Here is a 57,671-nt window from a genome sequence, read left to right as displayed (position 1 = left end):
CCCAGATAAAATCCTGGCTCGACTGAAAAGACCGGTTATCAGAACCTGATTTTATATATTCGGCACTAGTGGTAACCTTTAATTTAGAAGTGAGATTATAAGAAGAATTCAGGTTGACATTGTTTCTTTTAAAATCGTTGTTAAACATAATTCCTTTTTGATCCAGACGGCCTATTGACAAGCGGAAGCTGCCTTTATCATTACCTCCGACCAGGGCAACTGAATTAAAAAACGTTTTTCCGGTTTCCCAGTATTCTTCCCAGTTATTGGGTTGCGGCGTTAAAGGGGCTACCTCATCGCCGGTCCACCATTGACGCACCAAGCGGCCGTCCATGGGTGCCCCCCAGCTTTCGTCAGTACCTTCGGTGCCATTTAGCGGCGCATTAGGGCCATAAGCGGCCCGGTACTGCTCTATTTCCCGGGGGTCAGTAATTGCCCCGCTGCGACCATTGTTAAACCAGGTGCGGTAACCGTTACCTCCGCCATAGGTATTTTGAAATTTCGGCTTTACTAAAGGCCGTTCAAAAGTAGCGCTGGAGCTAATTTCTACCCCAATGCCTTTGGTACCCGCGCCGTTTTTAGTGGTAATTAATATAACGCCATTAGCTGCCCGCGAACCGTAAAGCGCAGCTGCGTTAGGTCCTTTTAAGATAGACATAGAGGCAATGTTCTCCGGATTCACTTCAGAAATACCACCCCCAAAGCGGCTTTCATTTCTGGTTCGCTGTCCGGTTGCTGGGTCAACCCCTAAAGTATTAGCTTGCTGAATAGGCACGCCATCTACTACTACTAGCGGTTGGTTATTTCGGCTTACCGAACCCATTCCCCGGATAACGATATTTGAACTGCTGCCTGGCCCGCCGTTGCTATTTACCTGCACCCCAGCTACTCGGCCCGAAAGATTATTTACCACGTTAGATGTTTTTACTTCGGCCAGTTTGCTACCGCTCACTTCTTGTATGGTATAGCCTAAAGCTTTTTTCTCTCTTTCAATACCAAAAGCGGTTACTACTACTTCACCTAACTGGGTAGCATCGGTAGCCAGGCTTACGTTGATGCTGGTTTTACCACCCACGGCAATTTCCTGGGAAGTGTACCCAATAAAGGAAAACACTAAGGTGCTGGTAGGTGGGCATTCTAAAGTATACATTCCTTCTGCGTTACTAACGGTACCGGTGGTAGTACCTTTTACCAACACGGTTACTCCGGGTAAGGGTAAATCAGCATCTACTATTTTTCCTGAGACTTTAATCGGTTGCTGCGCTAGTACCGGCGACAATGCCAGGGTAACAAGAGCATATAAGAGTAGTAATCGCTTCATAAATCTTAATTTTAATGATTAGGTGTTGTTTTTGTGTAGACAAGTAATGTAACGGCCACGCCATAGGCGCCTCTCTTTCCTGCGAAAGACGTCAGAACGTAAATCAGAACTCCGGTTATAGTACTTTGCTACAGGCAATAATTATCTGGCTCCGGACAAATACTGCCTGAGAATAGAAAAATAACCGGAAACGTAAAGCGCAAAATATAGGATTGAACAGACTCCAGACCCGGAATCATTCAAAACAGTAGTAAACTGCTGGTTTTGGCAAGAACCAGATAACTTGTTAGTTAATGGTTCTATTGTTTGAAAATAGCAGCTAAAGAAATGTTGAAATTTTTAAAATTTTAACCCGGTTATTGCTCTTGAAGCAGATAAATTTTATTTTAATCTATTTGCTTTCGAATACCAACTTGGGTTTTAAGCAGCTACTATTTTTTAAATTTTATTTCTGGCTACCAGGCCAGAACAGGATTAGTACTTGTCTTGCCATAAATTATCTCCCTTTTAAAGATTAAAAGAATTTGCATCCATTAGGTAGGAAACATAACCGTTGGCCGGACGGTTAAGCTTTTACCAGACTTCTTCTCAATCAATCAGATATTTTATTATTAATTATTGATTTGATACTATGCATAGTTACAAATAATTAATTAAAGTGAAAATATCATTGAAAAATTTACAAATCATCCAACTAACGGCTACAAAACTTAGATTTTAAAGAACATCATTTATTATATTTCAGAAAACCCTTCCGTTTCTATCCTGATTTTTAAAATAATTTAAAAATATTCAGTTAATCATATTTGACAATTAACTGAATAATGCCTTTAATTTCAAGGCATAATTTCATAAAAAACAAATAAAATTAATTTTATACCTTAAAATTTTGACCGCATTTCTTAAAATTCAATCATTTATTAATGAAAGTGGTTAAATTTTAAACCAAAATACTAAAATTACACTTAATCTTATAGGAAGAGGGTTAATAGTAATACACTAATTTTATTTCCTGTTTTTACGGCTGTTTACCTAAACTTAACTTAGGGATAATAATAGGCTAATACCTGCTTCGTAGTTTTAGATATTGATAAATAGTTGCCTTACCAGGTACCGGTTGATATGTTTAAATCATTGGTTTTCGGGTGGCGCTGTTTCAGGATTAAAATTTAAAAATCGGAAGTACTATGAAAGCATTCACTCGTTTATTCCGGCAATTAGTAGATCAGTTTGTTTTGTATCGGCTGCATTCTTTTTATTCGGCGTTAAAGTCCGACCAAACTCCCACCGCATAAGGTTTTTACCCGATTATTATGGGCGTAAAAAAAAGAAAAGTGGACGTGGTGGTTATTTCGGATGTGCACCTGGGCACTTACGGCTGCCACGCCAAAGAACTTTTGCGTTACCTGAAAAGCATTAAACCTAAAAAGATTATCCTGAACGGCGATATTATTGATATCTGGCAGTTTAGTAAAAGTTACTGGCCCAAGGCGCACATGCAGGTAGTAAAGTACCTGACGGGTTTAATCGCCAAAGGCGTGAAAGTGCAGTACATTACCGGCAACCACGACGAAATGCTGCGCAAGTTTGTGGGCTTTAAAATGGGTTCATTTACTATCCAGAACAAATTATTACTCGAACTCGACGGGCAACAAGCCTGGATTTTCCACGGCGACGTGTTCGACGTAACTATGCAGCATTCCCGCTGGCTCGCCAAACTGGGCGCCGTGGGCTACGATTTATTAATTCTGATTAACCGCTTCGTTAACTTTTTATCGCTGAAACTCAACGGCAACAAAATATCCTTATCCCGTAGCATTAAAAACCGGGTGAAGAGTGCGGTAGCTTTTATTAACAATTTTGAAGAAACGGCCGCTAATATTGCTATTGACAATGGCTACGATTACGTGGTGTGCGGCCACATTCACCACCCGGAAATAAAATCTATAACTACTACCGCCGGCTCGGTTACTTACCTGAACTCCGGCGACTGGATTGAAAACTTAACCGCCCTGGAATACTACGGCGGCCAATGGCATTTGTACCGCTACCACGACGATGCCACTCTTGCGCACCAGGAAGAACTCCCCGACACGGCATCGGAAGTATTAAACTACCCGGAACTCATGCAAAACTTAATGCAGGAATTTAAATTAAAAGGCGCTTGAAAATATTATACGCCGTACAGGGTACCGGCAATGGTCATTTAAGCCGGGCTTTAGATATAATTCCCATTTTACAACAACGCGGCGAAGTTGATATTCTGGTAAGCGGCTGCCAGGCCGATGTATCTTTGCCTTACCCGGTACACCATCAGTTTAGCGGCCTCAGCTTTATTTTCGGCAAAAAAGGCGGAGTTGATTTTGTAAAAACCTTTGGCAAGCTAAACTCCCGGGCCTTTTACCAGCAAATGCGGCAGTTGCCCATTGAGTCGTATGATTTAGTACTGAACGATTTTGAGCCGGTCTCGGCCTGGGCTTGTTACTTTAGAAAGAAGCCTTGCGTGGCCTTGAGTCACCAAAGCGCGGTGTTGGCGCCCCAAGCCCCGCAACCCAAAAAAGAAGATGTTTTCGGTAAGTTTATTTTAAAAAATTACGCGCCGGCCACGCACCACTACGGCTTCCATTTCGGCCGGTTCGGCGAAAATATTTTTACCCCGGTTATCCGGTCGCAGGTACGCGAACTTACGCCGGACAACCTAGGGCATATTACCGTTTACCTGCCCGCCTACGACGACTGGAAGCTGATTGACCAATTGAAAAATTTTAAAAATACGGATTGGCAGGTGTTCTCGAAGCATAACAAAACGCCTTTCCGGCACAAAAACATTCAGGTAAACCCGATTCAAAACGAAGCTTTCGTGAAAAGCATGGCTACCAGCACGGGCGTATTGTGCGGCGCTGGTTTTGAAACGCCCGCCGAAGCTTTATACCTGGGTAAGAAACTGCTAGCCATTCCCATGAAAAGTCAGTATGAACAACAATGCAACGCGGCGGCTTTAAAAAAAATGGGCGTACCGGTTATTCCATCGCTTAAAACCAAACACTTGCCGGTTATTCAGGAGTGGCTCGAAAATGGCTCGGTGATCCCGGTAAATTACCCGAACGAAACCGAACAAATTATTGATCAGATTTTACAGGAACACGCCGCGGATAAGTACCAGCCAGTAGTTTAGTATTTCAGAAACGGATGGTTCCAAAGTTAAGCGCAGCGTCACTTGGATCGATAGACAAAAGCCAGTCTCCGGACTGGCGATATAAATTTAAAAACTAATTGCTGGTGCGAGCTTGCAGCTCGTATCACTAAAATACCAATGAAGATTATGGTACGAGCTGCAAGCCCGCACCAGCGAAGGCTAGTGAGGATGACACCAAAAATTAAAAAATTTAAAAAAATGGAAACGCTGGAAGCCTACTTCCGGCGTTTTGAGTAAATAACCAGATGCAGCAAACTTTTTTAAAAAATACTACTGCCGATAAGGCCCAAACCAGCGAGCAACCATTAACCCGGGCAGCTTTCGGCGAAACGTTTCAATGGGGTGTTTCTACGGCGGCGCACCAGATTGAGGGCGCCCATACCGCCGATGGCAAAGGGCCTTCTATCTGGGATACTTTTTCGGGCATTAAAGGCAAAATTCAATCGGGTCACCACGCCAACCATTCCTGCGACTTTTACAATCGCTACGGCGAAGATATTTGCCTCATGGACCAGATGAATATCCCGAACTTTAGGTTTTCGCTGGCCTGGTCGCGCATTTTGCCAAAAGGCCACGGTCAGGTAAATCAAAAAGGTATTGATTATTATAACCGATTGATTGATGGTTGCCTGGAACGCAACATTGAGCCCTGGGTAACCCTCTACCACTGGGATTTACCGCAGGAACTCGAATACCGTGGCGGCTGGACTAACCGCGACATTGTTTCCTGGTTTCAGGAATACGCTCATTTGTGCGCCAGCCAATTCGGCGACCGCATCAAATACTGGATGGTACTGAACGAACCCATGGTTTTTGTAGGCGCTGGTTATTTTTTAGGCGTACACGCTCCTGGTCGGCGCGGCATTAAATCTTTTCTGGCGGCTACTCACCACGCCGCGCTTTGCCAAGCCGAAGGTGGCCGGATTTTAAAAAATGCTTTGCCGCACGCCGAAATTGGCACCACGTATTCTTGTTCCCACCTGGAACCGTACCGCCCCACCCTCATCCGCGATCACGGAGCTACCCGCCGGGCAGACGCTATTCTCAACCGTTTGTTTATAGAACCGGGCTTGGGTTTAGGTTATCCCATCGCCGACGTGCCTTATTTGCGCCGCATCCAGGAATTTATGCGCCCCGGCGACGAGGCTTTGCTGCCTTTTGAATTTGACTTTATCGGCATTCAGAATTATACCCGCGAAATGGTTAAGTACGCGTTCTTCACGCCTTTTCTGCAGGCAGCTTTGGTGCCCCCTAAAAAGCGCGGGGTAGCTTCTACTGTGATGAACTGGGAAGTGTACCCGCCCGCTATTTACCACATCCTGCACAAGTACAACCAGTACCCGCAGATCAAGAAATTAATCATTACCGAAAACGGCGCCGCTTTCCCCGACCAAGTGATTAACGGCGAGGTAAACGACACGCAACGGTTACACTACATTCAGGAACATTTAAAGCAAGTACTCAAAGCCAAACAAGAAGGCGTAAAGGTTGACGGTTATTTTGTATGGTCGTTCACGGATAATTTTGAATGGGCTGAAGGCTACCACCCCCGGTTTGGCCTGGTGTATGTCGATTTTGAAACCCAGCAACGGATAGTAAAGGCTTCGGGTAAGTGGTATACGGAATTTTTGAACCCCTCCCCCTTCGGGACCTACCCTAAAAACAAGGGAGGAGATGCTGCTTTTGCTTTGTAGTACGTGCGTTGCAAAATGACGCAAAAACTTAAATTTTTTTAAAATTTTCATTGGTTTGGCGGAGAGTTCCACCTACTATGGCGCGGATTTACTTCCATGCCTTTTTCGCATTTATAGCTAGCCAATCACCTTGGTTATGCGTAGAGACCGCGTAAGCGGTCTCTACGCATAACCAAGGTGATTGGCGTTTACTAGAGCTTACATGCCAATCAGAGATTGGCCGCACAAAATGTACTTAGAGCGTTTCACTAACTCTAAGCACAACAGAAACTGAAGAATCTTATTTGCTGATTAAAGTAGGCAAGTGTTTACACCTTTCGAAAATGACACGATATAGTAGCCAACACTTTTCCTAAGTCTTTTATTATAGCAGAGTTGTCAAACCTCAAAACAATAAACTCCAGTTGCTTTAACCGGGCGTCTCGTTCCTGGTCGTTTAAGTTGATGCTTGTTTGATTATGCATTAACCCATCTAATTCAATAATTAACTTTTCCGTCGGACAATAAAAATCGACAATGTAATCTTCGATACTATGTTGTCGACGAAATTTCCTACCTGCCAATTTACTCCCCCGCAAAGCTTGCCATAACCTAGCTTCTGCCGAAGTTAAATTTTGCCGCAACTGTCTCCTGTTTTCCAATAAATAATCAACCGAATGAATTTGCCCTTGCCGCATATTTTCAAAATTTTTTAAATCTTTCTAGAAAGTTTTATGCCAGAGCAAATCAATCAATTAGTTTTTTTCTTTTGTTAACTTAACACCGTATCAAATGAACCTAAACAACTGATAATTATAAATTAAATTGATAGCAATTTAGTAATAAAGCTAGTTATACCACAACTACCGCATCTCCTCCCCTGTTTTTAGGGGAGGTGCCGGAGGCGGAGGGGTAAATTTTAAAAATATTTTGTAACCATTCACCAAACCCGCAGTTTCCCTTTCCGAATCTGAAAAACAAAACGCTGTTTCGCTTGGACGCACTTGCCGATAACGCTTTAATGCTGAAAGTAAAATCCGGAGACGTAGACCGCCTGGGATTGCTGTTTGACCGGTACCACCGGGTGCTGTACAGCTTTTTTTACCGGTTTACGTCGAGCAAAATGGTGAGCGAAGATTTAGTGCAGAACGTTTTTATGCGGATGCTGAAGTACAAACACACGTTTACCGGCGACGGTAAATTTACCACCTGGATGTACCACTTAGCCCGCAACGTATACGCCGACCATTACCGCAAAGACAGTCGTTTAGGTTTTTCGGATGATTTTACTACGGTAGAAAACAGTTTGCACAACTCATACAATATAGAAGAGCAAACCAAAAAAGACGAGGAAATACAATTACTACAAAAAGCCCTGAACCAGCTAAGTCACGATAAAAAAGAAGTGTTGATTTTGAGCCGGTACCAGGATTTAAAATACAAAGAAATTGCCGAGATACTGTGCTGCTCCGAGGCAGCCGTTAAAGTAAAAGTATTTCGGGCGATGCAGGATTTAAAAAATATTTATACCCAATTAGAGCGGCAAGAGATATGATGGATGAGAAGTACATAGATTTAGTAACCGGTCACCTGGAGGGCACTTTAACCCTGCAGCAGGAAGCGGAATTGCAGGATTACCTGGAACAAGGTCATATTAAAGCTTCCGAAATACAGGAATTTAAAAATTTGTATTGCCAGCTGGGCGATATACCAACGCTGGCCCCCAGCCCCTTCATGAAAGCTGATTTTCAGGAAATGCTGGCAGATTATAAAAAAGCACATCCGCAGAAAAGCCCTAAAGGCGGTTTTTTCGGGAGCTGGCTGGCACAGTGGAGCGTACCGCAAGTGTTCGGGCAAATGGTTTTCGGGGTAATAATACTGGCGATTGGCATAGGCATTGGGTTCCGGATGACGCCCGCTAAAACTTACGAAAAAGAGCTGAGCCACTTAACCGGCGAGGTACAGAACATGCGCGAAGTAATGATGCTGACCTTACTTAAACAATCATCGGCCACGGAGCGCCTGAAAGCCGTGAACCTGACCAGCGATTTGGAAACGGCTGATGCGAAAGTAATCCGGGCTTTGCTGCAAACCTTAAATAACGACCCGAACGTGAACGTACGCTTAGCCACCATCGAAGCTTTGTACCAGCACGCCAGCAACCCCGCCGTACGCGAAGGCTTAATTGCCGCCATCAGCCAGCAAGATTCGCCGCTGGTGCAAATTGCCCTCGCCGATATTATGCTAAGCTTACAGGAGAAAAAATCGGTGGGTGAACTGCAAAAACTTTTGCGCAAAAAAGATTTAAATCAGGCCGTGCAGACCAAAGTAAAACAAACCATCAACGTACTTATTTAATCCATTAGTCCTATGAAAAAGATGTTACTTAGTCTGGCGGTACTCACGTACAGCGGGCTAACTGGGAATGCATTTGCCCAGAAATTAACCGAAAACATATCGCGCAGCGTCAGCTTTAATACCCCAACTGGTACGCACGTGCTCTACGTTCAGAATATCCAGGGCGATGTAAGAGTGGAAGGCTCTACCGGCGACAAAGTAGAGCTTACCGCCGAAAAAACCATTACCGCTAAAACCCAGGCTGACGCCGAAAAAGGCATGCGCGAAGTGCAACTCAAAACCGAAGCTTCCGGCGACACGGTGTACGTTTACCTGGAAGCGCCTTTTATCTACCGCCGCAAAGGCCGCATGCGCAGCATGAACGTCGACAAGGAAGAAGATTATGATTTTGCCTTTAATATTATCGTGAAAGTACCCCGCCAAACCAACCTGGAAGTATCTACTATTAACGATGGCGAGGTAACGGTAGCTAATACCCAGGGCACCGTAAAAGCCAATAACGTTAATGGCCCGATTAAAATCAGCAACATCGAAGGTACTACCCGGGCTAACACGGTAAACGGCAACGTAGACGTAACCTACACCAAAAACCCCACCGGTGACTCCGATTTCCGGACGATTAACGGAAAGCTGAACGTGGTGTTTAAACCCAACTTATCCGCCGACTTTACTTTTAAAACCATGCACGGCGAGTTCTACAGCGATTTCGACGGCCTGAAAACCTTACCCGCGCAAACCGTGCAGAACACCAAAAACAAAGGTACTGGCACCGTATACAAAGTAGACAGTCGCCAGGCCATGCGCCTCGGGAAAGGCGGCCCCACCTTCAGCTTCGAAACCCTCAACGGCAACGTCTACGTGCGGCAGGGGAAATAACGGGTTGCAGGTTGCAAGTTGCAGGTGGGAAAGTTGAAAAGTTGGAAGGTTGAAAGGTTTGAAAGTTGCTATAAATTTTAAAAATTCTTGCTGGCGCGAGCGTCTTCGCTCGTGGCTACTATGTGGGAGGCCTCTGGCCGGGCGAACTGATAAACTTAAATTAAATGCCACCCAGCAACAAATTCCAATCGGCCAGAGGCCGGACGATAATCATCACGAGCGAAGACGCTCGCGATAGTAGAGATAACAGAAAATTTAAAAATTATAAAATTACAAAAAGCCCTTAGTTGCTATAGAACAAACAGCTTGAGCCAGGTGCAAAACTCGACGATTTTGTGTTTGAGCGGCAGCGAGTTGAAAATCGTCGAGTTTTTTTGGTTCTTTTTGTTTTGACACAAAAAGAACAAGACTTGAGCAATGAAACAACTTCACTAAGCAAACAAAGCAATAGCCGTAGCTATGCCAACAAATCTAATTCGAAAGTCACGGAAGTAAATCCGCGCCATAGTGTACTATGTGAATAAAACCTTTTACAACGCAAGGCAGCAGCTATGTCAATAAGAATTAAAAAACTAAAAATTTAAAAAATATTTAAATTACCACCATCATGAAACGCTTACTCTATATCCTAGCCTTTGCCTTACCCATTATACTAACCCCCAAGCCTGTCGCGGCTCAAAACGACAATAAAAGCTTAGTCGTAAATTTAACCAAACCCGGTCAGCCAGGCAGTTTGAAAGTAGATTTAATGAATGGCTCCATTAAGGTAAGCGCCCACTCGGGCAAAGACGTCATAATCAGGTACTCGGGCCGGGGCGATGACGACAACGACCGCCGGAGCCGCCACAACGATGCCGATGCGAATGGCTTGCGCCGGATTCCGAACAACAGCCTGGGCCTGGAAGCCAGCGAAGACAACAATCGCGTGGTAGTACGAGCCAACGCATTTAACCGCGACATGGACCTGGACATAAAAGTACCCCGCGATTTTTCGCTGAAACTAAGCGCCATGAACAACGGAAAAGTTATTGTGGAAGGCGTAAACGGCGAATTGGAAATCAGTAATTTAAACGACGATATCCGGTTAACCGATGTGTCCGGCTCGGTAGTAGCCAATACTTTAAACGGCGATTTGCAGGTAAGTTTAAAAAAGATCACGCCTAACGTACCCATGGCTTTCAGCAGCATGAACGGCAAAATCGACGTAGCCTTACCTGCTTCGGCAAAGTTCTCGACCAAAATGAAAGCCGACAACGGCGAAATTTACAGCGATTTTGAAATGAATTTTAACAAAAATACCGACAATAAAGAACTCATGAAAGTAGGTGGCGGCAAAAGCGTGAAACTCGATAAGTGGCTCTACGGTTCGGTAAATGGCGGCGGCCCGGAGTTTATGTTCAAAAACTTTAACGGCAATATTTACATCCGGAAAGTAAAGTAATCATTTACTTCTCTAATCAGAAACCCCGGCCACACCACCGGGGCTTTTTGTTTTTAAACCAGTTGATTTATTTAGGAAAAAGAATTATTTAAAAATTCTCTGGCGCAAGTTTTCAAACATGGGCCTACCTATCAGATAAGGCATCTGACTTTACGCCAGTTAAAAGCCAAACAATTCAGCGGCACGAACCGGGGCTGTTCACCAATTTAATTTTTAAAAATTATTAATTTAAAAAACAAAAGAATAAAGCCTTACTCCTCCAGTATCCGGCGCAAGTAATTAATCTGGCCTAAATGGTAAGAAAGATGCGCCGCCAAGTGAATCAGGAAAAAGTTGGTGGTCATGGGATAGCCTAAAGTTTCTTCGGGGTAAGTTGCGGATAACTGGGCATTATCTAAGTTTTGCAGGGCGGCTACTACTACTTGCTTGGTTTCTTGTATTTGCTCGATTAACTGTGCCTGCGGTACATTTTTTAAATAAAACTCTACCTCCCGGTCGCGCACGTACGTAAAGTTGCCCAAATTCTTCCCAATGTACGTTTTCAGGTTCCCAACCAAGTGCAAGGCTAAATTGCCGGCCGTATTTTTTACCTGCCCCGTAATGCGCCACAGATTTTCTTCGTGGGTAAACGCTTGAATCTCATTTTTAAGTCGATTAAAATCCCGGTCGTAAATGGCAATAAAATCTGCAATCATAATTGATAGTTTTAAGTTGGCGCCTGCTTTTAGTTAAGTTTCCGGAACAAAATCGTCTATCGGTAGAGTATCTGCAATTACCCAACAATACTCTAACGGACTTGGCTAAGGCACGTTTGAATGCGCTTTAAATTTTGCTGGCTTAAGTAATTTTAAATTTTATACTTTTCTTCAACTTCTTCTTTATTCAAGTCAAAATGAATTTCAACAGTCTTGTGAACCGGACTATCAACTCCATAAATGATATTTTTATTGAAGGATTTGAAATCAAGTACTCTAAACTTCTTTCTAAATAAGGTACACTCCTGATTATTAATATCTATGATTAAGATTTTTTGAATTGTTCCTTTTAGAAATGTGTGTTTCCAAACTGGTATGGCTACTTTGGTTCCTTCATTATTCCAAATTGGAGGTCCACCACACAGTTCATTTATTAAATGCTCTCCGCCACAATTATCAACCAAGAAACATTTTCCTGCTAGTGGGCTACCTTGAGCAAATTCTATTAAAGTACCATATTTAATTCCATATTGCCGGTCAGGTGAAAACATCTGGTTATCAGCATTTTCAAAAATTCACGGCCTGGGGTTAGAACTTTCGGTTTTCTCTGTCATTCTTATTTATGTCAACAACTTGCTTGAGTACATTTTTTTAATTTTTCCCATTTTCAACGGCAAAAAGCGCAAGAGTTATTCAACCGATTTTCCGATTAAAGTTATTAGTAACTGGCTACGAGCTGTAACCCTGCTTTTACCGTCTGTACCAAAGAAAATTTTAAAAATAGCGCTGCCGGATGCGCTGGGTTTTGCTGCAAAAATGTAAATTCCGGATGAAATAAACACATCAACTTTACCCGGAGCAGAAACAGATGCAAAATGAAAACTTTACCACGCGGCGCGATTTTATTAAAAAAACCGGTATTCTTACGGCAAGCTTGGGCTTAGCCGGCACCAGCGCTTTGGCTGGCTTAGAAGCTACCGCCCGCAAAAAGAATAAATTGCCCAAGTGGAAAGGCTTTAACCTGCTCGACTTTTTTTCGCCGGATCCGGCCAGTACCCGAAAGCCTACGCCCGAAGAGCATTTTAAGTGGATGCAAGATTGGGGGTTTGATTTTGTGCGGGTGCCTATGGCATACCCTTATTATTTAAATTTCGACCGCAGCCGCAACATCACGCCCGAAGAAGTTTATAAAATAGACGAAAAGCAGGTTGATAAGATTGATAACCTGGTGCAGTTGGCGCATAAATATAAAATGCACGTGAGTTTAAACTTACACCGGGCGCCGGGCTACTGCGTAAATGCCGGCTTTAACGAACCCTACAACCTCTGGACCGACGATGAAGCTTTAAAGGCCTTTTGTTTTCACTGGCAAATGTGGGCCAAGCGGTACAAAAACATGTCGCCTAAAAAAATAAGCTTTGATTTGCTCAACGAGCCTAGCATGCGCGAAGACATGAACGACCAGCACTCGCAGCGCAGCACCGTACCCGGCGAAACGTACCGCAAAGTAGCCAAAGCGGCTTCGGAAGCTATCCGCCAGGAAAACAAGAAACACCTGGTAATAGCCGATGGCAACAACACCGGCACTACCGTTATCCCCGAAATAACCGATTTAAACATTGCGCAAAGCTGTCGGGGTTATAATCCGGGCATTATTTCCCACTACAAAGCGCCATGGGCCAACAAAGACCCCGAAAACCTACCCGAGCCCAAATGGCCCGGCCAGGTAGGCGATAAATATTTAAGCCGCGCCATCCTGGAAGAGTTTTACCGCCCCTGGATTGAACTGGTAAAAAGTGGCGTGGGCGTACACTGCGGCGAATGCGGCGCCTGGAACAAAACCCCGCACGACGTATTCTTAGCTTGGTTCGGCGATGTACTGGGTATTTTATCGGAGAATGATATTGGCTTTGCTGTGTGGGAATTTAACGGCGACTTTGGCGTATTAAACTCCGGCCGGACTGATGTAGCTTACGAAGATTGGTACGGCCAAAAGCTCGACCGCAAAATGCTGGAATTACTGCAGAAAGTGTAGTTGCAAAATATTGTACTGCTAACCCGCGGTTGTAAAATCAAAACTTACAGCTTTCAGGAAATGAAAAAGGCTGCTCCAGATTTTGGGGCAGCCTTTTTTAAAATTTTAAAAAACTGGTTAAGAAGCTTGTTTTACTAATTGTATTTCGCCTTGTAATTTTAATTCTTCGCCTAGCATAACGCCACCTGTTTCCAGGGCGGCATTGTAATTAATACCCCAATCTTTCCGGTTAATTTTACCGCTAATCGAGAAACCCGCTTTCACATTTCCCCACGGGTCGGTGGCAATGCCGCTATGTTCTACCGACAGTTTCACCGGCTTGGTAATGTCTTTAATCGTTAAGTTACCATAAAGATTATAGGTATCATCGTCAACTTTTTCTACTTCCGTCGAAACAAACTTCATGGTGGGGTGGGTTTCGGTGCCAAAAAAGTCGGCGTTGCGTAAGTGCTCATCGCGTTGCTGGTTAGCGGTATCAATCGAAGCTACATCTATATCGGCCACCAGTTTGGCATTCGAAAAATCATCGTTTTCGGTTTCGGCGGCTACATTAAATTTGGTAAACTTACCGGTAACGTTCGAAATCATTAAATGCTTAATCTTGAATCCTAATTCACTGTGCGAAAGATCAAGCGTCCATTTTGTTGCTGCCATTGTAGTTGTTTATTCGTTTTAATTAAAATTAAATGTATCTATTAGTATTGTTATAAAATCTATCACTGTTAGCCATTATACAAACTGAGGTTTACTTTTGTTCCAGAAATGTTTAAAGTTCTATGAAATTACACTAATTAATAAGTTGATTTTTTCCTAAATTAAGGGAAAATGCGGTTTTGAAGCTAACGTAACCTGTTACGAAAGAGCTTGCTTATAACGGTATGCTTACGCATTCTACGATTCATCCGCAGAGCAAAACCTGGCTGCTACCCTCCTGATCAGGTAAGTAAATCCTGGTACTCAGAATGGCGTTTTACAAAGGCCTCTACAACGGGGCAAGAAGGAATAACCTGGTAGTTTTGCGCCCGGGCAAAATCCAGCGCCGCCCGCACTAAATGGTCGGATAAACCTTGATTTCGCGCCGAGGCTGGAACGTAGGTGTAATCTAAATCCAGCACTGTTTCTTCGGGGTAAGTATACGTTAACTCGGCTTCTTCGCCATTTACAGCCGCGTAAAACCGCATATCTTCCGCATCATGAATAACTTCCATTTTATTTTGTTACTGTTAGGGTTATAAAAACGGAAAGCCTCCCGCAATAACATACGGGAGGCTTTCTTTTAATTACAACGAACTTACCATTCGAATTGGGTTTCCAACAGAAGCTTGCGATGGGTGCACCAGATTTTACTAGCAGATTTATTAACCAAAATCTACCAGAAGCTCGGTTACCGGCAATTTTACAGTCTGGAATTTACCAATCTTCTTTTAAGTTGGTTATATCTTCTTTAACGGCTTGGAAAGGCTAGGGTTACAAATAAAATAAAATGAATTATTTTTCAATCTCGCCCAAAACTGATCTACCAGCAACTTTTAAAGCCGTAAACAGGATTGCCGGGTACAACGTTTTTTAAAAAACAGGCATTTTACTGGCTTAATCTTGCCTGAAAAGCAGCTACTAAGTAATTCGTTTGGTGCTACAAGCTTTCAGCCAGAGATTGTGCTGGCAACGGGTACACGGTTGCTGTTCGCCACGCGGCAACTTTTGTACCTGACCGCAAGATCGGCAGGCATACTCTCCCTCCTGTTCTATTTTATCGGTAGCGGTTGTTAACAATTCCGGGAAAATAGGTAAGCCGGGTTTTACCTCCTCGTCCGTAAAAAAGTAGGTGCTTATTTCGCCGGTAGCTTCCAGGTATACTTTTCTAACCTGCCCCAGGTGCTCTACTTGGTACTGCCGTATTTCGCCGAAGAGTTCGTGGTAGGTTAAATTTTGTTTCTTAAAGTTGCTCAGATTGATTACGCCATCTTCAATAATGCACACCGCTCGACCTTCCAGCCATCTTTCTACGGGTTCTACTTTTTCGGTTAAGTAGTTAAAGAACACATACAACAGAATAACCACTACAAATACCACCAAAGCATGCCCAATAGGCACATCCTCGTAAAACATGGGGTCGCCGGCCGAGGAACCTAAGGCCAGAATAATACTAAACTCAAACAAAGAAAGCTGCTTAATGCCGCGTCGTCCCATTACCCGAAGCGTAATTAAGACAAACACATACATTAAAGCACTCCGGAAAGCTATCTCGCCCAAAAAGCCAAGTGGCAACTCATCGTGGATAAAGATCCGGGTCCAGTCGAATGGAACAACGTCTTTCATAGTCTTTTATTAAATCTTTAAACCGAAACACCCGGCGGAATAGCTAAACAGTGTACTTTTTTTCCTGAATTTTACCCACTCGCACAGAGAAACGCAAGACCAGTACTTATACTGATTAACTTACCAGAAAGTACGGACTTTTACAAGTAAAAATACCTGGCCTTAATACCGGAATTCATTTAAGACTTTAGAAAAGACTCTGACAGGAAAAATTTTATAGTTTGTTCGTCAACCGGATAGGTTATCGAGGAGATAGGATGAACGACTTAAGCAGAATTTACTCTGGATGATATAGTTAAAATAGCATATTTTTAAATTTTGCTTCAATCTTCTTCCAAAACCAACTGCCCATTTTAACTTATCCAAAATATAGTAAATACCAGGGCTTTTGCCTGATCCGGTGCACCGATAGCCAAGGACAAGTACAAAGTATTAAAGTAATGCTTCAGTAAGTTGCTTTTATTAAAACCAAAGACTTGCTCCTATTGCTAGCTAATACTTTAATCTGCTTTGTAATGGTATAGTTGTGGGGCTTTATAGACCTGGCGGTTGTACTGATCTTTTTCTATAATCAACAGCCCTGGTGTTTGTTTTTACAGATAGTTCAGTGTCTATTTGACAGGTGCTTGGAGTACACCTTTCAGAATTTTTTAAGGTTTTAATGTAAACCGATTTTAGTACCTGATATCCAGTTGTTAACTGCTAATTGCACCCACAAACTGGCGGGGCAGTATTTCCAGGACCATTTTCTACGGTATAACCATCGCGTTTCCACCAATCCAGACCACCAATCATTTCTTTGGTTTTAAAGCCTAACGCGGCCAGTTTAGCGGCACCTTTGGTGCTGGCGTTACAGCCAATGCCATCGCAGTACACTACCAATATTTTATCGTGGGGTAAAACAGCAGTAGTTTCGTGGTTCATTTCTTTATGCGGAATGTTCCGGGCGCCGGGCACGTGTTCTACGGCATAACTTTCGCGGGAACGGGCATCAATTACTACAAAATCCTGAATACCATCCTGCCAGTCGTGGTATACATCCGAGGGGTCTGATTCGTAACATAACTTGTGGTAAAAGAAAGCTAAAGCCGCCGGGGTGTCGCCGGGAGCATACTGCGACACCCGTCCTGTGGGCCTTAGAGTAACTTCTGGATAGCGTAAAGTTTGCATGGTTGTTTTAAATAGGCGATTTTTTAAATTTTTTAATTTTTCTGCTCCACCACTATCAAAGGCAGGTTCGAGGAAGGTTTGTTTTTTTGCCGGCTTTGTTTTTTGGTTACGTTCCAGCGCTCTACGTAACCCGGCTGGCCGTTTACTTTTACAATCAGCCAGCGTTCATTAAACTTACGCACCAGTTGCACCTGGTCGGTTAATTGAAGCAAGCTAATTACTTCGGCGCGGCAAGCGGGCTGTTGGTAAAGTTTTGCGTTTTGGTGGCGCACGTAAATAGTGGGGTAGGTTTGGGCCAGCACCCAACCAGTCTGAATAATGATAAGCGCGGTAATCAAGAGCTTTTTCATGATATGTTAGTTTTAATGATGGTTGTTATTTTTCATCAAAACTATTCTTAAATTGGCTCACTAATAAGTACCAAATACTGCAAAAATGATAGAGCCAATTTTATGAGCAAAAACGCCCACCAGATTTCTTTGGCCGGTATAAAAGTAAGCCGCCACGGAGAACAGCCCATGCACCAGCAACTCTACGAAAGTATCCGGAGCGCCATTTTGAGTGGCCGGTTACAAAGCCGGTGAAAGAATGCCCGCCAGCCGGGTGTTTTGCGAAGAGTTAGGCATTTCCCGGAATATTGTTTTGCTGGCATTTGAGCAACTAGCCCTGGAAGGTTATTTGGTAGGGCGCACCGGCTCGGGCACGTTTGTGGCGAACACCTTACCCGATGCTTTGCTTTTAACTAAAAAATTAAAAAAAGAGCCGAAATCGGACAATGCGTCTTACATTAATACGGAAGCTGATGTATATCCTTTACCCTTACCGGCCGAGCTCATTCAGCGAAATAGCGCCCGCGAAACCGTAATACCTTTCCAGAATGCCATTCCTTCTTTCGAAGATTTTCCATTTGCGGTTTGGTCCAAGATTGCCAATAAGGTACTGCGTTATTTTAATTTGTCGCATTTAGGTTACGACGATGCCGCTGGTTATTTACCGCTCCGCGAAGCCATTGCCAATTATTTACGGGTGCACCGGGCGGTAAACTGCACCGCCGAACAAATTATAATTGTGAATGGCTCACAGCAAGGTTTAAACATAACCGGGCAATTACTGCTGCCCCGCGGCGCCGAGTTTTGGCTGGAAGATCCAGGTTATCACGGGGCTAGGGCCGCACTGGTGAATGCCGGCGGCAAGTGCTGCCCCATACCCGTAACTACCCCCGACGGGTTAGATTTAGATTACGCCAAAAAACATTACCCGAATGCCCGTATGGCTTATTTAACGCCTTCGCACCAATACCCGGTAGGCGGTACCATGCCCGCTTGCAAACGGTTAGAGCTGCTGGCCTGGGCCAACCAGAACCACATGTGGCTGATTGAAGACGACTACGACAGCGAGTTCCGTTACACGGGCAAACTGCTGGCGTCGCTCCAGGGCATGGATAAAGGCGGACGGGTGATTTATCTGGGAACGTTCAGTAAAGTTTTATTTCCGGCTTTACGCATTGCCTACCTGGTTTTACCAACCGTAGCTTTGGCTAATCATTTCCGGTACCACAAGGCCATGCTCGATCGGCAGCATCCTATTCTGGAGCAGCTTATTTTAACGGAGTTTATCCAGGAAGGCCATTTTACCCGGCACTTACGCCGCATGCGCATACTCTACAAAAAGCGGCAAGACACTTTACTAGCTTGCCTGCGCCAGTACGCGCCTCAACTTGCTTACTCCGACATGAACGAATCCGGGATGCACATCCTGGTTTGGCTCCCCGAGCATCTTTCGGATAAAGCCGTATCGGAGTTGTTGCGCCAGGAAGGGATTATCGCCCCGCCTTTATCGGATTATACCCTAACAAATTTTAAAAAACCGGGCTTGTTACTCGGCTACTCCGCGTTTACCGAAGCTCAAATTACCCAAGGCATCGAAAAATTTGCCCGCGTTGTAAATGGGTTGATTTGAGTAGCCATTTACCAGGCACCATTTACCAAAATATATTCGCGGGGTTGGTCCTCCCCCTACCCCCTCCGAAGGGGGACTTTTTACTGGGACGGCTTTATTCTTTTATCTGGCGCATAGCTGGTACATTGCTGGCGTAAGTTTTCAAACTTGCGCTTGTGGAAAAGGCAGCCCGAACAAAGTTGCTTTTGCAAATAGTTGTTTTGTTTAGAAGGTTACTACCTTACTTTCTAACAAAGCTTTTGAAGGGCTTTTTGCTAATTAAAACAATTCTGCTGCGTAGTTAAATAGGTTCCTCCTGAATGACCCGAATTTTAAAATTTAAAAATTTGCAAGCCAGTAATGTAACAGATAGCATTAGCCAGGTGCAAGGTTTGACGCTAAACTGTTCCGTTGTTCAGCGATTTTTTAGCGTCTTGCGTTTTTTTGGTTCTTTTTGTGTCAAGACAAAAAGAACAAATACACAAGCAATGAAACACCTTCACTAAGAAATAAAGCTAACACCGCAGCTATGCGAACAAGAACTAACTGGTAAGAAACTATAGATCCTCAGCCAGCCGGACCTACAAAACCTGCTGGCAACACGCACTGGTACGAACAGGATCCTTCTGGGATTTTACTTCAAAGAAAGCTTAAAAACTTTACTCGGCACTACGGTGCCTTCTATTTTGCCGCCGGGTTTTACTTTCTGAACCTGGCTGTTGGCAATGTAGTAAAAATCATCGCCCACAATGGCACCGGTGGTAGGCGTATTAAACTGCGGATTTAACGATTCTAGAATTTCGAAATCCGTCATGGTTTTTAACGTCGGGTCGAGGGTAATTTTAATAATCCGTTCGGCACTTTCGCCGTTTACCGTAAAAGCATTCTGAATACCGATTAAATAATCCAGCCCGTTTTGGGTATAAAAATACAAGCCATCGATGCCGCCGGTACGGCGTTGGTTATTGGTTTCTAACTTGGCCAGTACCTTTACCACCCGGTCGTACACTAAAATACCGCTGAAACTGGCTACGTACAAATACCGCTCGTCGGTAGAAAGCGCCAGCCCGTTGGGGTAAATCAGGCGGCCAATCTCGGCAACTCTTACCAGGGAGTCTTGCTGCGGGGTAATCTGGTACACCGCGCCTAAGCTACTGTTGGTTACAAAGGCGGTGCCATCCTGGGCCAAGGCTATGTCGTTAAAAGTATGTGCTTCGCCGGGAGCGGGGGCTGGCAACAGGTATTTTTTTAAAATTTTGCGGGTAGTTAAGTCGTATTTATAAACGCCGCCTGTACCAGTTTCGGTGTTGTGGCAAACCCAGAGTTCCTGCTTTTTAACATTGGCTTTTAAACCGAGCACGCCACCTAAACCATCTTGACCAGCCACGGTAAAAGGCACCACCGGAGCATCTTTTTTAACCTGAATTATTTTGTTCTGCGCGTAGCTGCCCACGTAAAAAGTTCGGCGGCTACCATCGTAAGTTATTCCTTCCGGAATAAAGGCAGGCTCGGGTAAGGTCAGGTACAAGGTACTTTTACGAACGGGCTTTAAAAACACCGCGGCCTGCTGCACCAATTCGATAAATGCTGGGTTCTCCGCTAAATTTTTAAAAGCTGGTTCCTGCCGGAAATCAAACGGAAAGCGGTAGTAGTTTACTTGTTTTAGAAGTTCGAGGGCTTCGTTTACCTGGTTGTTGCGGGCGTACGCTTTGGCCAGTTCGTACATAAAATCGGGGTAATTAGGCAGCAGTTCGTTTACTTTCTTCAGGTCGGCTAAATAAGCCGGATAGTTTTGCTGCCGGGCTTTTTCGCGGGCTTCCGTAAACAAGGCAAAAGGATCCTGGGCTACGCTGCGGTAGCTAATAAAAATTAAAGCCAGCAAGAACCCAAGTATCTTCATAAATTAAGCGTAAGCCCGCAGTTGTTACATCAGGGGAACGTGCTAAAGATAGTAAAACCCGCACTTCTGGCTAGTCTAACCCAATTAAAATAACAGCAGTGTTTCTTTTTTGCCTCTTTTTTTACCCTATAAACTAGAAAACCTGCTTTGCTGACCTTCTCAATTACCTCCCGGCGAGAACAAGTACATTCTTCTGAAACTTAAATGGCGGGCTGCTTTATAGGAGTAAGCGCAGGTTTTAAGCGCCAATTTTTAAATTTTTAATTTTCCGGCAGCTACTAGCGGCAATTTACCGCAATTGATGCAGCATTGGGGCTTTGCATATTTTAAGCCGATTGCAGAATAGCGGCCAGTATTTCCTGATCTAAAGGTTTATTTAAAAACCCAAGTACATTTTGGTAATTGCCGGAACGTTGCCGGTCTAGTTCGCTGGTAGAAGACGTTAAAATGTATACTTTATAAGTTTCCATTTGCTGGGCGGCCATGTTGTCTAAAAAATGCCAGCCATTCATTACCGGCATGTTTAAATCCAGAAATATAAGCGAAGGATTTACTTTTTCGATGTTATGCAGGGCATCTTGGGGCGAGGTAAAATCTTTCACCTCTAACTGTTCATCTACGTTGCTAATAATCTGCTTCATGATGAAATTGTTAATCATATTATCATCTACCAACATAACGGTTTTTACCATGCTTCTTCGCTTTTTAAAACGTACAACTTAACAAGATGTACTCTTTACTTTTTAAAATTGTTACCCGCCGGCTCAGGAGTTTCGCATCGGGGATTTAGCGGGCCGCTCGTCGCCGAATAAAACACCCCATTGCTTAAATTTATCCGTCCGGTCGAAGATAATTTTTAAAACAGCAATTATCGGCAACGACAAAAACATGCCTACAATGCCCGCAATGGCGCCCCCAATAAATACCCCCACAATGGCTATTAGGGCATTTATTTTAACTTTGGCGCCTACAATGCGGGGCATTAATATGTTATTATCCAGAAACTGTGCCACCGCAATTACAGCCAGCACCGTAAAAACCGGTCCTAAATCCGGGGAGGAAGCTAAAGTGAGCAGCACGCCAATAATATTACCAAATAAAGCCCCGATGTACGGAATTAAGTTGAGCAACGCGAAAATAACGCCAATTAAAAAAGCGTGTTTTATGCCAAACAACAGCAAAGCCCCGCCCACCAGCACGGTCATGTAGGTTATTTGAATGAGCAAGCCTATTAAATAACTTTTAATAATAAGTTCGATTTCTGTTAAAGCTTCTTTTACCCGTTCCTGGTTTTTAGCCGGAAACCACATAAAAACAAATTGCAGGAGTAAATTTTTATAGAATAAAATCAGGAAAGTATAAATAGGCAGCAAGCCTAGAAAAACAAGCACCGAGGTAACTGAACCGGCAGCCCCTTTTAATACATTTCCGCCGTAATTTAACAGCTTGTTGCTCTGCTCATTTATAAATTCAACCTGTTGGTCGGGCGAAAAATCAGTTTTGGCATTTATCCAGGCACTTAAAGAAGTCAGGTGCTGGCTCACGTTTTTCCGGATGGTAGGAAAATCTGATAACAGGTTGGTGACTTGGGTAGAGAAAAAGAAAACGATAACTCCCACCACGATAAACAAGGCCAAAATACCAATAACAATGGCCAATACTTCGGGGAAACGTTTTTTGCGCAGAAAGCGGTAAATGGGCAGTAAAACCAGGCTTATAAAAAAGGCCATGAGCAAGGGCGTAATAACAGCTTTGCCTATAATCAACAGCCAGCCCAAGATAAACAGACCTAAAAGCTCCAGTGACCGTTGAACTGTAATGGGCAGTTTTTGCATGGTTTTTTAAATTTTTAAAATTAACACCCGCACCTATCCCGTTTACTGGTAAATTCGGCTTATAGCTCTAATCCGGTGCCATCTATTTACTTTTATATACTCCCGGAAAAATTTTAAGATCATCCCCAAAACACAATCTATCGTAAATCAATCAAAAGCAATTATATTTTATTATCGCCATCCTTCTGTTACCGACTATTTCGGGTGATGGTGAAATGGTGTGAAATTTTTAAATTTTAGGCTGGCGTGGCAAGCAATTGCAAGGTTTTTTGATCCGGTACGCCCCGAAAGAACTTATCCAGCACTTCCTGAAAAACCGGTGGACTGTTTTTAACCGCCGCAAATAAGGTCATCGAAGATTTTAACTTTAAATCGTCGGGGTTACCGAAGATACGGGTGGCGTTATTATTAGGCAGTTGCAACAAGGCTTCACAAATTTGCACCAGGCGTTTACCCAGCACCGGGTGGTTTAGATACGCTTCGGCTTCGCGGATATTTTGGATGGCGTAATACCGGGAAGTTTCGCTAAAGCCCAGTCCTTGTATTTGCGGGAAAATATACCACATCCAATGGCTTTGTTTCCGGCCTTGTTTTATTTCGGCTAAGGCCACCGGGTAACTGGATTCTTGGGCCGATATAAATCGTTGCAGGTTCTCTTCTGGCAGCATTGGTAAATGTTTTTAAATTTTACTGCTTTTACGTAGAATCTAAACATTCAATTGCCACTTCCCGCTTTTAAATAAAAAGGGCTGACTGTTCTTAAAACAATCAGCCCTTTTACTACTTAACACAAGTAGTTGCTTTTTAAAATTTTTGCCTCGCCGGACTCTGGCCTTAAATCTGGCTCCGTAATTTTAACCTTACTAAATACCCCGGTATTTTCGGCGCTTGTTTAGTTTAGGCATCCATTGTGGTTTCAGCCAATGATAGGCCACCCAACCTACCCAGTTCAGCAAAATAAACCCGACTACCCAATACTGCCACATCGTATTTCACCTTATAATTTGCGAAAGATCTACTAATTCCAGGTAGGGCTCCAGAAGAGCATTGCTTTTAAAACCTCGTACAAAATCTACCTGGTTATCCACGATGCGGTACCAGATTTCGGCAAAAAAATTACCCATCGAATACAAGCACACGCTATACTCACCACTCACGCGAATAGTTAAAAATTCGCCCTGCTCCCACACCAGGGAGGCTCTTTGCTGGTGGTTGTTACCGAAAAAATCGTATAAATTCATAACAGAACCATTACGGTTAAAAAAGGAATCAGATGAATAAATATTCGCCATCTTCTTCTTTTTGATAACTAGCCAGTAAAACAAGGATAATGAAAAGCGAAAGTAGATTTTGTAGCATGCTATTTAGTTTCTAGTTGAATATATAGAATAATAAATATTATGCCAGTTTAAACCTACTTTGCGTGAGTTTTCCTCATTTTCAAGCCATTACCGGTACTTACACAACCAAATAGTATATTAGTTTTAGCTTAACTTAAGCGGAGGGCAGGTTATTGTGGTTACTGACCTATAACCTATTTTGCAGGTATAGGTTTATTTTAAAAAATCAGATTTCTGGGCTTTACTGGTAAGGCAGCCGGTTAAACGCCGCTACCTTATACAGGAATAATTTTTTTAATTTAATAGTTACCATCATTGGAAATTTGAATATTTAACATTTACTTTGAAATACAAAGAACTTTTATAACACCAAATGAAAAACCCGGATCGCCACTTAGAAAACTTATCCGAGATTCGCTCGCTTATGGAGCGTTCGTCCCGATTTATTTCCCTGAGCGGTTTATCGGGGGTATTTGCCGGTACTTCTGCTTTGTTAGGTGCTTTGGCTGTTTTCTGGAAACTTAACTTTAACCTGCGTGCCGCTACTACCTATGCTACCGCCGAACCCAATACCGGGCAGAGTACTTCCAGTTTACCTGTTTTTTTAATTTTGGTTGCCTTACTGGTATTAGTCGCCTCGCTAACGGTGTGTGTATTTTTAACTACCCGGCAAGCGCGTCGCAAAAATTTACCGGTCTGGGATGCTTCGGCCCAGCGGCTTTTCTGGAATTTATTGATTCCTTTAGCTGCCGGCGGCATCTTTTGTTTAATTTTGCTGAAACACGGTTTGGTGGGTTTACTGGCACCGGCCACTTTATTGTTTTACGGTTTAGCTTTGCTAAACGCCAGCAAATACACTTACTCCGATTTACGCCAGTTAGCTCTTTGCGAGTTATTTTTAGGTTTATTAGCCGCCTGGTTTATCGGATATGGCCTGCTGTTTTGGGCCATTGGATTTGGGATACTGCACATTGTTTATGGTATCCTGTTGTACAATAAATACGAACGATGATCGCCTTTAACAATCTAAATAAAGCTTTTGAAAGTCGGATTCGATTAGGGGTGATGTCGATTTTGCTGGTAAACGATTGGGTAGAGTTTGCTACTTTAAAAGAAATGCTCAATCTCACCGACGGCAACTTAGCCAGCCACATCACCGCCCTCGAAAAGCTGAATTACCTGCAAGTACGTAAGCAGTTCATCGGCAAAAAGCCCAACACGTCCTACGCCGTTACCCAAGCCGGCCGCAAAGCTTTTAACGACCATTTAAACGCCCTGGAACAGTTGATTAAAGCCCGGGAAGGGTAAATTTTTAAAAATTTTGCGTTTTGACAAAGGCAATTCGCTTTGTAGTCGCTGGTTGGCAGTAATTGAAACGATGAAAAACATTCTTTTACGTCATTCAACTCGCATAATTACAGGAGCTATTTTGCTCATACTTATAACGAGTATTTACTTTTCAGTTGGATTTATTGATAGCGATAACCAAGAACCCAGAGATCCTTTTTATGTTGCCCTTGACCAAGGAGCTTTATTTTGGAGTACTTTAACTTTTATTTTAACTCTTTTAATTCTTGCGTTTTTTAAAATTGAGAAGTACTTAATTTGTTTTTTGTTTGTTTTCGGGTGGATTATTTCAGCATTAATACTTTATGTTTCATTAAGTGACTTAGAGCCATTTTATACCGATATTGCTATTTACCAGAACAAAAAACAGGAAAATGTAATAATTCAGTACTTTGAAACAGGAATTACTGGCAATCCTGGAAATAGATTGATAAAAACAAATAACATTAATGCTGGAATTCGGAATTATGAAGAGATATACGATGCTCCGGTTCTTGATACCCTTTTCCTATATGAATTCGATGATCATAAAACGATACCCAAAGTTTTAATTATCAAAAATGATACATTCCATTTGCAAAAGATTCATAATAGATAGAAAGACAACAATACCTTTAGTGGATAAAAGCACCATAACTAAATCATTAATCTATTAAATGAACCTCAAGTTTTAGGATTAAAATCTTCCTAATTACCTGACTTCCTATTGTTGCTATAAATTTATTTCAAGAAAACAAGTACTCGTATTTCATCCCTTATTACTCTAGAAAACGCAATGTCTGATCCTTCAAAAATGTTTTTTTTAAAAACCTATTTTTTTGCATTCATACTTTGAAATCCAAAGTTCTTATAATAATAACAACTCTCTATATCCCAATATAAGCCAATCATCTGCCTTGCTTTCACACCCACACTCCAACCTCACCAGTTTCTTACCGGAACTGCCCGTGTTCACCACTTTCGGGGAATAGCTTAGCTAATCTGTTTTTACATAAGCTATTTTCATAGCTTATGTAAAAACAGATTAGCTAAGAAGCCGTTTAGCATTCTAAAATGTAATAATTAAAGGTACTAGCTAGAAGTATTTAGGAGTAGTATTTTGTGGAGCTATCCCGTTTTGGTGGTGCAGACACCCCCAAAGGCAAAGGTTACCTCTAGTTTTATATAGGCTATACAGCTTCTAAACGCAAACACTCCAGTTTGGCTTTAGCTCAAGAGCACCAGCTAGAGTTCCGGTGTTGCGGAGCAAAATTACACAGACACAGTTGAGGGAGCAGAATAGCGGCATCTCCTCCCCTGTTTTTAGGGGAGGAGCCGCAGGCGGAGGGGTAAACGAGGCCCGCCGGCCATGAGGCAAACGTAGCCGTATCAAATTAGATGGAACCTAAACCTAGAGACGGGAACCGGCTCCCAAAAAAGTACAGTTGATAAGTTTCTTAAATCTTTTTAAAGCTGACACTACTCAAACTTCCGTTTAGCAGCTTGCCAAAGCAGATCAGGGTTCCGGCTTTTGGCCGGAGTAAAGTCACAGACTTTACTTTATAAAAAGGCGCAAGTTTGAAAACTTGCGCCAGGTTTTTTTTAAAATGGTGACAGTAAATGAGTTGAATAAATGAATAGATGAATAAATAAATAAAAGCTTCCACCTAATTAGCCAGTAGTCCATAAACGAAAACCAGATCCGAAGCCATCCGGCAGAAGTACCAAAACAGTTAGATCTCTCCACTTATCCACAATTTCAATTTTTTATTCATTGCCAATTCGTAAACGTACATCCAATCGTTATTGACCGTACCATTCGCCAGGTGATGGTGGCCGTTTTGGTCCAGCACGTAGCCCGGGGGATTATTTAACAGGCGGGTTTTAGAAAATACACTTTCGTAGTTCTGGCGCAACGTGGTAAAGTTGGTGACCAGTTGTTGTACTTTTTGCTGCGCGGCTTTTTTCTCCGCGGCAGTTTTGGCCTGGTCATAATTTCGCAGCGACACCAGTAACTTAGCCGGATACACCTGCAGTTCGTTCATTTGTTTAAACAAGGCCAAAGTGTACTGATTGCGGCGAGCAAGTTTTTCGGCTTGTTCTATTTTGTTTTTAATGGTGATATACCGGGTAATTGCTTGTTGGGCCTGGGTAAGTTTGGGGGCGTATTTCTGACTCCATTCGCTACTTTTAGTTGCATCGGGCAGTTCTATTAAATCTATTTTTTCGGGGTATTTGCTGCGGTAACCTTTATTTAGCAAACCATCTTCCCAGAACTCCACCGCCGATTCCATCAAATCCTGAAATGCGTAAGCTTTATCTGCTACCGCTGGACCGAAGTATCTATGCCGGAAAATACTGTCGGCAGTTTCTGCGGGAATATCGGTGTGGTTCCAGCTGAACAGGGCAAAGTAAGATAAGCCGCGCATGCCGGTTTCCTGATGCGGCGAGCTATCGTCCCAAACGGTGCACAAAATGCCGTTCATTTTTTTCTCGGCGGCAATGCGGCAAAACTCTTTAATGGGTTTGTAGTTCGATTGGTTGCGCGGCATAAAAGGCCACATGGTTTGCGCCGCCGTGGCTGCCATTACCTGTAAGTTGTGCGCTTTGTACCAGTCGATGGCGCGGCTGTTGCCCGGTAGCCATGGGTTGTCGTAGTTCCAGCGCATATACACGCAGTTTTTCGGGAATAAATTAATGTTCTGGTTTAGCCGGTTTTCGTTTTTCTGCCAGATGCTATCAATCGCGCTCACCGAAAGATCTTCGCGGTACGTAGATTCGTACATGTCGGATAATTTAAAAACCATATCGTCCCAGAAAATAGGCGTACGGTTGTGCTGCCGGGCAAATTCACAGACTTTATTCAGCCAGTACATTTGCAGTTCCAAAGGCTTCTTCCCCGATTTTTTTGCCAACTCCGACATGCCCAAGTTGCCTACTTCGTCGCCGCCAATGTGCAGGTATTTACCGTTGGGCGTAGCGGCTAGCGCATCTTCGTACAGAGCAAACTGCAAATCGTAGGTTTCCGGGTTTAAAGGATCAAAAGACCAGTCGGAAGCAGGGTCGTCGCGGAGTTTTTTATTTTTTTCGTGCTTCAGGATAAACGAAGCGTGCCCCAAACCCTGAATTAAAGGACTGATTTCGATGTGCCGGTCCTGGGCGTATTTACTTATTTTGGCAAATTCTTCGATGGAGATGGCGTGGCTGGCCCCTACCTCCGGAGCTTTGCGGTAACGCAGTTTATCTTCGAACTCAACAATTACGGCGTTTACTTTAAACTGGGCCAGCTTGTCGAGGTAGCTGTAGTAATAATCTACCTTATCTAAATGGTGCTTTAGATCCAAGTGCACGGCCCGGTAGGCCAGTTCCGGGAAATCGGTGATCTGGCAGGCCGGAATGGTAATCTTTTGGTCCTGGGCATCCTGGAGCAACTGGTGCAAGGTTTGGCAACCGTAAAACAAACCAGCCTGGTTGCGGGCGGCTATAATTACCTGATCGTCTTTTATTTCCAGCCAGTAACCTTCCGGGTTAGTTGGTACTTTATCGGTGGTGGTAATTTCCAGCACCAGCACGTTTTTGCCGGGAGCTGTAGCCAGAGGCAAATTTTTTAGGGTAGCCGGCAGAACGGGTTTAGTCGCATTTTTTAAAAAAATCTGTTTTACAAAACCTGCAGGAGCAGCCTTACCGGATATTAAACTTACTTTTTGCGGTTGGGGCAATAAACGAAACTGCTGCGAAAATTCAGCTAAACTAATGGCCGCCGCCGGACTAGCCCCTGGCAAACGAAATAGTAAAAAAAGCAAAAAGGTGCATTGAATTACGCTATTAGCTTTAAACCTTGATTTTAAACCCATTTTTTAAATTTTTATTTTTTCGGCTTATATAGCATCAGCCGCATTGGAATGTAATTTGGCAAACGCCGGAAATTTTATTGTACGGCAGGCAGGCACTTTACTCAAATACCAGCTTCCCAAATTTTTTAAATTCATGAAAACTTTTCTCCGTTTTTTGCCACGACCAATGCACCGTTTTCTGGTGGTCGTAATCTACCCGGTACATATTGGCCCGCCATTCGGTGCCGGGCTGGGGCGGCACATTGCCGAGCGGGGCCAGTAGTTCGTAAGGGATAAAAAACTCGGCCATCCAGCTTTTAATGGGGCTGTTGGTTATTTTTTTGCCGCCGCTTACGCTGGTCAGGTGCCGGGTTTGGCGATTGCCTTCGTAGAGCCAGGGCCGCCAGCCCAGTTGCTTGCCGTTGATATTGGGCACCAGGATGGGCAACTCGTAATTCAGCGGCGACAGCTCGTATTCAAAGTAAATGGTTTGCCCAGGGTCCGGCCACAGAAATACTTCCACTACGTCTTCGAGCCAAAGCTTTTCGTAATCCGCGGTTTTAGAAGCCGTTAAAAATTCGTCCTGGCAGGAAAACAAGAAGTACAAACCCGTTTGGGAGTACAATACTTTTACTTTGGTTTCTTTAGGGGTTGTGGTTTCCTTGCGCTGCGGTAAAATTATCCAGTTAGTTTTTTGCCAGTTCGGGTTGGTGCCGGTGCCCGTTAATTCAAAATCCGGGATGGCTTTTACGATAATAGTTTCGTTGGCATCAGGCTGTGCTTTACCAACCCGGGCTAGTAAACTGAAAAGCAACACGCCGATCCAGCCGCACCGAGATAATTTCTGCCAACCCCTCATTTTAATTTTCCGGCGTAGGCGCTTAATATTTTCTGCGCGTTTTTATTGTACACTTTTTCCAGCACCTCGTCGGGTAATTGCAGGCCGTAAATCATCCAGCGGCCTTGCAGGTGGTGGCCGCCCGCCGGGTCAAAATACTCGTCGGCGGTTTCCAGAAAACGGTAATAAATTTTATAGGCGTTAAAGCTGGGCTGGGTATCGGTGCCAAATAAAACGCGGTCCTGGTATTTAATCATGAATTTACGCGCCGTAACCGGTTGCCGGCCCAACTCACTGATGCGGGCTCCAATCTCAACGTATAAGTTCGGGAACTCGTCCAGCCACTGCGACACCACACCTAGGTTTTCGGGTAAATTGGCCACGTGCGCTCCGATAAAAATAGTTTTAGGATGACGGGCCAGTACCCGGTTTCGCTGGGCCAGAATTTCTTCTTTGCTGGGAAAATTATTTCCATAATAGCCCCATTCCGGGTGACCGGCCAGCTCGTCGTAACGTTCGTTGTATTGATCAATTGGTTTAAAAAAGGCAACCGGATCCGACACATGCATCAGCACCGGAATACCCAGCTCCCCGCATTTGGCCCAGATTGGATCCAGCCGGGCATCGTCTACGGGCACCACTTTGCCGGTTTTATCTTTCACAGTTAAACCTAACCGCTTGTAAACTTTAATCCCACGCGCACCCAATTTCACGGCTTCTGTCAGGCGCTTGGCTTCTTTTTGCCCGAAATTCGGTTCATCAATGCGTTCCCAATCGGGCGCAAAAAATACCAGAAAACGGTCTTTCGACACTTCCGCGGATTTTTTCAGGTGTTTTTTAAAAAAATCATCTTTGGAGTGACCGTCTAAACTAACCGCAGCCGTTACGCCGGCTTTATCCATTTCTTTTAAAAATTCTTCGGTTTTCTCTAAACTACCTAAATGGTTGTGAATATCAATTACCGGGAATTTAGGCTTGGTAATCTCGGTTTGCGGCACTACCAACTCACTGCGCGGGCGCCAATCGAGCAACCTTAAATTAGCTTTTTCCTGGGCCTGGGCAGTAAAAACCAACAGCAAAGCCATAATACCGGCGGCACACACCATACGGCAAACGGCCGGCAGTTGGAATAACACTTTCATAAAAGAATGATTAAGTAGGCAGATGTTTTGGTTGCTGGTTGTTGGTTGCTGGTGCGAGCTTGCAGCTCGTACCTTTTGACCTTTTGCGCGGATAATTATGGTACGAGCTGCAAGCTCGCACCAGCGGCAGGTACGGTTTGCAAATTTTAAATAGGTTTTGGAATGCTTTGATGTCTTAAGATTTTACCGGGGCTTTAAACCCGGAATCCATTTTACGGCGTTCTGGTAGTAAATTTTATCGATTACCTCGCGCGGTAGCTGTAAGCCTTTGTAGTTTTTATCGCTGCTATTGCTCAAGGATTCGTTGGTAGTGAAAAACTTCCAGTCTTCCAGCCAAACCTGGTGGGCATCTTTTTTTACTTCGGCGGCGGTGGCGTTTTCGCCGGGGGGCACAATAATGTCGGTACCGTACAGCAGGCGGTCCTGGTATTTTATGAAAAAGTCGTGCACTTTTTGCCAGTCGGTAACGGCCTGGTGTTGCAAATGCGAAATGCGGGCAGCCATGTCTACGGCCAGGTTCGGGTATTTATCCAGGCGTTTGGCAATTTCGTCAACGTTCCACTCCAGGCTGGCCAGGTGCACGCTTACTACTTTTAAATCGGGGTGCTTTTCTAACATGTGGTCGCGGGCGTTAATCTGGTCGTCGTAACTCGGGTACTCCGGGTGCTTGTACATGTGGTATTGCGGGTGCTCGGTAAAGTAAGTTTTGTCGCCTTCCACGGTCATTTCTTCTACGGGCAGCCAGCAGTTTTTCGGTTCGCCCTGGTGACTGATTAAGGTAATTTTGTTCTGGGCAATGTAGTCCAGGATGGGGTCAAACTTTGGGTTATCAATCATCACGAATTTGCCTTGCTTGTCTTTCAGCTCCATGCCGATGTTCTTCCAGGTTTTTACCCCAATAGCACCTTTCCCGAACGAATCTTTTAAATAAGCAATAGCTTGTTGCTGCCAAGCAGGTTCATTAAAATTTTTCAGCGGGAAAGTGGTGGCAAAACTAACTTGCTCCGGGTAGGCCCGGATGTATTTTACCGCTAAATCACGCTGCTTTTCAATCGGGTCGTTGGCCGAAGCATTTACGTTGATATTGAGCAACTGAAAGTTATCCTGTTGAGCTTGTTCCACAATGGCGGCATCGTCGCGGCGAATATGAAAATGCGCATCTACTTTTTTAATTTTGGCAAAATCGTCCAGGGTATAGTAAGCTGGAGTTTCAGCGGGAGAACCGGCTGTTTCCGGAGAGCCAGATACTTCCGCTGCGGATTCGGGGGAAGCTTTTTTCTGGGAACAGTTGGGCAGTGCCAATAAAAGCGAAAAGAGGCCCAAGGTAAACCAAGTGTAACTTTTAGTAGAATACATAGCAGGTGAGATTATTTTTAAAAAATCAAGGGTATAGCTGTGTTTCCGGGCAGGTAAGCCGAAACAAACGTTTGCGCCAGAAAAAATTTTTAAAATCTTGCCCTAGTCAGAGGCGAGCTCTTATATCTTAATAAAGATTTTGTTTTTGTACATCCAGTACAAGATCCACCACTCAATCAGCAAAACCAAGGCGCCTTTTACCAGCGTGGCATAAGGTAAACCAAATAGCAGATTGTAATCCTGGCCCAAATGAATAGCTAAAGAATTACCAATAAATGCCCCCAAGCCATCGGCAATAACGTAGGCCGCAATGGAGTTCATGCCAATTACCATCAGGAAAAATGACCACCGCTTGTAATTAGCTACATCTATTACGCCGTAGAAAAAAGCCAGAAACAAGAAGCACCAGCCGCCGCTAAACAAAACCCAGGCGGGCGTCCAGATGCGTTTGACGATGGGGTTAACCCCGGTTAGGTGCAATACCAAACCGCCGATTAATAGCAACACGCCGGTGATCACAAATTTTTTAATTTTTTGATTGGGTGCTACGTTATCTTTTAAGGTTTTACCGGCAAACAAACCCAGAATCATGGTGCCCAGCGTGGGAATAAAACTTAAGGTAGAATAGCCGCCACCATTGTTGGTAAACGTACTTTCCCGGGGAAACAAGTTTAAAAACCAGCGGTCGAAGTCCCAGGCAAAGTTGGTGTTTTTGTTCCAGTGCGCGGCAAAGCCTTGCAGGTTGTATTGCCAGTCGGGGGTTACGCCGGCCAGCGTGTAGTTAAAACCAGCACCCGGCAACGGGAACAAGGCAAAAGCAGCCCAGTAACCCACCAGAATCAGCACCAAAGCAATGAGTTGCACGCGGGGCGAGTAAAAGCCCAGTAAAAACAAGAAGGTATAACCCAGGCCAATCTGGGAAAGCGTATCTTCGAAAGTAAAGTAAGTTTGCTCCGAGTGCATGGACCGCAGAAAAATGCCCAGTAAAATTAAGATGAGCGAACGCACCATAGTATGCCGCAGCAAAGCTCCAAACGTAGCGCCCTTGGCTAAGCGGCTGCCCAACGAAAACGGCAAAGCCACTCCCACCAGAAAAGAAAACGACGGCTGAATTAAATCGTGCAGCGAACAACCCACCCACTCCACGTGGCTCTGGTGAAAACTTAAAAACTGCCAGAAGGTGCTGTTGGGCAAGGCTTCCGAAACCCGACTGAAAGCCAGTACTTCGGCCATCATGAGCAACATCACAAAGCCCCGGTAAACATCCACCGAGGCAATCCGGCGGGTAACCGTGGCGGTATTCACAATGGCGGCATCCGCCACGGGTGCAGTTACTGTTTGCATAAAATTAGTTTTAGCGTTTGGGCTTGTTTTTAAGTTTCTGAAGCGCCAGAAAAGTAAAATTTAAAAAATTTTACTTTTGCTTTCACCGGGCTATTAATTTACTGATTTCCATTTACTTCTATTGTTATTTCCTGTACTATTTACTGATTAATATTTGCCGGCAGCGTAGTAGCGGTTTCGGTTAAAAAGTAAGGTGCAAATTTTACCTGCAGCTTTTCCAGGTGCTTTACGTGTTGGGTTAAGCGGTCTTTAAATTGCGGGTAGCTTTTTTTCTCGGGGGTGGTCCAGCCAACTTCGGCCATGGCGCAAACCCTCGGGAAACTCATGTGTTGCAGATGATCAAAAGTACCGATGTACTCGTTCCAGACGTTGGCCTGCACACCCAGAATATGTTTGGCTTCAGCGGGGGTTAAGCTGGCCGGTATCGGGTTGTAGGAGTATACTTTTTCCAGGGGCAATAAACCGCCAATCGCCACGGGTTCTACTTCGCGTTTTTGCGGTGTCTGGTAATAATCGAGGTACATAAACGTGTTGGGCGTCATAATCACGTCGTGGTTTTGTTTGGCCGCAGCAATACCGCCCGCTTCGCCCCGCCACGACATTACCGTGGCATTCGGCGCCAATCCACCTTCCAGAATTTCGTCCCAGCCAATAATGCTGCGGCCTTTACTGTTTACAAATTTCTCGATGCGCTGAATAAAGTAACTTTGCAGGCCGTGCTCGTCTTGTAAGTTATTTTTCTTGATTAAACCTTGGGCTACCGGCGATTTTTTCCAACGGTCTTTGGGCGCTTCGTCGCCACCAATATGAATGTATTTACTCGGGAAAACCGCCATTACTTCGGTTAGCACATCCTGCAAGAAAGTAAACGTGGCTTCGTGGGGGCAAAAAATATCTTTCTGAATGCCCCAGGTAGTTAAAACTTTATACGTGGTATCGGGGGTGCAGCCCAGTTCGGGGTAGGCAGCCAAAGCAGCTAAAGAATGGCCCGGCATTTCAATTTCCGGAATAATGGTAATAAACCGGTCCTGGGCGTATTTTACTAAGTCTTTCAGTTCTTTTTGGGTATAGAAACCGCCGTGGCGTTTGCCATCGTATTTGCGGGGTTTATCGCTCACGTGGCCCACTACCGTGCTGTCGCGCCAGGCGGCAATTGATTGCAGCTTGGGGTATTTTTTAATTTCCATGCGCCAGCCGGCATCTTCGGTCAGGTGCATATGAAAGGTGTTAATCTTATAAAAGGCGAGTAAATCGAGGTATTTTTTTAAAAAATTAACCGGGAAGAAGTACCGACCTACGTCCAGCATCACGCCGCGGTAACCAAAGCGGGGGGCATCTTCAATAGCTACGGCCGGAATCGCAAAACTTTTGGTAGCGGTCTTACTTTCTACTTCGGCGGGCATTAATTGCCGGATGGTTTGCAAAGCAAAAAAAGCCCCTTTCGGACTTCTGGACTTTACCGTAATAGCTTTGGGGGTTACTTCCAGTTTATAGCCTTCGTCGTTGGGGATAGTAGTATCAACCACAAAAGCAACGGTATTTTGATTGACTTTGGCGGCAGGTTTCGCGTATTTTAACTCGTAACCAGCAGCGCTTTTTACCAGGTTTACTAAAAAATCAGCGGCTACTTTGTATTCTTGGGTTTGTTTGGCGGGCAAAACAAACTGGGTATTCTGGTTTAAGGTAAACGTTCCCAACTGCGGTGTCAGTTTTTGCGGCTGTGGAATAACGTCGTACCGTTGCGCTACCTGCGCCCAAGCCGTACTTTGCCAAAAAAGAGATACCAATAAAAAAAGTCCGGCTTGTAAAGTAATCTGCTGTTTCTTCATCCGATAAGTTTTTTTAAAATTTTTTCTTTGCCTACGTTGCTGCTTTGATGCGTTATAAAAAAATGCGTTTACAAGGACTCTCTTGGTTTAATGCCCTTGATAAATTAATTAGTTTAACAGGGCCTGCATCATATTAATCATTTAAACTGTTCGTCCTACCACTTTAAAGGAACAGAGCTGTTACGCTCTTTCTTATGAAACTGGCGCGAGCGTCCTCGCTCGTGTCTACTATCTGGTAGGCCTCTGGCCGGGCGAACCAATATACCTTTCCTAAAAGCAAATCAGCAACAAGTCCCAACCGGCCAGAGGCCGGACGATAAATCTCACGAGCGAGGACGCTCGCGATAGAATTTGAACTTAATTCCAAATAGAGACTTTTTACTGGTTTGAGCAGGTTTATTTTATGATAAACCTACATCTTGTAATGGGCTATTCAGGAGGAACCTATTTTGCTACGGAGCGAAATAGGTTCCTCCTGAATGACCGATTTTTTAAAAAATTATTCCGTCTGCCTGCTTTTAGTTAAGCACAGAATCATATTTAACTTTCTACTACCACAGTTAAAGCTGACATAATAACCATTTGATGTTTAGCCTCTACCTTTACTAAAGTCTTATATCTAACATCATGATACTTGTATCTTGATACTTGTGTCTAAATGAAATTAATCAGGATTTTGCACCAGTTTGGGATTTAGCACGATTTCCTGCTCTGGGATAAAAAAGACGACCCGGCTGTCGGTGTAAGGGATTTCCTGGGTAGTTTGGCCCGATAGAATGTGGGTGCCCGGGTAATTGCGCACCATGGTGCGTTTGTTCCGGAATACATCAAACTTACGCAAGCCTTCGTAGGCAAATTCCAGGTGACGCTCTTCCAGCACCACGTCTAACACGCTGGCGTAGCCTTTTAGATCGCCGGTAGTAAATAAGGCATCATTGGATAAACCGGCGCGGGTGCGGATTAAATTTACATCGTCCAGAGCGGCCTGGTCGTTGCTCAGCTTGGCGTTGGCTTCGGCGCGGGTTAAGTACATTTCGGCTAAGCGCAGGTACACCGGCGAGCTCAGCGTTACTACGCCTTCCTGGTACGAGTACTTGGTGATGTAGTATTTTGGGAAACCATTTCTTTTGGCCAGTATTGGATTGCCGCTGGCGTCGGTTTTAACGGTACCATCGGCGTTCTTTTCGTACACCGGCACAATAAACTCGCGGCGCTTATCTTGGGGGTATTTATTGATTAAATTCCGGTAGCTTTCCGAAGCGTACATTTCGCCCCAGCCTTTGCCATCGCTTAAATACATCGACCCGATAGCGCCCCATTCACGGTCGTCTTTCAGAGTGTGTTTGATGGCAAAAATGGTTTCTTTGTTGGTTTCGTTGGCTACGGTAAAATACTTGGGCAGGTCGGCGGTAGAAACCAGGGAATAGCGGCCGGAGTTAATTACTTTGTTTGCCATTTCAATGGCTTTTTCATTTTGCTCCATGTACAGGTACACCCGCGACAGTAAAGCATAGGCTACTTCTTTGGAGGCAAAACTGCTGCTTTTTTCGCTTTGCATTAAGGTGGCCGCTTTGTCCAGGTCCGCGATAATAAAGTCGTACACTTCTTTCACGGTACTGCGGGCCGGCAAATCGTTTACATCGGTGTTGCTCCGGATCATAATGCCCGGTGAAGCGCCGTTATCCTGGGCGTAAGGCCGGCCGAATAAGTTTACCAAATCAAAATGCACCATGGCCCGCAGGAAGTAATTTTCGCCTAATACCTGGTCTAACTCCGGCGACTGACCTTCTTTTAACTTTTCGATTACCACGTTGGTACCGTAAATAGCCTGGTACGCTTTCCGGAAAAAGTTTGTAGTTACCGCCATGGTTTTGAGGTGCCGGTAATTATAGGCGTAAAACAAGGGGTCGGAAGTAGTACCGCTTAGCGACACGTTATCGCTGGGGAACTCGGCCATAAAATGGTAGTTCCGCACGTAGTACTCGTCTTTAATGTAGGTGTAATTACCAATGGTAGCGGCCTTTAACCCTTCGGGGGTGCTGGTAGTCTGGTCGATGGTAAGCCCATCATAGGGTTTAATGTCCAGTTTATCGGCGCAACCGCCCAAAAGTGTGGCTCCCAGCAAGTACGGGAAAATATATTTTTTATAAGTAGCTGATTTCATCTCTAAAAATTTAAAAATTTTAAAAATCGATATTCACGCCGAACAAATACTTTTTACTGATCGGGTACTTGGCATTAGCGGTACCATCTTCCATATCTACTTCTGGATCCATGCCCGAGAACTTGGTAAGGGTTACCAGGTTATCGCCGCTCAGGAATACCCGTACCGCGCCAATTTTATACTTGTTGATAAAAGCCGTGGGCAAATCGTAGGAAAAAGTAACGTTGCGTAAGCGCAGGTAGCTGCCATTTTCCAGGAACCGCGACGAAGGCTTATTAGAAGCTAGATTACCGCCCAGAACAGGCAAAGGATGGGTAGCATTATCGCCTTCTTTTTCCCAGCGGCTCCAGCCATCGATCAGGCGAATACTATTGTAAGTAGGATAAGCGCCGTCGGCATCAAAAATTTCGCGGTTAGCATTATACACCTTGTTGCCATACACATAACTCATGAAAGCCGATAAGGTAAAGCCCCGGTAGGCAAAGGTATTGCGCATACCGCCGGTAAACTTCGGATTAGAAAGGCCGGTATATACCCGGGTAGCGCTGTTGTATAAGTTAGTGGTGCTGCGGGTTAAGCCATCGGGAGTTTGTACTAACCACAGCGGGTTGCCATTGGCCGGATCTACGCCTTGCCAATCGCGCATGTACCACGACCCAATCGGACGCCCCACTTCGATGCGCTGGTTATTGTTTTCGATGGGCTGGCCCCCGTATAATTCCAGAACTTTATTGCGGTTAAAGTTTAGGTTTAAGCTGGTTTCCCAGGTAAAAGCTTTTTTAATGTTTTGGGTAGTCAGTTCAAAGTCTACGCCTTTGTTGCGTACGGCACCAATATTCTGGGTCTGGAAATAAAAACCACTCGCCGAAGACAGCGGCACATCCTGCAGAATGTTATTGTTGCGCCGGGTATAAAAATCAACGGCCAAGTCGATGCGGTTAAACAGGCCAATGTTTACTCCGGCATCGTAGGTATAAGCTTTTTCCCAGGTTAGGTTGGGGTTAGCTAAACGGCGCGGAAAACCACCCGGCTGACCGGCGTACTGCACATCGAACTGGTACAAATCCTGCGCGGCGAAATCATCGATGTTGGCGTTACCGGTGGTACCGTAGCTGCTCCGGATTTTTAACAAATGAATTTTATTGGATAAACCTTGGAAGAAATCTTCGTTGGAAACAGCCCATGCCCCGCCAAAGGAATAAAAGTTACCGTAGCGATTATCCCGGCCAAACCGCGAAGAACCATCGCGCCGGAACGATACTGTAGCAAAATATTTGCTGCTGAAATCGTAATCGACGTTTACAAAGCCCGAGATAAAGTTATTTTTTAATTTATAGCCACCCAGCGTACGCGGCGTAGCGGCCGAACTTAAGGTTTGTAAACCCGGGAAAATACCTTGCCCGGTAGCGTTAATGCCATCGGAATAATTAGTTTGCGACTCTGCCCCTAATATGCCCCGGATGGTGTGGTTGCCAAACGATTTATCAACAGTTAAGAGGTTTGACGACAAAAAGCTATTGGTGTACCCGTATTCATTGCTTAACTCGCCATTAACCGACTGGCCGTTAGGCGTACGCGAATCGTTGTTATACTCCAGGCGGGTGTTGCCGGTAGTATAGCGGTTGGTCGTAGAAAAAGTAAGCCATTTTAAAATATTGTACTCCAGCTTTAAATCGCCGGTAAGCGACTGCGAGCGTAGTTTATTGTAGTTGTATAAACTGGTAAACAAGAAGTTGTTCCGGTCGCGGCCAAACCAGCCCTCGGTATCCGAATCCACGTATTTTACCGAACCATCCGGGTTGTAAGGATTATCCCAGGGCATGTTGATGTACGAATCCACAATAGCATCGCTCGGATCGTCGCTCCGGTTTGAGAACTGCGCGTTTACCCGGGTCGTTATTTTTAGTTTAGGATTAATATTATGGTCCAGGTTAACCCGCAGGTTGGTTTGCTCATAATCCGTGTTGATTACCGTACCTTGCTCCTGGTAATAATTACCGCCTATATAAAACCGGGTTTTATCAGTACCACCCGAAAGCGACAATTGGTGGTTGTTGGTTTTAGCAGTCCGGAAAGCTAAATCCTGCCAGTTGGTATTCTGTGGACTAGCGGGTAAAACGCCACTTACGTAATCGTTGTAATTTAAAGGCAAGCCTTTAGAAGTTAAATAAGCGTTAATGTCGCTTTCGGTTGGGTTCGGGTTAGTTTTGGTTAGTTCGCCAATGTAGGTGTTGCGTTTACCGGTGTAGTCGTTCTGGTACATTTTGTCTGTGAAGTTGTACAACTCCTGCCCGTTCATTAACTCAAACTTACCGGTAGTAGCTTGCGCAATACCCGTAGTTCCGCTGTAGCTTACGCGCGTTTTTCCGGCTTTACCACTCTTGGTAGTAATTACAATTACCCCGTTGGCGGCCCGCGAACCGTATAAGCCGGTTGCTGCGGCATCCTTCAAAACCGAAATACTTTCAATATCCGTAGGGTTGGCGGTGCCGCCAATTACCCCGTCTACCACGTACAAAGGCTCGGCCCCGGCCGAAATTGAACCCGTACCTCTAATCCGGACGGTGGGCGTTGCTCCGGGCTGGCCGCTGCTGTTGGATACTACTACCCCCGCGGCTTTACCTTGCAGCAAATTAGCCGTGTTATTACTGGTTACGTCGCGCAGCTCACTGCCTTTTACCACCGAAACCGAACTTACCAATTCCGATTGCGAACGGCTGGAATAACCCACTACTACCACTTCATCCAGCTTCGATACATCTTCTTCCAGAGTAATCAGCACCTCACTTTTACCCTGCAACGGAATGCGCACCGATTTATATCCAATAAAGCTGGCAACCAACACATCGTTGGCGGTTCGGGCGGATAAAGTATAATTGCCCTGCACATCAGTTTGCGTACCAATACTGGTACCTTCTATCATTACAGTTACCCCGGCTAAAGCGTCTCCTCTGCTATCCAGGATTTTGCCTTTAACCGGAAATGTAGTTTCCTGAAAATAAGAAAAAGAGTTACTGCTTTCCGCCCGTGCCCCAACCGGCACAAGGCCTAGCCCAACCGAGCTGCACAGCAAAAAAACCTTTAAATAAGAGGAAGTAGTTTTTCGCAACATAACAGAAAAATTTAGATTGATACACGTTACACCGGCACTTGAACTTAACAGGAGTTACCTGTTGGGTTTAACGCCGGCAATTTTTACTTTGGAATAGCCAAAGCAAAGCCATAGCCCCTCCAGAATTGCTTCCAGAAGGCCGGATTAGGACAAATTTATTTTGGTTATATGTAATGTTTCTTTTGCCGGATTATGGCGAAAGAAAACGCGTTAGAATCTTGGAATTGCGATAAATCAGAAACAAACACCCCTTAGGAAGGTAGTTTTGTTTAGTCTCACTGGTCAGCTAAACCCAGTAGAACCTCTTGAGTTGTACTGCGGCTATTTTTAATCGTTACTAAACAAATATAATAAAGAGAAAAGAACAAACAAATAAAATAAAGCTAAAATGTGCTCGAACACTCAAAATTTAGATACAATTGTGTTCGAACACGCAAATCTTTTAATCAATTGCGTTTTATCTAATGGCATACCCAAACAAATAAAGATTTTAAAGAGATTTTTTAAAAAAATTAATTTTCTACTAATCGGCTCAGCGCGAGAAATGCGGCTTAAAAACAAATTTTTAAATTTAAGTAATTGATTTTGCTGATAAAGGGCTCCTTACTTTAACTTTTTGGCGGCTGCACGGTTATAAATTACCTAAACACAAGAAATATTTACTAAATCGTAATAAAGCTAGCTTGGGAATTTCAATATTAATCAAGTATTTGCGAAGGTAAGTCTTGGTTCCGCCTCCCTCTGCCTGCCCTAAACGCTGTGTATACTATTGCGTTGTTGCTGCTATTCTATTTTTGTTTAACCCGAAAGGTTAATTACCATGGGTAAAACAGATACATATAAAATTTTAAAATCACTGCTTACTTTGTTTTCATGTTGCATAATAAAATTGTACGGATAAAAGATATTGCTGAAAAAGCGCAGGTTTCGAAAGGCACCGTAGACCGGGTGCTGCACAACCGGGGCCGGGTGGCCGAAGATGTGCGGCAGAAAATCCTCCGGATTATTGAGGAAATGAACTACGAACCCAACCTGATTGCCCGTACTTTAAAATCGAACCGCAACTTTTACCTGGCCGCCCTGATTCCGGACCCTCTGATTGATCCGTACTGGGAAGCGCCAAAATCCGGGATAGAAAAAGCCGAGAAGGAGCTAAAGCAGTACGGAATTGCGGTGAAGCCCTTTATTTTTAACCCGTACAACATTGATTCTTTTTTAAAAAAAGCCGCGGAAGCTACCCAATCTGCTCCGGACGGAATTATTCTGGCACCGGTTTTTTATCGCGAAGTGTTACCGTTTTTTGAACAGTGGACGCAGAAAGAAATTCCGTATGTGTTGTTTAACACACAGATACAGGATAGCACGCCATTGAGCTACATTGGGCAAGACTCTTATCAAAGCGGTTTTCTGGCGGCTAAAATGCTGCACTACGGTTTACCCGATCCGTGCACGGTTTTGGTGGCCCACATTAACGAAGATATTCCCAACTCCGCCCACTTAATTACTAAGGAAAAAGGCTTTACCGATTATTTTTTGCAGGAAAATTTAAAAAACCGGTACACCGTAGCCCGGCAGGAATTGAGCAACCCCAACAGTTTAGCTTTTACCGAACAACTAGCTCAACTCCGGAAAGAACACCCCAATTTAAAAGGCATTTACGTTACCAATTCCAAAGCCTACGAAATTGCTTTTTACCTGGAGAAACACCGGTTAACCAACATCAAACTGATCGGTTATGACTTGCTACCCAAAAACATTCAGTACCTGGAAGACGGCGTGATCAACTTTATAATCAACCAAAACCCCAAAGGCCAGGGCTACTGGAGCATTTACCAACTCAGCGATTTCCTGGTTTTTAAAAAAGACATCAACCCGATTAAATACCTGCCCCTGGATATTATTACCAAAGAAAACTTAAGCTATTACATAGATGCAGAATAAAAAAGGAGGCTGATGAGCCTCCTTTTTTTGTATCCGGTATGCTCCCGGATTCTGTTTTGTGTTAAAAATTTAAAAATTGTCAGTAAATACATTGACTATGGCGGGTATGGAACCTAGGAACTGAAGTGTTGTACATAGTTGTTGCCATGCAAGTCAGGATCTTGTGTTTAATGCCAGGTTACCCTGACCTCCCCTGCCCCTTTGTATCTTCACAAACGGGTTTTTGCAATGTTGCCAATTTACCTGCCGCTATTGGTGCCACCCGCCGCTGTTTGTGTCTTCACAAACAGCTTTGTATCGCCTACCAACCCGAAATCCGAACAACTAAACCTTCACCTTAGTTGAGCCTCCGCCGCGTAGCGAAATATCCACGGGTGGGTTCTTTTCCCAGGCACCGGCGGTAAAATCGGGCACATCCATGGAAGTAGATCGGTTGGCTACCGATTTTTCGCTTAATGGCGCAATAGCACTCCACAGAGCGGCATCGTACACGTCCTGATCCAATGGCAAACCATTGCGTAAACAATCAATTAAGCGCCAGTCCATCAAGAAGTCCATTCCGCCGTGGCCACCGATTTGCTTGGCCATTTCGCCCAGTTTACTTACCAGCTCGGGTTTAAATTTTTCTTCCAGATTTTTGAATTCTGCTTCCGATACCCAGTCTTCGTGGCTGGTGGCAATACGGGCTGGGCCGGGCCATTTGCTGGCCGCGCCTTTGGTGCCACTTACCAGGTGAATGCGCGAATAAGGCCGGGTAGACGATACGTCGTGCTGAATCATAATGGTTTTGCCTTTTTTGGTGCGCACGGTGGTGGTATTCATGTTGCCGCGATATTGCTTGTTGGCAAATTCCTGGTAAAAACTATCCGTAGAAGCCAGTTGCTTGGCGGTAGGGCCCATAGTAAAATCATTGCTGGATACCGATACCAGATAATCCATCTGGTCGCCGCGGTTGATGTTCATGATCTGGCAAATCGGACCTAAACCGTGGGTAGGATACAAGCTACCGTTTCGGTAATTTTCTTTCAGGCGCCACATCTCGTAATAGCCTTCTTTCGAGAAATTAAGGTCCACGAGGTTATGGATATAAGCGCCTTCGCAGTGAATAATTTCGCCGAAGAAACCTTGCCGGGCCATGTTTAAGGTCATTAATTCAAAAAAGTCGTAGCAGCAGTTTTCCAGCATCATGCAATGCTTTTTCGTTTTTTCGGAAGTTTCTACCAGCTGCCAGCATTCTTCGAGGGTAGTGGCGGCGGGCACTTCTACGGCTACGTGTTTGCCGTGCTCCATGGCGTAAACGGCCATGGGCGTGTGCAGTTGCCAAGGTGTGGCAATGTAAATTAAATCAATATCATCGCGGTTTACCATTTCTTTCCACGAATCGGCTTTACCGGAATACGTGGTGGGTTGGTGCGGGGAACCAGCCAGAATTTGCTGGGCTTTAGCTACTTTCTCGGGCCGGATATCGCATAAACCTTTAATATCTACGCCATCCATGTAACTGATACGTTTTACGGCTCCCGGCCCGCGTTGCCCCAGGCCAATAAAGCCAATGCGTACAGTTTCGATTTTGGGTGCGGCGTAGTTGCTCATGTTAAACTGTTGCCGGTGGTTTTTACCCATCGACGTAGCAGCCGACCCGGAGGAGGCACAGGAGGTTATCAGGCCGGTGCCGGCCAAGCTTACACCGGCTAATCCGGCCAGCTTTAAAAATTCACGACGGTTATTGCTCATGGTTCTGGAACTTAGTTATTTTTAAAATTTTTAATTTTCTGAAGTGATGTAGATCTCCGGTGAAGCAGAAACTACCATTCTGATTAAGTTATAGAATTTATTCTACCCTTCTAAGCTTTACTCTTTTCTCTGTCTATCAAGCTTCTATCTGCATGCAAAAGGCGATTTTTTAAAATTTCTTTTAAAAGCAAGCTTACACAAATTGCACCCCCCCAAAATATTCCGGCAAATGAAAGTTAGGTTCCGGGGCGTAAATGTTATTCCAGGTTACAAAATGGGGGCGCGGTAATTCGTCGCCGCATTTGTAAAAATTTCCCCGGGCGTTTATCCCTTGAAAAGTTGTAATGGCATGCTGGGTAAACACTTCCGCCGGAATAAGCAAGGTTAATTCCCAAGACGTAACCCGCTCGCCGTTGGGTAGCGCCGTTTTTTGCAAAATCACAGAATGCTTAATTTTCCGAATAAATTCTTCGGGCAGTAACTGCCGGTTTTCCCGGCTGGCACCAAACCCCAACCGGCAGGTTCCTAAGCAGTTAAATTCCAGGTTATAATAATTTTCTTCGCCGTTAAACGAAATAAAAAACTCGACGCAACTATCTTTATAAACCGGATCGTTGATATTGCGGAACTTGGCCCGCACGGCTTCTTCGTCGACGTAAAATTTTAAAAAAATGCAATCGTGGTTGTAGCCCAAAACAAACTGCACCTGCGGCTTGTAGCTGTATTTAGCCCAAGGGGTATTATCCAACAGATTTTTTTCCAGGTTATCCAGTTCCGGAGCAACTTCTTCCAGGGGACTTTGCCGGTTTAGTAAAGGCAAATAAGGTACTTCCAGTTTTTTCATAGCTTATTTAGCGATTGTGCTTAGTTGCGGCTTTACCTGGGCGCAGGTGCGAATAATTTGTTCGATTTGCGGGTATTGTTCTTCGAGTTTTTTTACGAGTTGCAACTGGGCCCGCGCGCGTTGCAGGTTATGTTCCGGGAAATGAATTTTGTAGTAATTGTCGCCATCGATGTAATCGGTTAAAAAACGCAGACCCATAATGTAAGGCAACAATAACACACCCAAAGCCAAAGATTCAATTTCGGTTTTGGAAAGTAAAAGCTTGGTTTCTTCCAGAAAACCTTGGGTAAAGCTTTCGAGCAAGGCCATATTTACGGTTACTTTTTCCAGATCTTTTTCGTCTTCGGCAGCCGTGTTTACCGTAGTCCGAATGGCATCGCCGAAATCGTAGGCCACGTAGCCGGGCATTACGGTATCCAGATCAATCACGCACTGGGCTTTATTATCCTGGCTCAGCAGCACATTGTTAAACTTGGTATCGTTGTGGGTAATGCGTAAGGGCAAAGCGCCGGCTTCACCTAAACGCAGAATGGTGCTCATGGCTTCGGCGCGTTCTTCCACAAAAGCTATTTCGGGGGCCACGTCTTTTACCCGGTTTACCGGATCTTTCTGGATTGCCGCCCGGAAAATTTGTAAACGGCTCTGGATATTATGGAAGTTAGGAATGGTATCGTGCACCCGGTCTACGGCTAAATCGGCTAACAAAGCCTGAAACCGCCCGAAGGCTTTGCCGCCTTCAAAAGCTTGCTGCGGGGTTTGTACGATGTCGTAGGAATTGGTATTTTTTAAAAAATAATACATGCGCCAGTAATTGCCGGCCTCGTCCTGGTAATACCATTGGTCGTGGTGCGTAGGTACTAAAGTAAGCACTTCTTTCCCGGGCTCGGCGCCCGGAATAGTTTGCAGTTTTTCGCGCAAATGCGCCGTTACCTGCCGGATGTTATCCATGAGCAAGGGCACATTTTTAAAAATATGGTGGTTAATGCGCTGCAGCAGGTAATCCGGGGCTTCGGCCTGGTGGTTGGCTACGTGAAAAGTATCGTGGATGTGACCGGAACCATGCGTTTGGATAGCACCAACGGTACCTTGTATTTTAAACTGGGCGATAATATCGGGCAAATCATAAGCTTCCTTACTACTCTTTTTCATGCTAAGTCTGCGGTTTCTAAGGTGTTATTCCATAAATTTTCCGGATAAATGCCTTTATCGATCCGTTTTTTTAAATTTTGCACGGCTACGGGTTTATCTGCCGGATAAGTTACCCCAAACCACTTTTCGCCGGACTCGATTACCTGCACCTTAATTTTATTTTCCTGTACCAGGTTGTTAATAACCGTAGGCAGAAAAAACTCGGCTTTGGGCTGATGGGCTTCTTTTTCTAAAAACTGAATCAGGTATTCTTCAAAATAAGCTAAAACCTCAGGCTGAAAAGCCATCAAATTCATCGATACAATCTCGCAGCCACTTAATTTTAAAATTTCGCCATTGGCGGTTTGTGCCACAATGCCCTCGGGCGTATCCTGAATGTGGGTTTGCTCGGTAATGCTTTTTAAAAAACCGTTTTCGTCGCGCTCACAAACTCCCCGCGACACGGCCCCATTATCCGACAGTGTATTCACCAGTTGGTAGCCCACCAAACAGCCCGCTGGCGCATTTTCCTGCTGAAAAAATTGCGTAATCTGAGCATACGAGGTGCTGCCGTAAAAATCATCGCCGTTGATAATAGCAAAAGGTTCTTTAATTTTTTGGCCCGCTACCCACAAGGCGTGCCCGGTGCCCCAGGGTTTTACCCGGTTTTCCGGTACGGTAAATCCATCGGGCAAATTATCCAGTTCCTGCAACACGTAATCTATTTCGATTTCGTCCGGAAACTTGTTCTGCATAACCCGCCGAAATTCCTCTTCCACCGATTGCCGGATGATGAAAATAATTTTTTTAAAACCTGCCCGTATGGCATCGTAAACAGAATACTCGATAATAGTTTCGCCGTTGGGGCCAAAAGCATCTATTTGTTTTAAGCTGCCATAGCGGGTGGCCATGCCAGCGGCCATTACTACCAAAGTGGGGCTTGCATTCCTGCTCATAGAGGTGCGGCTATTTACTAAGTTATTGATTTTTCGCGTATTATCTGCGCAACACACAAATTTTCCAGTTTGTTTTATTCGTGTTTTTCCTGGCTAAGCTTGCCATTTTTCTTTGCGGCGTATAATATCCTTATTGGCTAGGCTTATCATTCCCCCTTGCTTACCGGTTCATTCTTTTCTGCTCGCAACAAAGACAACAGCAAGACTTAGGGGTAAACACTATTTTTAAAGTAGAAGCAACACGGTGTACTAAACTTATTAACTAAAAGTAAAAGAAGCAAGCAAAAAGTTAAAAAAGTGTTCGAAAACGCATAAAAAAATACAATATGTGCTCGAACACGCTATAGAACCAGTATAAAATCGGCAGATTACATATAATATCGGGCAATCTTTTATTATTAAGTTTTGCAATGGCAGTAAGGATGGGGGAAGATAAAAAAATGTTGGCAGGGCTCCGGATTAACCGCCGGCATGCTTTTTAAAGCAATATAAGTAGTAAGCTATAGAGCTGCTTGCCGGTTAAAATCTTCTGCATCCAGCTTTCGTTATAAACTTAAATTTAAAAATCCGTGGAAAAGAAAACCTACAAATACCATTTAGTTTTAACGTTACAGCAATACGCCAACGGCCAAACAGAGCCACCCAAAGCGTTAGCGTTAAACTTTGATAATCACGACGAGATTTTTGGGATAATAGAACGGCTGCGCGAAAAAGATCCGTTTAATAACCCGGCGCAAGCCGCGGAGTTTGCCTTGGGGTTAAAGTTGTTCAGCGAAGTAATGCTGAAAAACCGCGATCATGCTTTGTTCGAAGAACTCCGGCCAGCTTTCGGCAACTTTATGAAACGGTTAAAAAGCTTGTAGCTGCGAACTATAGCTAATTGGTACATAAGGCGGCATTCTTGCAGCCAACACGATTAAGCGGCAGTACTGTTTTTAAAAAATTAAATTACGAAGCATATAAAAAGTTAGCGATAAGGGTGTTTAAGGCCACTCTTATCGCTAACTTAAAAACTATTAACCTGGAAATAGAAATTTTAAAATTTTACTTTTCGTGGTAAGCTTGGGCAAACTCCCGGGCAAACTCGGCAAACTTTACTTTACCCAAAGCAGGTTGGTGGCGGTAATAATCTTCGAAAAGCAACCCGCTGCGCTGACTGGCCTGCATCTCTACTATGCCGTGCGCAATTTTTGCATTTACGCCGGCACTTAACATGCCACTTAGTAATTGTTCATCCGGTATAACAAGCCATTGTAAATCAGGCTGGCCGATGGCTTCGCCCAGTACCTGGGCTATTTTGTTGGGCGAAATTTCGTCGCTGGCAATATAGTGAACCGTCCGTCCAACAAAAGGCTTTTCCATTTCCGCGGCAATTACCTGGGCAATATCCAACGGCGACACCCAAGGTTCTTTTTTGTTGCCACCATAATTAGAAATAATCGCACCCTGCGCTTTAATGGTTGCCAGGGAACGGTACAGATTCGTGTAAAAGCCTACCGGGCGCATAAACTTAATGGCTACCTCCTCGGGTAACTGTTGCAAGATTTGCTCAACCTCGTAGTGTACGGCCAGCGAACCGTAGCCTGTAGCGCTGTGCGCCCCCACGCTGCTGAGGTGCACTACTTTTTTAACCCCGGATTGTTCTACGGCTTGTTTGTAATTCAGGCCAATCTGGCGCATGCCGGCAGCAAAGTCTACGTTCTGGTCCAGCAAACTCCCGATGCCTTCCCAGGTTTCGATCAGGTATACCACATCGGCGCCAGTAAACGTAGCGGTTAAAAAAGCAACATCCTGCATGGTGCCGATGGCAGATTGGGCACCTAGAGCTTCTATGTGCGGTTGTCTTTCGGGTTTACTGCTGATTACGGTTACAGCGTGGCCTTGGGCCACTAATGCCTGGGTGAGTGGTTTACCAATGTTCCCCAGAGAACCCGTGATTACTATGTTCATATTTTTTAAATTTTGGTTGTTGCAAAATTCCGCAATCAACCAAAAACACCCGTAGCCAAAACGCGCCTTGTTGTAGCCGATTTGAGTTTGACCAGTTTTGTACCACTCATTTTACCAGAGCAGCACTTTACCCGAAATTTAAAAACACCTGGCTTTTAGTTAAACGATTGCCGGAATTCCAGGGGCGAGAGTTGGGTCTTAGTTTTAAACAGTTTACTAAACGACTGCGGATGCTCAAAACCCAGAGCATAGGCAATTTCGCTGACCGTATGTTCGGTGGTAGACAGCTTTTCTTTGGCTTTTTCGATGAGCTTCTGATGGATGTGCTGCTGGGCGTTCTGTCCGGTTAAGGCGCGCAGCATATCGCTTAAATAACTTGGCGATACGTTTAAATGACTGGCCAGGTACTGCACCGAAGGCAGACCTTGCTCCAGGGTTTTCTTGTGGTTAAAATAATTATCCAGCAACTCTTCCAGCTTTTGCAACATGTCGTTGTTCACAGCTTTGCGGGTAATAAACTGGCGTTTGTAGAACCGGTTGCAGTAGTTCAGTAATAACTCCAACTGCGAAATAATAACATCGTGGCTAAAATCATCGATCCGGCTTTTTAGCTCTTCGTCAATTATTTTAAAAATGGCCAGAATGGTTTCTTTTTCCTGATCCGAGAGGTGTAAGGCTTCGTTGGCCGCGTACGAAAAATAACCGTATTGCTTAATTTTCCGGGCCAAAGAATAAGACAACAAAAAATCTGGGTGAAAGAGTAATATGTAACCGGAAACTGCCTTATCGGGCGGCGATTCAAACAGTTGATTGGGCGCCGAAAACACCAAACCACCTTCGCCAAAATCGTAATAATTTTGCCCGTATTTCGCTTTGCCGCACACGTTGGTTTTGTAAGCTATTTTGTAAAAATCCAGCAGAAACATACTGGTTAATTCGTCGCGAAGAATATTTATATCATTAATATCAATAAAACTACCCAGCGGGTGCAGGGGCTTGGGTAGCCCAAACACCCGGTGGAAGTCGGTTAATGATGTAAAGCGGCGCGGTAACTGCTCTTCCTTTTTCATGGGGTAAATTTAAAAATTTCTGCTTGCTTTAGCTTACCAGGGAATTTCGCCGGTTTCGGGGTTTTGTTCTTCGCTAATAAACTTGCCGGTGGGTCCATCGGTCCCGATCATGGCGTATTTGGCAATGCGCGATCCGGCTTCCTGGGCGGTGCCGGTGCCGCGGTGGTGGTTAAAGTCGGTGGCTACAAAGCCCGGATCAACGGCATTTACTTTAAACGGCGTATCGCGCAGTTCGTAGGCCAGATCGATGGTATACATGTTCAGAGCGGCTTTGGAAGGCTGGTATACCGCTGCTTTATGATGATAATACTTCCAGGTAGGGTCGTTGTTTAAAACCATAGAAGCGGATAAAGAAGTAACCATCACAATGCGGGGCTGCTCTGCTTTCTGCAACAAATCAATAAAGGCCTGGGTTACCCGGATAACGCCGTAGAGGTTGGTATTAAATACCTCGTGCATTGTATCTACGTCCAAATCCAAAGCATTTTGGGGCACGGCCCCGAGCACGCCGGCATTGTTGATTAAGGCATCCAGAACATTTGTTTTCCGGCCTAACTCCACCCGGGCGGCTTTTACCGATTCCGGATTACTCACGTCTATTTGCACCGGCTCTACTTGCGTAAAACCTTCGGCTTTTAGTTTTTCTGCGGCGGCTTGTCCGTTTTGTAAATTGCGGCTTCCGAGGTACACGTAATAGTTGTTTTGCAATAGTTGGCGGGCAGTTTCAAAGCCGATGCTTTTATTAGCGCCGGTAATTAAGGCTTTTTTCATCTTTGTTGTTTTTAGATTATTGATACAACAAAGATCGGCCGCCACGCTTTTTTACCTGTAGGCTAATTGCGGGGATGTGTAGCCAAAATGAGGAAGTTCGCTTAAAAGGCAACAAGTAGTTCTGATAGTCATTCATTTTAAGCGTTTTACTTTATCTTGATGAGTTTAATAAAAACGGGCTTACCCGGGAAAGCTTAAAAAACTTGTGCTAAAAACGGACAAAAACTGTATCAAAATCGGACAAAATTTAAAAAAAACGGCCCACTTTAATCGCATAACATTACTCATAATCAATAATTTACGACAATGGCATCTTTCTTATTTTAATATTATCGGGAGGAGTTACTATTTGCCAGATGCTCCTGGGCAGTAGCCTTCTAAATTTTAGAATTGCGAATTTTTTTAAATTTTATATTCCGCGGATATGCTCCAGAACTATCTGAAAATTGCGTTGCGAAACCTGCTCCGCCATAAAGCTTTTTCTTTTATAAACATTATGGGCTTGGCTTTGGGAATGACCTGTAGTATTTTAATTATGCTGTGGGTGCAGGACGAATTAAGCTATAACCGGTTCCACAAAAATGGACCGCACTTGTACCGGATTATGGCTAATTTAAATTGGGGCGAAATCCAGACTGGCGCCAATTCGCCGCAACCCTTAGCCGATGCATTGCGCAAAGAAATTCCGGAAATTACCCACGTGGTACAGATGACCGAATGGGATCTGGGCGTGTTATTCGAAGCAAATGGCAAAATCAACAAAGAAACCAAAGGCCGGTTTGTTGGTCCTGAGCTATTTCAGATGTTCTCTTTTCCGCTGGTAGAAGGGGACCCCAAAACTGCCTTAACTGCCCCGGATGCGGTGGTGATCTCTCAATCTTTAGCGCGCAAGTATTTCGGGAACCAGCCGGCGCTCGGGCAAATTATTCACATCAAAGATCAGAGCAATGTGCGGGTAACCGGTGTAATGCAGGATATGCCCAAGAACTCTTCTTTGCAGTTTGATTTTGTGTTGCCACTAGAAATTTTTATTAAAAAGAATGATTGGGCAAAAACCTGGGGTAACTTTAGTTTTAACACCTTTCTGCAACTGCGGCCCGATGCGGATTTTGCCAAAGTAGATGGGCAAATCCGGAAATACATGCCGCAAAATCATCCGGAACAAAAAGCTGATTTTTTCCTGCAACCCCTGGCGGATATGCATTTATACGCCTACAAAGCCGGTAAACCCGATGGCGGCCGCATTGCGTACGTGCGCTTGTTTACCGTGGTAGCCGTATTTATTTTACTGATTGCCTGCATTAATTTTATGAACCTGGCTACGGCCCGCTCCGCCAAACGCTCGAAAGAAGTAGGCATCCGGAAAGTAATCGGAGCAGCCCGATCGTTGCTGGTGGGGCAATTTATGGGCGAGGCTTTGCTCACAGCTTTACTGGCGGTACTTCTCTCGGTGATAGGGGTAATTTTATTGTTGCCTGTTTTTAACCAGGTTACCGGCAAAACCATTGCTATCGATTATTCCAGCCCTTTGTTCTCCTTATCCTTAATAAGCATTGCCGTAATTACCGGCCTTGTTGCGGGCAGTTATCCGGCCTTGTTTTTATCGTCGCTGGAGCCAGTAAAAGTATTGAAAGGCAGCATTAAGTTTGGTTTTAAATCGTTGCTGTTGCGCAAAGGCCTGGTCGTTTTTCAATTTACCTTGTCGCTTGTTCTGATTGTAGGCACCCTGGTTATTCACCGCCAGATTTCCTTTATTCAGAACAGTAACTTAGGTTTTGATCGGGAAAATGTAATTTCTATTGGCGTAGAGGGCAATCTCGATAAAAATATAAAAGCTTTTAAAAACGAAATATTACAAACCCCGGGTATTAAATGGGTTACGGCCACTAGCAACCTTCCCCTGGATATTAATAACACGTCGGCAGACTTGCAATGGCCCGGCAAATCCGAAAAAGAAGCTTCTTCTGTTTCCGGCGTATTTGTGGATTACGACTACTTCAGAACCATGAATATTCCATTAAAAGAAGGCCGGTCTTTTTCCTATGATTTTGCTAGTGACAGCAGCACTTACATTATAAACGAAGCCGCCGCCGACATTATGGGCCTGCAAAACCCGGTAGGGCAAACCGTATCGTTCTGGAATGGCAAAGGGAAAATAATTGGCGTTACGAAAAACTTTCATATGCAATCGCTGCACGAACCCATTAAGCCCTTGATTATGCTGCCGTTACCAAAACCCCGCGGCGAAGGCATTTTGCTGGTACGCACCGAACCCGGCAAAACCAAAGAAGCCTTGGCCAGTCTGGAAAAAGCCATGCGCACCTATAATCCGGGTTACCCGTTCGAGTACAAGTTTCTGGACGAAGTTTTTGAACAACAATACCGGAGCGAAATAACTATTGGCACCCTGATTAACTGTTTTGCGGGCTTGGCTATTTTTATTTCTTGTTTAGGCTTATTTGGCTTGGCTTTATTTACCGCTGAGCAGCGCACCAAAGAAATAGGCGTGCGCAAAGTGCTGGGAGCCTCCGTATTTAACATTGTGGCCTTGCTCTCCCGTGATTTTTTAAAATTAGTGTTACTAGCCAATGTGTTGGCCTGGCCGCTCGCCTGGTGGGCCATGAATAAATGGCTGCAAAACTTTGCATTCCGCGCCGATTTAGGCTGGTGGATTTTTGCCTTGGCCGGGGTAGCTACTTTGGGCATTGCGCTTATAACAGTAAGCTTCCAGGCTGTACGCAGTGCCGTCGCCAACCCGGTAAACTCCCTGCGCAGCGAGTAGGCCGGAACTTTGATTTATAGGATTAGAGGATTACCTGGATTCAGATGTTATTAGATTTGATGGAACTTGCGCAAGTCTTAGAGGGGAAAACGACAATTATTTAAGTGGGTGATTGAGGATTGAGAAGGCAAGGAATGATTGTGGTCACTAATCTGATACTGTTTATCCTCCCCCTACCCCCTCCAAAGGGGGACTTTCTGCAACTGATTAGACTAGATTGGTTTGATTTGACAAGATAAATCTGAAAAACAATAACTGCGAAAAGGCACTAGCAATGAAATATACACAGATGTCAGCTAGAAAAACAAGAAAAATGGTAGTCAAGCATCAGACAGAAGCTAAAAGCAAATGACACCAGTTTGGCTATTGAGCACCTGCTAGGGTTCCGGTTTTGCGCAGCAAAATTCCGCAGACGGAGTCGAGGAAAGGAAGGCTAGCCCGTGCGAGAGAGCCAAACGAGGCCCGCCGGCCACGAGGCAAAACTTGTAGTTAGCCAGTTAGATAGCACCAGTAAATGGAGGCTGGAACAGGCTCCAAGTAAGTACAGTAGAATACTAAATTTTTAAAAATTTACTTTTTAGCAGCTTATAATAAGCAGATCAAGGTTCCGGCTAAAGCCGGAGTAAAGTTACAGACTTTACCTTATTGGTAGGTACAAGTTTAAAAACTTGCACCAGAGAAAGAGCCTGGAGACTTGAAAAGACTCCAAAGAATTAAAAGAAACCAATTACAAAAGCAGATATGCCAGGCAGGAGACTAACTTCTTGTCAAAAAGCCACCAGTGCCACTACGCGAAACACGGACGCCAGTGTAATGAAATCAGTAACCGACTTACTAAAATTAGAAAAATTTAAAAAATTAACAATCCATCTCATGCTTTACAACTACTTAAAACTTGCTTACCGGAATTTGCTGCGGCAGAAGTTTTATACCGCCATCAACGTAGTCGGGCTAACGCTGGGTATAACCTGTTGTTTGCTGATATTTTTATTTGTGCAGAACGAGTTGAGTTACGATAAATTCCACGCGCAGGGCGACCGCATTTACCGGGTGCTGCGGGTTGGTAACATGAACGGCGATAAGACCAAGATACCGTACGTGTCGGGGCCATATGCGCCGGCGCTGCTCACTGATTTTCCCAGCGATGTAAAAGCAGCCGTACGGGTAATGTCCACGAATGCCTTGTTTTCGTACCAGGACAAAACTTTTAAAGAAGAACGGGTATTTATTACGGATCCTGAATTTCTAACAATGTTTTCTTTTCCGCTGGTGCAAGGCGATCCGCGCCAGGCCCTTGCCGACCCGGATAATGTAGTCATCAGCCAAGCCATTGCTCAAAAGTATTTCGGTTCCGAAAACCCGATGGGCAAACTCCTGACCCTGGATAAAAACCAAACGTGCAAAGTAGCTGGGGTAGTGGCCAACGTGCCCGATAACTCGCATCTGAAATTTGATTTTGTATTTTCGATTAAAGATTACGAAAGCCAGGAGTGGTTCCAGCGCTGGAATAATAATTCGATGTTTACCTACGTGCTGCTGGAAGAGAAAACCAATCCCGAAAACCTGCTCGCACAATTCCCCGCTTTCATGGAGAAACACCGGGGCTCCGAAACTAAAAAAGAAGGGCAGAATATGACCCTGGAACTACAACCGCTCCACGCCATTCACCTGGATACCAACACGCAGTTCGATTTTGCGGAGCAGGGTAATAAAAGCAACGTGTATATTTTTTCGGCGATTGCCGTTTTTATCTTGCTCATTGCCTGCATTAATTTTATGAATCTGGCTTCAGCCCGTTCGGCTGGCCGCGCGAAAGAAGTGGGCGTGCGCAAGGTTTTGGGCGCATACAAGCAACATTTAATCAGCCAGTTTTTAAGCGAATCTACCTTGCTCACGTTTATCGCGGTAGCTTTATCGCTGGGTTTAATTATCTTAATATTACCTTATTTTAACACATTCGCCGAAAAGCACTTAGCTATTCCTTTTACTAATCCTTGGTTATACGTGTTTTTAGTGGGCGTTGCCCTGGGAGTGGGTTTGCTGGCGGGCAGTTATCCGGCTTTCTTTTTATCGTCGTTTGAGCCGGTAAAAGTTTTACGCGGGCGACTTGCTTCCAGTGCGGGTCATCCGTTACTACGGAAAGCCTTGGTAGTATCGCAGTTTAGCCTGTCAATTTTTCTGATGATTGGCACCGTAGTTATTTTCCGGCAGATGGATTACGTGCAGAACAAAAATTTAGGGTTCAGTAAAGAACATGTGATTACCATACCGTTGGATAACGAAGAAATTTACAGCCGGAGCCGCGCTTTTATTAATCGTTTACAGCAACTGCCGGATGTTCAATCGGTATCGGTAATGTCGGGGGAACCGGGTGGTTTCCACGATAGGTATGTATTTAACGTAATCGATAAACCCAACGAGACCTGGAGTTTCCGGACGGCTTTTTCCGATGAAAATTATTTGCCAACGCTCGGCATTAAACTAATAGCAGGCCGTAATTTTTCAAAATCTTTTGCTACGGATTCGGTAGCGGCCATTTTACTGAACGAAACCGCGGTTAAAAACTTAGGCTGGACGCCGCAGGAAGCTATCGGGAAAGAATTTGTGGATCCCAGCCATTGGGCTGAACAACAAGCGCCACGTCGCCGCAAAGTAACTGGGGTAGTGCAGGATTTTCATTTTTCTTCGCTGAAAGAAACCATTGAACCCCTGGTAATAGCTATGCGCCCCGATCGCCGCTTGGTGGCTATCCGGCTAGCCGCGGGCAACCCAAAATCCAGCCTGGCGGCCATCGAAAAAGTGTTCAATCAAACCGCACCAAAATATCCGTTTCAATATACGTTCCTCGACGAGTCGTTTGGCAAGTTGTATAAGAGCGAACAAAAGCAGGCGCAAATACTGGCAGTATTCTCCGTACTGGCTATTTCTATTGCTTGCCTCGGTTTATTAGGTTTGGCTTCTTACACCACCCAGCAACGCCGCAAAGAAATTGGCATCCGCAAAGTATTGGGCGCTTCGGTGAGCAACGTGGTGACTTTGCTCTCTCAGGATTTTTTAAAATTAGTATTGCTGGCCAATATTCTGGCCTGGCCATTAGCCTGGTGGGCCATGCACAAATGGTTGCAGGATTTTACCTACCGCGTAGAACTCAGCGCGCTGATATTTATTGTAGCCGGCGTTATGGCCTTGCTCATTGCGATTGTAACGGTAAGTTTCCAGGCTTTAAAAGTAGCGGTGGCTAACCCGGTAAATGCCCTACGCGACGAGTAGGAACAGTAGATTTTTAAATTTTTGTAAGTACGGTTATGTTAAAAAACTATTTTAAAATTGCCTGGCGTTCTTTAACGAAGCAAAAAATGTATGCGGCCATTAAAGTGGGCGGCTTTGCGTTAGGCATTGCGGCCTGTTTTTTAATTTCTTTATACATCCGCGACGAGCTGCGCTACGACCGCCA

The 57,671-nt window shown here is 44.5% G+C and carries 48 protein-coding genes (2 of these 48 cut by a window edge); 18 read left to right on the top strand and 30 right to left on the bottom strand.

Annotated elements, in window-relative coordinates; genetic code table 11:
- Positions 1-1,321: the 5' portion of a SusC/RagA family TonB-linked outer membrane protein gene (locus HUW51_RS09185; protein WP_185273675.1), read on the bottom strand. It extends 1,877 nt beyond the left edge of the window; only the first 1,321 of its 3,198 coding nucleotides appear in the window; its start codon is at positions 1,319-1,321; the stop codon falls past the left edge of the window.
- A gap of 1,313 nt (positions 1,322-2,634) precedes the next feature.
- Between HUW51_RS09185 and HUW51_RS09180 the strand changes: the two genes are divergently transcribed.
- The 3 genes from HUW51_RS09180 to HUW51_RS09170 all read left to right on the top strand — a co-directional run bounded on the left by HUW51_RS09180 (position 2,635) and on the right by HUW51_RS09170 (position 6,211).
- Positions 2,635-3,489, top strand: a complete 855-nt coding sequence (locus HUW51_RS09180; RefSeq protein WP_185273674.1) for a UDP-2,3-diacylglucosamine diphosphatase — start codon at positions 2,635-2,637, stop codon at positions 3,487-3,489.
- Positions 3,486-4,496 carry a glycosyltransferase family protein gene (locus HUW51_RS09175; RefSeq protein ID WP_185273673.1) on the top strand — a complete coding sequence of 337 codons (1,011 nt, stop codon included), beginning with the start codon at positions 3,486-3,488 and terminating at the stop codon, positions 4,494-4,496. Before HUW51_RS09180 ends, HUW51_RS09175 begins: the two co-directional genes overlap by 4 nt.
- Before the next feature lie 266 nt (positions 4,497-4,762).
- Positions 4,763-6,211 (top strand): GH1 family beta-glucosidase, encoded by a 1,449-nt coding sequence (locus HUW51_RS09170; RefSeq protein ID WP_185273672.1) that lies wholly within the window; start codon positions 4,763-4,765, stop codon positions 6,209-6,211.
- 308 nt (positions 6,212-6,519) lie between these two features.
- Here the strand turns inward: HUW51_RS09170 and HUW51_RS09165 are convergent, their stop codons facing one another.
- Positions 6,520-6,888 (bottom strand): endonuclease domain-containing protein, encoded by a 369-nt coding sequence (locus HUW51_RS09165; RefSeq protein ID WP_185273671.1) that lies wholly within the window; start codon positions 6,886-6,888, stop codon positions 6,520-6,522.
- Positions 6,889-7,184: 296 nt separating this feature from the next.
- Here HUW51_RS09165 and HUW51_RS09160 point away from each other — a divergent pair, with 296 nt between their 5' ends.
- From HUW51_RS09160 to HUW51_RS09145, 4 genes are all read left to right on the top strand, one after another.
- On the top strand, positions 7,185-7,745 hold the full coding sequence (locus HUW51_RS09160) for an RNA polymerase sigma factor (RefSeq protein ID WP_228466979.1): 561 nt from the start codon (positions 7,185-7,187) through the stop codon (positions 7,743-7,745).
- Positions 7,742-8,548 carry a HEAT repeat domain-containing protein gene (locus HUW51_RS09155; protein ID WP_185273670.1) on the top strand — a complete coding sequence of 269 codons (807 nt, stop codon included), beginning with the start codon at positions 7,742-7,744 and terminating at the stop codon, positions 8,546-8,548. Before HUW51_RS09160 ends, HUW51_RS09155 begins: the two co-directional genes overlap by 4 nt.
- A gap of 12 nt (positions 8,549-8,560) precedes the next feature.
- Positions 8,561-9,424: a hypothetical protein gene (locus HUW51_RS09150; RefSeq protein ID WP_185273669.1), complete on the top strand. Its 864-nt coding sequence runs from the start codon at positions 8,561-8,563 to the stop codon at positions 9,422-9,424.
- Between the two features lie 607 nt (positions 9,425-10,031).
- Positions 10,032-10,865 carry a DUF4097 family beta strand repeat-containing protein gene (locus HUW51_RS09145; protein ID WP_185273668.1) on the top strand — a complete coding sequence of 278 codons (834 nt, stop codon included), beginning with the start codon at positions 10,032-10,034 and terminating at the stop codon, positions 10,863-10,865.
- A 251-nt stretch (positions 10,866-11,116) separates the two neighbouring features.
- Here the strand turns inward: HUW51_RS09145 and HUW51_RS09140 are convergent, their stop codons facing one another.
- Positions 11,117-11,560, bottom strand: coding sequence for a DinB family protein (locus HUW51_RS09140; protein ID WP_185273667.1), 444 nt, complete (start codon positions 11,558-11,560; stop codon positions 11,117-11,119).
- Positions 11,561-11,712: 152 nt separating this feature from the next.
- Positions 11,713-12,111: a hypothetical protein gene (locus HUW51_RS09135; protein ID WP_185273666.1), complete on the bottom strand. Its 399-nt coding sequence runs from the start codon at positions 12,109-12,111 to the stop codon at positions 11,713-11,715.
- 317 nt (positions 12,112-12,428) lie between these two features.
- Here HUW51_RS09135 and HUW51_RS09130 point away from each other — a divergent pair, with 317 nt between their 5' ends.
- Positions 12,429-13,595, top strand: coding sequence for a glycoside hydrolase family 5 protein (locus tag HUW51_RS09130; protein ID WP_185273665.1), 1,167 nt, complete (start codon positions 12,429-12,431; stop codon positions 13,593-13,595).
- Positions 13,596-13,712: 117 nt separating this feature from the next.
- Here HUW51_RS09130 and HUW51_RS09125 read toward each other — a convergent pair whose 3' ends face one another.
- The 5 genes from HUW51_RS09125 to HUW51_RS09105 all read right to left on the bottom strand — a co-directional run bounded on the left by HUW51_RS09125 (position 13,713) and on the right by HUW51_RS09105 (position 17,434).
- Complete coding sequence (locus tag HUW51_RS09125; protein ID WP_185273664.1) at positions 13,713-14,249, bottom strand: YceI family protein; 537 nt, start codon at positions 14,247-14,249, stop codon at positions 13,713-13,715.
- A gap of 281 nt (positions 14,250-14,530) precedes the next feature.
- Positions 14,531-14,803 (bottom strand): GNAT family N-acetyltransferase, encoded by a 273-nt coding sequence (locus HUW51_RS09120; protein WP_185273663.1) that lies wholly within the window; start codon positions 14,801-14,803, stop codon positions 14,531-14,533.
- A gap of 406 nt (positions 14,804-15,209) precedes the next feature.
- Positions 15,210-15,914, bottom strand: a complete 705-nt coding sequence (locus tag HUW51_RS09115) for a DUF421 domain-containing protein (RefSeq protein ID WP_185273662.1) — start codon at positions 15,912-15,914, stop codon at positions 15,210-15,212.
- Between the two features lie 702 nt (positions 15,915-16,616).
- A complete protein-coding gene (locus HUW51_RS09110) occupies positions 16,617-17,084 on the bottom strand; it encodes a rhodanese-like domain-containing protein (RefSeq protein ID WP_185273661.1) in 468 nt (155 codons plus the stop codon).
- A 32-nt stretch (positions 17,085-17,116) separates the two neighbouring features.
- A complete protein-coding gene (locus HUW51_RS09105) occupies positions 17,117-17,434 on the bottom strand; it encodes a hypothetical protein (RefSeq protein WP_185273660.1) in 318 nt (105 codons plus the stop codon).
- 102 nt (positions 17,435-17,536) lie between these two features.
- On the opposite strand from HUW51_RS09105, the gene HUW51_RS24740 reads away from it, so the two are divergent.
- Together HUW51_RS24740 and pdxR are read left to right on the top strand one after the other, a co-directional pair.
- A complete protein-coding gene (locus HUW51_RS24740; protein ID WP_262891324.1) occupies positions 17,537-17,668 on the top strand; it encodes a hypothetical protein in 132 nt (43 codons plus the stop codon).
- 4 nt (positions 17,669-17,672) lie between these two features.
- Positions 17,673-19,043, top strand: coding sequence for a MocR-like pyridoxine biosynthesis transcription factor PdxR (gene pdxR, locus HUW51_RS09100; protein ID WP_185273659.1), 1,371 nt, complete (start codon positions 17,673-17,675; stop codon positions 19,041-19,043).
- A gap of 613 nt (positions 19,044-19,656) precedes the next feature.
- Here the strand turns inward: pdxR and HUW51_RS09095 are convergent.
- From HUW51_RS09095 to HUW51_RS09075, 6 genes are all read right to left on the bottom strand, one after another.
- Positions 19,657-20,922, bottom strand: coding sequence for an SMP-30/gluconolactonase/LRE family protein (locus HUW51_RS09095; RefSeq protein ID WP_185273658.1), 1,266 nt, complete (start codon positions 20,920-20,922; stop codon positions 19,657-19,659).
- A 326-nt stretch (positions 20,923-21,248) separates the two neighbouring features.
- Positions 21,249-21,614, bottom strand: a complete 366-nt coding sequence (locus HUW51_RS09090; protein ID WP_185273657.1) for a response regulator — start codon at positions 21,612-21,614, stop codon at positions 21,249-21,251.
- Between the two features lie 72 nt (positions 21,615-21,686).
- Positions 21,687-22,757: an AI-2E family transporter gene (locus tag HUW51_RS09085; RefSeq protein WP_185273656.1), complete on the bottom strand. Its 1,071-nt coding sequence runs from the start codon at positions 22,755-22,757 to the stop codon at positions 21,687-21,689.
- 236 nt (positions 22,758-22,993) lie between these two features.
- Positions 22,994-23,425 carry a DUF1810 domain-containing protein gene (locus HUW51_RS09080; RefSeq protein WP_185273655.1) on the bottom strand — a complete coding sequence of 144 codons (432 nt, stop codon included), beginning with the start codon at positions 23,423-23,425 and terminating at the stop codon, positions 22,994-22,996.
- Between the two features lie 195 nt (positions 23,426-23,620).
- Complete coding sequence (locus HUW51_RS24735) at positions 23,621-23,743, bottom strand: hypothetical protein (RefSeq protein WP_262891323.1); 123 nt, start codon at positions 23,741-23,743, stop codon at positions 23,621-23,623.
- A gap of 6 nt (positions 23,744-23,749) precedes the next feature.
- Positions 23,750-23,998 carry a hypothetical protein gene (locus HUW51_RS09075; RefSeq protein ID WP_185273654.1) on the bottom strand — a complete coding sequence of 83 codons (249 nt, stop codon included), beginning with the start codon at positions 23,996-23,998 and terminating at the stop codon, positions 23,750-23,752.
- Between the two features lie 472 nt (positions 23,999-24,470).
- On the opposite strand from HUW51_RS09075, the gene HUW51_RS09070 reads away from it, so the two are divergent.
- Genes HUW51_RS09070 through HUW51_RS09060 form a run of 3 tightly spaced genes read left to right on the top strand, consistent with a single transcriptional unit; the run spans position 24,471 to position 26,042 of the window.
- Complete coding sequence (locus HUW51_RS09070; protein ID WP_185273653.1) at positions 24,471-25,109, top strand: hypothetical protein; 639 nt, start codon at positions 24,471-24,473, stop codon at positions 25,107-25,109.
- Positions 25,106-25,405: a winged helix-turn-helix domain-containing protein gene (locus HUW51_RS09065; protein ID WP_185273652.1), complete on the top strand. Its 300-nt coding sequence runs from the start codon at positions 25,106-25,108 to the stop codon at positions 25,403-25,405. Before HUW51_RS09070 ends, HUW51_RS09065 begins: the two co-directional genes overlap by 4 nt.
- Positions 25,406-25,418: 13 nt before the next feature.
- Positions 25,419-26,042 (top strand): hypothetical protein, encoded by a 624-nt coding sequence (locus HUW51_RS09060; protein WP_185273651.1) that lies wholly within the window; start codon positions 25,419-25,421, stop codon positions 26,040-26,042.
- Positions 26,043-27,156: 1,114 nt separating this feature from the next.
- Here the strand turns inward: HUW51_RS09060 and HUW51_RS09055 are convergent.
- The 8 genes from HUW51_RS09055 to HUW51_RS09020 all read right to left on the bottom strand — a co-directional run bounded on the left by HUW51_RS09055 (position 27,157) and on the right by HUW51_RS09020 (position 41,041).
- The gene (locus tag HUW51_RS09055; RefSeq protein WP_185273650.1) at positions 27,157-29,226 is read right to left on the bottom strand and encodes a glycoside hydrolase family 20 zincin-like fold domain-containing protein; all 2,070 of its coding nucleotides are present in this window, start codon (positions 29,224-29,226) and stop codon (positions 27,157-27,159) included.
- Between the two features lie 148 nt (positions 29,227-29,374).
- Positions 29,375-30,115: a carbohydrate-binding family 9-like protein gene (locus HUW51_RS09050; RefSeq protein WP_185273649.1), complete on the bottom strand. Its 741-nt coding sequence runs from the start codon at positions 30,113-30,115 to the stop codon at positions 29,375-29,377.
- Positions 30,112-31,236 (bottom strand): amidohydrolase family protein, encoded by a 1,125-nt coding sequence (locus HUW51_RS09045; RefSeq protein WP_185273648.1) that lies wholly within the window; start codon positions 31,234-31,236, stop codon positions 30,112-30,114. The genes HUW51_RS09050 and HUW51_RS09045 overlap by 4 nt, the downstream gene beginning before the upstream one ends.
- 183 nt (positions 31,237-31,419) lie before the next feature.
- Entirely contained in the window at positions 31,420-32,592 is a 1,173-nt protein-coding gene (locus HUW51_RS09040) for an amidohydrolase family protein (RefSeq protein WP_185273647.1), read from the bottom strand.
- Between the two features lie 120 nt (positions 32,593-32,712).
- A complete protein-coding gene (locus tag HUW51_RS09035) occupies positions 32,713-33,936 on the bottom strand; it encodes an acyltransferase family protein (protein ID WP_317175620.1) in 1,224 nt (407 codons plus the stop codon).
- A gap of 140 nt (positions 33,937-34,076) precedes the next feature.
- Positions 34,077-35,765 (bottom strand): beta-N-acetylhexosaminidase, encoded by a 1,689-nt coding sequence (locus HUW51_RS09030; protein WP_185273646.1) that lies wholly within the window; start codon positions 35,763-35,765, stop codon positions 34,077-34,079.
- 664 nt (positions 35,766-36,429) lie between these two features.
- Positions 36,430-37,929: a RagB/SusD family nutrient uptake outer membrane protein gene (locus tag HUW51_RS09025; RefSeq protein ID WP_185273645.1), complete on the bottom strand. Its 1,500-nt coding sequence runs from the start codon at positions 37,927-37,929 to the stop codon at positions 36,430-36,432.
- 19 nt (positions 37,930-37,948) lie between these two features.
- Positions 37,949-41,041 carry a SusC/RagA family TonB-linked outer membrane protein gene (locus tag HUW51_RS09020; RefSeq protein WP_185273644.1) on the bottom strand — a complete coding sequence of 1,031 codons (3,093 nt, stop codon included), beginning with the start codon at positions 41,039-41,041 and terminating at the stop codon, positions 37,949-37,951.
- A gap of 873 nt (positions 41,042-41,914) precedes the next feature.
- On the opposite strand from HUW51_RS09020, the gene HUW51_RS09015 reads away from it, so the two are divergent.
- A complete protein-coding gene (locus HUW51_RS09015) occupies positions 41,915-42,982 on the top strand; it encodes a substrate-binding domain-containing protein (protein ID WP_228466977.1) in 1,068 nt (355 codons plus the stop codon).
- Between the two features lie 324 nt (positions 42,983-43,306).
- Here the strand turns inward: HUW51_RS09015 and HUW51_RS09010 are convergent, their stop codons facing one another.
- From HUW51_RS09010 to HUW51_RS08995, 4 genes are all read right to left on the bottom strand, one after another.
- On the bottom strand, positions 43,307-44,716 hold the full coding sequence (locus tag HUW51_RS09010; protein ID WP_185273643.1) for a Gfo/Idh/MocA family protein: 1,410 nt from the start codon (positions 44,714-44,716) through the stop codon (positions 43,307-43,309).
- A gap of 193 nt (positions 44,717-44,909) precedes the next feature.
- Positions 44,910-45,560 carry a carbohydrate-binding family 9-like protein gene (locus tag HUW51_RS09005; protein WP_185273642.1) on the bottom strand — a complete coding sequence of 217 codons (651 nt, stop codon included), beginning with the start codon at positions 45,558-45,560 and terminating at the stop codon, positions 44,910-44,912.
- A 3-nt stretch (positions 45,561-45,563) separates the two neighbouring features.
- Complete coding sequence (locus tag HUW51_RS09000) at positions 45,564-46,709, bottom strand: phosphotransferase enzyme family protein (protein ID WP_185273641.1); 1,146 nt, start codon at positions 46,707-46,709, stop codon at positions 45,564-45,566.
- Positions 46,706-47,644, bottom strand: a complete 939-nt coding sequence (locus HUW51_RS08995) for a nucleotidyltransferase family protein (protein ID WP_185273640.1) — start codon at positions 47,642-47,644, stop codon at positions 46,706-46,708. The genes HUW51_RS09000 and HUW51_RS08995 overlap by 4 nt, the downstream gene beginning before the upstream one ends.
- 569 nt (positions 47,645-48,213) lie before the next feature.
- Here HUW51_RS08995 and HUW51_RS08990 point away from each other — a divergent pair.
- Entirely contained in the window at positions 48,214-48,507 is a 294-nt protein-coding gene (locus HUW51_RS08990; protein WP_185273639.1) for a DUF3861 domain-containing protein, read from the top strand.
- Between the two features lie 181 nt (positions 48,508-48,688).
- On the opposite strand, the gene HUW51_RS08985 is transcribed toward HUW51_RS08990, so the two are convergent.
- The 3 genes from HUW51_RS08985 to HUW51_RS08975 all read right to left on the bottom strand — a co-directional run bounded on the left by HUW51_RS08985 (position 48,689) and on the right by HUW51_RS08975 (position 51,435).
- Positions 48,689-49,594, bottom strand: a complete 906-nt coding sequence (locus tag HUW51_RS08985) for an NmrA family NAD(P)-binding protein (RefSeq protein ID WP_185273638.1) — start codon at positions 49,592-49,594, stop codon at positions 48,689-48,691.
- A gap of 155 nt (positions 49,595-49,749) precedes the next feature.
- Entirely contained in the window at positions 49,750-50,664 is a 915-nt protein-coding gene (locus HUW51_RS08980) for a helix-turn-helix domain-containing protein (RefSeq protein ID WP_185273637.1), read from the bottom strand.
- Positions 50,665-50,697: 33 nt separating this feature from the next.
- Positions 50,698-51,435: an SDR family NAD(P)-dependent oxidoreductase gene (locus HUW51_RS08975; RefSeq protein WP_185273636.1), complete on the bottom strand. Its 738-nt coding sequence runs from the start codon at positions 51,433-51,435 to the stop codon at positions 50,698-50,700.
- Positions 51,436-51,859: 424 nt separating this feature from the next.
- On the opposite strand from HUW51_RS08975, the gene HUW51_RS08970 reads away from it, so the two are divergent.
- The 3 genes from HUW51_RS08970 to HUW51_RS08960 form a co-directional block, all read left to right on the top strand.
- Positions 51,860-54,217, top strand: a complete 2,358-nt coding sequence (locus HUW51_RS08970; protein WP_185273635.1) for an ABC transporter permease — start codon at positions 51,860-51,862, stop codon at positions 54,215-54,217.
- A gap of 873 nt (positions 54,218-55,090) precedes the next feature.
- Positions 55,091-57,487: an ABC transporter permease gene (locus tag HUW51_RS08965; RefSeq protein WP_185273634.1), complete on the top strand. Its 2,397-nt coding sequence runs from the start codon at positions 55,091-55,093 to the stop codon at positions 57,485-57,487.
- A 35-nt stretch (positions 57,488-57,522) separates the two neighbouring features.
- Positions 57,523-57,671 carry the 5' portion of an ABC transporter permease gene (locus HUW51_RS08960; RefSeq protein ID WP_185273633.1) on the top strand. Its footprint extends 2,281 nt past the window's final position, so the window shows 149 of its 2,430 coding nt (coding positions 1-149); the start codon lies at positions 57,523-57,525; its stop codon lies beyond the right edge, outside the window.

It is taken from the genome of Adhaeribacter swui (assembly GCF_014217805.1).
GTDB classification, from domain to species: domain Bacteria; phylum Bacteroidota; class Bacteroidia; order Cytophagales; family Hymenobacteraceae; genus Adhaeribacter; species Adhaeribacter swui.
The sequence above is the reverse complement of the archived record's forward strand: the minus strand, read 5'-3'. Positions and strand labels throughout refer to the sequence as shown.

Excerpts from the sequence above, each read along its gene's own strand:
- HUW51_RS09080 (WP_185273655.1), bottom strand. The coding sequence starts at position 23,425 with ATGCTGCCAGAAGAGAACCTGCAACGATTTATATCGGCCCAAGAATCC.
- HUW51_RS08965 (WP_185273634.1), top strand. The coding sequence starts at position 55,091 with ATGCTTTACAACTACTTAAAACTTGCTTACCGGAATTTGCTGCGGCAG.
- HUW51_RS09120 (WP_185273663.1), bottom strand. The coding sequence starts at position 14,803 with ATGGAAGTTATTCATGATGCGGAAGATATGCGGTTTTACGCGGCTGTA.
- HUW51_RS09180 (WP_185273674.1), top strand. The coding sequence starts at position 2,635 with ATGGGCGTAAAAAAAAGAAAAGTGGACGTGGTGGTTATTTCGGATGTG.
- HUW51_RS09165 (WP_185273671.1), bottom strand. The coding sequence starts at position 6,888 with ATGCGGCAAGGGCAAATTCATTCGGTTGATTATTTATTGGAAAACAGG.
- HUW51_RS09125 (WP_185273664.1), bottom strand. The coding sequence starts at position 14,249 with ATGGCAGCAACAAAATGGACGCTTGATCTTTCGCACAGTGAATTAGGA.
- HUW51_RS09115 (WP_185273662.1), bottom strand. The coding sequence starts at position 15,914 with ATGAAAGACGTTGTTCCATTCGACTGGACCCGGATCTTTATCCACGAT.
- HUW51_RS09020 (WP_185273644.1), bottom strand. The coding sequence starts at position 41,041 with ATGTTGCGAAAAACTACTTCCTCTTATTTAAAGGTTTTTTTGCTGTGC.
- HUW51_RS08980 (WP_185273637.1), bottom strand. The coding sequence starts at position 50,664 with ATGAAAAAGGAAGAGCAGTTACCGCGCCGCTTTACATCATTAACCGAC.
- HUW51_RS09005 (WP_185273642.1), bottom strand. The coding sequence starts at position 45,560 with ATGAAAAAACTGGAAGTACCTTATTTGCCTTTACTAAACCGGCAAAGT.
- HUW51_RS09050 (WP_185273649.1), bottom strand. The coding sequence starts at position 30,115 with ATGAGGGGTTGGCAGAAATTATCTCGGTGCGGCTGGATCGGCGTGTTG.
- HUW51_RS09150 (WP_185273669.1), top strand. The coding sequence starts at position 8,561 with ATGAAAAAGATGTTACTTAGTCTGGCGGTACTCACGTACAGCGGGCTA.
- HUW51_RS09110 (WP_185273661.1), bottom strand. The coding sequence starts at position 17,084 with ATGCAAACTTTACGCTATCCAGAAGTTACTCTAAGGCCCACAGGACGG.
- HUW51_RS24740 (WP_262891324.1), top strand. The coding sequence starts at position 17,537 with ATGAGCAAAAACGCCCACCAGATTTCTTTGGCCGGTATAAAAGTAAGC.
- HUW51_RS09135 (WP_185273666.1), bottom strand. The coding sequence starts at position 12,111 with ATGTTTTCACCTGACCGGCAATATGGAATTAAATATGGTACTTTAATA.
- pdxR (WP_185273659.1), top strand. The coding sequence starts at position 17,673 with ATGCCCGCCAGCCGGGTGTTTTGCGAAGAGTTAGGCATTTCCCGGAAT.
- HUW51_RS08975 (WP_185273636.1), bottom strand. The coding sequence starts at position 51,435 with ATGAAAAAAGCCTTAATTACCGGCGCTAATAAAAGCATCGGCTTTGAA.
- HUW51_RS08985 (WP_185273638.1), bottom strand. The coding sequence starts at position 49,594 with ATGAACATAGTAATCACGGGTTCTCTGGGGAACATTGGTAAACCACTC.
- HUW51_RS09065 (WP_185273652.1), top strand. The coding sequence starts at position 25,106 with ATGATCGCCTTTAACAATCTAAATAAAGCTTTTGAAAGTCGGATTCGA.
- HUW51_RS09040 (WP_185273647.1), bottom strand. The coding sequence starts at position 32,592 with ATGTATTCTACTAAAAGTTACACTTGGTTTACCTTGGGCCTCTTTTCG.
- HUW51_RS09130 (WP_185273665.1), top strand. The coding sequence starts at position 12,429 with ATGCAAAATGAAAACTTTACCACGCGGCGCGATTTTATTAAAAAAACC.
- HUW51_RS09010 (WP_185273643.1), bottom strand. The coding sequence starts at position 44,716 with ATGAGCAATAACCGTCGTGAATTTTTAAAGCTGGCCGGATTAGCCGGT.
- HUW51_RS09085 (WP_185273656.1), bottom strand. The coding sequence starts at position 22,757 with ATGCAAAAACTGCCCATTACAGTTCAACGGTCACTGGAGCTTTTAGGT.
- HUW51_RS09105 (WP_185273660.1), bottom strand. The coding sequence starts at position 17,434 with ATGAAAAAGCTCTTGATTACCGCGCTTATCATTATTCAGACTGGTTGG.
- HUW51_RS09000 (WP_185273641.1), bottom strand. The coding sequence starts at position 46,709 with ATGAAAAAGAGTAGTAAGGAAGCTTATGATTTGCCCGATATTATCGCC.
- HUW51_RS09155 (WP_185273670.1), top strand. The coding sequence starts at position 7,742 with ATGATGGATGAGAAGTACATAGATTTAGTAACCGGTCACCTGGAGGGC.
- HUW51_RS08970 (WP_185273635.1), top strand. The coding sequence starts at position 51,860 with ATGCTCCAGAACTATCTGAAAATTGCGTTGCGAAACCTGCTCCGCCAT.
- HUW51_RS09090 (WP_185273657.1), bottom strand. The coding sequence starts at position 21,614 with ATGGTAAAAACCGTTATGTTGGTAGATGATAATATGATTAACAATTTC.
- HUW51_RS09075 (WP_185273654.1), bottom strand. The coding sequence starts at position 23,998 with ATGAATTTATACGATTTTTTCGGTAACAACCACCAGCAAAGAGCCTCC.
- HUW51_RS09140 (WP_185273667.1), bottom strand. The coding sequence starts at position 11,560 with ATGATTGCAGATTTTATTGCCATTTACGACCGGGATTTTAATCGACTT.
- HUW51_RS09045 (WP_185273648.1), bottom strand. The coding sequence starts at position 31,236 with ATGAAAGTGTTATTCCAACTGCCGGCCGTTTGCCGTATGGTGTGTGCC.
- HUW51_RS09145 (WP_185273668.1), top strand. The coding sequence starts at position 10,032 with ATGAAACGCTTACTCTATATCCTAGCCTTTGCCTTACCCATTATACTA.
- HUW51_RS09030 (WP_185273646.1), bottom strand. The coding sequence starts at position 35,765 with ATGAAGAAACAGCAGATTACTTTACAAGCCGGACTTTTTTTATTGGTA.
- HUW51_RS09095 (WP_185273658.1), bottom strand. The coding sequence starts at position 20,922 with ATGAAGATACTTGGGTTCTTGCTGGCTTTAATTTTTATTAGCTACCGC.
- HUW51_RS24735 (WP_262891323.1), bottom strand. The coding sequence starts at position 23,743 with ATGTGGCAGTATTGGGTAGTCGGGTTTATTTTGCTGAACTGGGTAGGT.
- HUW51_RS09025 (WP_185273645.1), bottom strand. The coding sequence starts at position 37,929 with ATGAAATCAGCTACTTATAAAAAATATATTTTCCCGTACTTGCTGGGA.
- HUW51_RS09015 (WP_228466977.1), top strand. The coding sequence starts at position 41,915 with ATGTTGCATAATAAAATTGTACGGATAAAAGATATTGCTGAAAAAGCG.
- HUW51_RS08995 (WP_185273640.1), bottom strand. The coding sequence starts at position 47,644 with ATGAGCAGGAATGCAAGCCCCACTTTGGTAGTAATGGCCGCTGGCATG.
- HUW51_RS09070 (WP_185273653.1), top strand. The coding sequence starts at position 24,471 with ATGAAAAACCCGGATCGCCACTTAGAAAACTTATCCGAGATTCGCTCG.
- HUW51_RS09035 (WP_317175620.1), bottom strand. The coding sequence starts at position 33,936 with ATGCAAACAGTAACTGCACCCGTGGCGGATGCCGCCATTGTGAATACC.
- HUW51_RS09170 (WP_185273672.1), top strand. The coding sequence starts at position 4,763 with ATGCAGCAAACTTTTTTAAAAAATACTACTGCCGATAAGGCCCAAACC.